Consider the following 56,540-nt stretch of genomic DNA (forward strand, 5'->3'; position numbering starts at 1 on the left):
ACAAGGCCCCCCCCCCCCCCCCCCCCTCCCCCCCCCCCCCCCCCCCCTCTCCCCCCCCCCCCCCCCCCCCCCCCTCCCCCCCCCCCCGGTGCCGTCTACGGCGCGTACGGGGCCCGGGGCCGATATCGTCCCCGACCGACGCCAGAAACCGTCCACGCCGAACGCCCGCCGACGTCTGTGAGGAGCGCGCCATGAACAGGCCATCGACCGGGTCCGGTGCCCCGGAGGAACTGCAGCGGCGGCTGGGTCTCTTCGACGCGGTGGTGATCGGCCTGGGGGCGATGATCGGTGCCGGGATCTTCGCCGCCCTGGCACCGGCGGCGCACGCGGCCGGGTCGGGGGTGCTGCTCGCGCTCGCCGTGGCGGCGGTGGTCGCGTACTGCAACGCCACCTCCTCGGCGCGGCTGGCGGCGCGGTACCCGGCGTCCGGCGGCACCTACGTCTACGGCCGCGAACGGCTGGGGGACTTCTGGGGGTACCTGGCCGGGTGGGCGTTCGTGGTCGGCAAGACCGCCTCCTGCGCGGCGATGGCACTGACCGTCGGCTCCTACGTATGGCCGTCCCAGGCGCACCCGGTCGCGGTGGCCGCCGTGGTGGCGCTGACCGCCGTCAACTACGCCGGGGTGCACAAGTCCGCCTGGCTCACCCGCGCGATCGTCGCCGTCGTGCTGGCCGTGCTCGCCGCGGTGGTGGGCACCGCCCTCACCTCCGGCGCCGCGGACCCCGGCCGGCTGGACATCGGCGGCGACGCCACGTTCGGTGGGCTGTTGCAGGCGGCGGGCCTGCTGTTCTTCGCGTTCGCCGGGTACGCGCGGATCGCCACCCTCGGCGAGGAGGTGCGCGACCCGGCCCGCACCATTCCCCGCGCCGTGCCCCTCGCCCTGTGCCTCACACTGATCGTCTACGCCGCCGTCGCGGTGGCGGCGCTGACCGTACTGGGGAGTCAGGGGCTGGCGGCGGCCCCCGCCCCGCTCGCCGACACGGTCCGCGCCGCGGGCCTGCCCGGCCTGGCTCCGGTGGTCCGCGCCGGTGCCGCGGTCGCCGCGCTCGGCTCGCTGCTGGCGCTGATCCTGGGCGTCTCGCGCACCACGCTGGCGATGGCCCGGGACCGCCACCTCCCCTCCGCCCTGGCCGCCGTCCACCCGCGCTACAAGGTGCCGCACCGCGCCGAACTGGCCGTCGGCGTGGTCGTGGCGGCCCTTGCGGCGACGGCGGACGTGCGCGGGGCGATCGGGTTCTCCTCCTTCGGAGTGCTGGCCTACTACGCCGTGGCCAACGCCAGCGCCTGGACCCTGGACCCGGACCGGGGACCTCTCCGGCGCGCGGTGCCGGTGCTCGGCCTGGCGGGCTGTCTGCTGCTGGCCTTCGCCCTGCCGCTGTCCTCGGTGCTCTCCGGGGCCGCGGTCCTGGCCGTCGGCGCGCTCGCCTACGGCCTGCGCCGTAAGGCCACCGTCTAGGGGGAGTGGGCAACACCACTGCCGGAGAGGCGCAGTTCGGATGCGGGGGGTGTGATAACCGTCTCAGCCCGTACCGCGAGTAGTGGGGCCATCGTGACTGGTGATCAATTCTGGTTACACTGTTACCAGTTGCGTACAACGGAGAGCGGCGATTCTCCTTGTATTCAACTAATGGTTTTGTTACCGCCTTGAGTGGGTCAGGTAGGCCCGACACCGTCGTCACCGCCGCGCCGCCCCCACGCGCCTTGCAGTTCCCCACGATTGAGGATGTTGATGGTTCGCACTGCGTCGTCACCCGGAGGATCTCATTCCGGCTCGGTTGCGGCGTGGTCGGCACCCGCTGTCGTGGCGGCCGCGGCGACGGTGGCCACCGCGGTGCTGGTACCGCCCGCGGCCACCTGGGCGGTGATCTGGTGCGGTGTGGTCGCCACGGCGGCCGTCGCCGTCCTCTCGGCGGCGGTGCTACGCCGCGGCCGGGCCCTGACCGAGCTGCACGCCACGGCACTTGAGCGGGAATCGCTCCTCGCCCAGCACCTGCGGCAGCAGGAGGCGGCGACGATCCGGCTGGCCGAGCAGCAGCTCCCGGTGGCCGTCAGCAGGCTCCAGGAAGGCGAGTTCGCCGAGGACGTGCTGCTGTCCCTCACCGTCGAGGACAACGGCCTCAGCCCGCAGTTCCGGGCGGCACACGAGGCGCTGCTGCGCTCGGTGGTCGAGGCGGTGCAGGCCGAGGAGTCCATGCGCGACTCCGCACAGCGCGGTGTGGTCAACGTCGCCCGCCGCGTCCAGGCCATCGTCCACCAGCAGGCGACGGACCTGCGCGCGATGGAGGACCGGCACGGCCAGGAGCCGGCGTTCTTCGCCGACCTGCTCAGGCTCGACCACGGCACGGCCCTGATCGGCCGCCTGGCCGACAGCATCGCCGTCCTCAGTGGCGCCCGGCCCGGACGCCAGTGGAGCAAGCCGGTGCCGCTCTACAGCGTGCTGCGCGGTGCGATGTCCCGGATCCTGGACTACCAGCGCGTCGAACTGCACTCCGTCGCCGAGGTCGCCGTCGTCGGCCCGGCCGTCGAGCCGCTCATCCACGCGCTGGCCGAGCTGCTGGACAACGCCACCCGGTACTCGCCGCCCAAGACCCGCGTCCATCTGACGGCGGTGGAAGTGCACATGGGCATCGCCATCGAGATCGAGGACGGCGGCATCGGCCTCAGCGAGGAGGCCCGCGCCCGGGCCGAGCGGATGCTGACCGAGGCCCGGGCCGGGATCGACCTCAAGGACCTCGGCGAGTCGCCGCGGCTGGGCCTCGCGGTCGTCGGCCGCCTGGCGCGGGCCTACGACTTCCAGGTGTCGCTGCCGCCCTCCGCCTACGGGGGAGTGCGCGCCGTACTGACCGTCCCGAAGGCGTCCATCACCACCGCGCCCGCACCGGGCAGGGCGCACGGCATCGGCGCCGCCTCCGGTCCGCGTACGGCACCGTCCCGCGGCTCGGCCCGGCCCGCCGCGCCGGCACCCGAGCAGACACCGAGCACACTTCCCGCGCCCCGGTCCATCACGGAGGCCCCCGGCGCAGTCGCTGCGGCCGCCCCCCTGGACCGTGCCGAGGAGCAACCCACCGGGACCGAGGTGACGGCCAGCGGCCTGCCGCAGCGGCGTCGGCGCTCTCCGAACCCTGCCCGCAGGACAGCCTCCGCCCGGCCGGGCCCGGCGGCGACGGCGCACGAGGAGCCGGCGCCCGGCGTCTGGATGGCCGAGCTGCGCAGTGGCCTCGCCGGCGAAAGGCCGACGTCGGCACCCGCCCGGACCAGCAACGACACGTCAGACAAGGGTGAGTAACCGATGTATCAGCGCGCGGACATGGACTGGATGCTCAAGGACCTCGCGGAGAGCGTCCCCCAGACCCGCCATATCGTGGTGCTGTCGTCGGACGGCCTGTGCATGGCCCGGTACGACACCTCCCCGGACACCGCCGACCGCCTCGCCGCCATCGGTTCGGGACTGCAGAGCCTCTCCGTGGCGGTGGCCTCCGAATTCCCGCACAGCGACGGCCGGATGAGAATGGTCGTCATCGAGGTCAGCGGCGGCTTCATGTACCTGATGGCCGCCGGTGCCGGTGCGCACCTGGCGGTGCTCGCCGACGAGGGCGTGGACGCGGGGCTCGTCGGACAGTGCATGCGCGACCTGGTGGCCCGTATAGGCGCCCATCTCACCAGCCCGCCGCGCACCGACGGGCGGACGGCGTGAGCGAATCCGATCGGGACTGGGCCCAGGGCGGTCCTGAGCGGTTGTACGTGATCACCGGGGGCCGGACCGGAAATGAGGAACAGGCCGAGCTCGACCTCGTCACGCTGATCGTCGCCCTGGAGGAATCGCAGCCGGGTATGCAGCCCGAGCACGCCGCGATCCTCCGGGTCTGCCGGTCGCCGCTGTCCGTGGCCGAGATCTCCGCGCATTTAGCGCTGCCCGCCAGTGTGGTCGGCGTGCTCCTCACCGACCTCCTGACCGACGGGCGGGTGGAGGCCCGTGCACCGGTCTCCACACTCCCCGACATAGCACTGATTGAGGCGGTTATCGATGGTCTCCAGAAGCTCTGACACCGTCACGGAGCCTCGGCGCGAGGACCAGCTGCCGTCGTCGGCCTCCGCGGCGGTCAAGATCGTGGTCGTGGGCGGCTTCGGCGTCGGCAAGACCACCCTCGTCCGCTCGGTGAGCGAGATCAGGCCGCTGACGACCGAGGAGACGATGACGGAGGCCAGCACCGACGTCGACGACGTCTCGGGTGTGGAGCGCAAGACCGCGACCACCGTGGCCATGGACTTCGGCAGGATCAGCCTCAACGAGGAGCTGGTGCTCTACCTGTTCGGCACGCCCGGCCAGCAGCGGTTCTGGTTCCTGTGGAACGGCCTGTTCGAAGGAGCGCTGGGCGCCGTCGTCCTGGTCGACACCCGGCGCCTCGAAGTCAGCTTCGATGTGATCGGCCGCCTGGAAGAGGCCGAAGTGCCCTTCGTGATCGCCGTCAACGCCTTCCCCGACGCGAACTCGTACGACACCGAGGAGCTGCGCGGTGCGCTGGACCTGCCGGAACAGGTGCCGATCGTGGTGTGTGACGCCCGCCAGCGGTCGTCGAGCCGGGACGTCCTGATCACACTGATGCGCTACCTGCGCTCCTTCGCCCAGACTTCGGAGCCCAATTGACCGCCGCCGACTTCCCCGCGCACGCCTCCGTCGCTCACCTCGCGCCGCCGCCGGGCTGCCCGGCGCACGGCCGTGCGCCCGAGACCCTGTACCGGCTGCACGACGCCGACGTCCAGGCCGACCTCGTGGGCGTGCAGGAGACCTTGCGCGCCGAGTACGGCCCGGTCGCACCGGTACTCGTCCACGGCGACCTCCCGGCCTGGCTGGTCCTCGGGCACCGCGAGAACCTGGAGATCCTGCGCACCCCGAGCGTCTTCTCCCGCGACTCCCGCCACTGGCGGGACATGGCCGAGGGAAGGGTGCCGCCCCACCACCCGCTGGCACCGATCACGACCTGGCAGCCGCTGTGCGTCTTCGTCGACGGCGAGGAGCACAAGCGGCTCCGCGGCGCCGTCACCGACAGCCTCGGGCGCTTCGAGTCCCGCGGCATCCGGCGCCACGTCACCCGCTTCACCGACCAGCTGGTCGACCGCTTCGCCGCGACGGGACAGGCCGACCTGGTGGGCCAGTTCGCCGCCGAACTCCCGCTGCTCGTCATGACGCAGCTGTTCGGCATGCCCGACGAGCACGGACCGAGTCTGGCGGCCGCCGTCCAGGACGTGCTCAACGGTACGCAGACCGCCGTGGCCAGCAACGACTTCATCACCCGCACCCTTCAGCAGCTGGTCGAACGCAAGCGTGCCGACCCCGGCCACGACTTCCCGTCCAAGCTGATCGAGCACTCCGCGGGCCTCGGCGACGACGAGATCCGCGAACATCTGCGGCTCATCCTCACCGCGGCGAACGAGACCACCGTCAACCTCATCGCGAACGCGCTGCGCATGGTGCTCACCGACCCGCGCTTCCGCGCGCATCTCACCGGCGGCCACATGACGCTGCCCGATGCGCTGGAGCAGGTCATGTGGGACGAGCCGCCGATGATGACGCTGCTGGGGCGCTGGGCGACCAGTGACACCCGGCTCGGCGAACAGACCATCAGGGCCGGCGACATGCTGCTGCTCGGCCTGCGGGCGGCGAACGCGGACCCCGCGATCCGCCCCGACCTGTCGGCACCGGTGCACGGCAACCGCTCGCACCTCGCCTTCAGCAGCGGTCCGCACGAGTGCCCGGGCCAGCACATCGGCAGGGCCATCGCCGACACCGCCGTCGACACCCTGCTCACCCGCCTGCCCGACCTCCGACTGGCCGTACCCGAGACCGAACTGGAGTGGTCCACCTCGCTGATGTACCGCCACCTCGTCGCGCTGCCGGTGCAGTTCACACCGAGCCGCCGGTAGCCGCGACCGGTCGCCTTCCCCGAGCCCCGTGAGCGGGCCCTCGTCAGCCATGCACCCCGGATGCGGAACGAGGCCCGCCCCCGGGGCATTTGGCGTGTTCCGGCAAGAGAAGACCTGGTCAAGGGTGAGCTTTATTACGCCACGGCTTGACGGCGATCCTGTCTTAAAGTGATGCCGATGTGGGAAGTGATGCCGCGGAGCACAGATGGGGCTTAAGAGCAAGACGGCTCGCCGAGGCTCCCGTAGAGGAAGGCGTCATGTGCCCTGGCAGGACGAAGAGCACCTGGACCGAGTCTGCGGACATCCCCCGATGGTGCCCCTGAGCTCCTTTCACGCGTTACGGACGGCGGATGCGGAACTGCGCGCCGCCGGCCCCCTGCGCCGGTCCCGAAAGCGTCGCGCGAGAGCGAACTGACCCCCGCCCACGGCCCGGCCACAAGGGCGCGCCGTTCGTCCCCGGGCGGAACACCGCCCCACGGCCGGCGGCACCCGTCCGCCCTCGCAGCCCTCCGGCGCACCGCACACCCCGCCCCGGCGCTCCGCTGCCGCCCGCATCACCCCATTCCCCCGTGTGGAGCTTTGATGAACACCAGCACGCCCGTCGCCGCCACCCGGCACCGCTCCCAGGCCCCCTCGGGCGCCTCCCTGCCCGTCCTCCTGGCCCGCCGGACCGCTCTGGCCCCCAAGAGTCCCGCCGTACGGGACGGCGACCGAACCTATGCGTACCGGGAGTTGGACGACTGGTCGCAGTCCATATCAAGGGCCCTGTACGACCTCGGCATACGCAGAGGCGACGCCGTCGCCGTCCTGGGCGTCCGCTCATGGGAGGCGACGGTCACCATGGCCGGCATCCTGAAGGCGGGCGCCGTATGCGTCCCCGTGGACGCCCAGTACCCCTCGGCCCGTTCGGCACAGATGCTCAACGACGCCCGCGCACGACTGGCCGTCGTCCTTCCCGGGCACGCCGCCGCGATGCCGGCGGACGGCGGCCCGGTCGAGTGGGTCGACTTCAACACCCTGATGGACACCCGCCCCGGCCCGTTGGGCGACAGCCCGACCGCCGTCGAGCGCGCTCCCGACGACAGCGCGTACATCCTGTTCACCTCCGGCACCACCGGACGCCCCAAGCCGGTGGTGTTCCCGCACCGCGCCGTGGCCCGGCTCGCAGCCGGGGCGCACCCCTGGTGCGCCGGCCCGGGCAAGCGCGTGCTGCAGACCTTCGGCCTCTCCTTCGACGGCGCCCTCTTCGAGACCTGGGCCACCCTGGTCAACGGGGGCTGCCTCGTCGTGGCCGAACGGGACGTACTGCTGGACACCGACCGGCTGCAGTCACTGATCCGTACGGAAGACATCACCCACGCCTTCCTGACCACCAGCCTGTTCCACCACACGGTGCGCACCCGCCCCGCGATCTTCGCCTCCCTGGACATGGTGCTGATCGGCGGTGAGGCGATGAACCCCGACCTGACGGCCGCGGTGTGCGCGGCCGGGCGCCCCCGCCACCTCATCAACGGCTACGGGCCGACCGAGGGCGGCATCATGGCCACGGCGTACGACGTCGACCACGTGCCGCCCGGTACGTCCGCCATCCCGATCGGGCGCCCGGTGGCCGGCAGCAGCTGCCATCTGCTGCGCGCCGACGGGACGTGGGCCGGCCCCGGCGAACAAGGGGAGATCTGCATCGGCGGCCAGGGCCTGGCCCTGGAGTACCTCGACCGGCCGGCCGAGACCGCCCGCGCCTTCCTCACCCGACGAACCCCCTCGGGTGAGACGCTCCGCCTCTACCGCAGCGGCGATCTGGGACGCCGGCGCCCGGACGGCACCCTCGAATTCCTGGGCCGGGCCGACCGGCAGGTCAAGATCCGCGGCTTCCGCGTCGAACTGGAGCCGGTGGAGGCCCTGCTGCGCGGGCACCCCGAGGTCGCCGAGGCCGCGGTGCTGGTCAGCGACCACGACGGGATAGGCAAGGGGCTCACCGCCTTCGTCACCCCGGCGCGCCCCGACTGCCCCCCGGACCCGGCGGCCCTGCGCACCCATCTCTCGGCGCAGCTGCCCCCGCACGCGCTCCCCACCCCCATCACCCCGTTGGAACGCCTCCCCCTCACGGCCAATGGGAAGATCGACTACCCGGCACTGCGCACCGCCGCGGCGTCGGGCACCACCCCGGGCGGCACCGGCGAGGGCGCCGACCACCACAGTGGCGACGTCGTCGCGGACATCTGGGCCGAGGTGCTCGGCACACCCGTGTCCGACTCCACCGACTTCTTCGCCGCCGGCGGCAACTCGCTGCTGGCCGCCCACACGGTCACCCGCACCCTCGCCCGGCTCGGTCTCCCCGCGGAGCGCTTCACGCCGCTGCTGCAGGGCCTGCTCGCCGACCCCGCGCTCGCGGCGTTCCGCTCGGCGACCTGCTGCCCGCCCGCCCCCCAGGGCGACTGCGCGGAGCCGGACTACGAGGCCGAAGCCCTTCTGCAGCCCCTTCCGCCCGCCACCGCCGGCCCCGCGCCCACGCCGACCCGGGCCCGACACATCCTGCTCACCGGGGCCACCGGATTCGTCGGCGCGTTCCTGCTCGAACGGCTGCTGAGGGACACCGACGCCACCGTCCACTGCCCGGTGCGGGCGGCGGACGAACCGCAGGCGAGGCGGCGGATACACGAGGCGCTGGCGCGCTACGGCGTCCGGCCCACCGACCCCGGACGCATCCGCCCGATACCCGCCGACCTGGCCCGCCCCGCACTGGGCCTGGCCACCGCCACCTTCGACCGGCTCGCGGACACCGTCGACCTGGTGGTGCACAACGCGGCGCATGTCAACTTCCTCTACCCCTACCGCCGGTTGCGGGGGGCCAACGTGGCGGCCGTCCGCACCCTCGTCCAGCTGGCGGGGCCGCGACGCGTCCCCCTCCACTACGTCTCCACCACGGCCGTGCTCGCCGGAAGCGGCGTCGGCGGCGTACGGCACGTCGACGAGGCCACCCCGCTCAGCCACCCCGAACTGCTCAGCATGGGCTACCCCGAGACCAAGTGGGTGGCCGAGCGCATGCTCGGCCACGCCGCCGGCGCCGGGCTGCCGGTCACCATCCACCGCCCCTACGAGATCACCGGTCACAGCCGCACCGGTGCCTGGAACACCACCAGCGCCATCTGCGCCGTCTTCGACGCCATCGTGGAGATGGGGGTGGCGCCCGCGGTGCCGCTCCCGCTCGACCTCGTGCCGGTGGACGCGGTCACCGACGCCATCGTCGGCATCGCCACCCGGCTCCCGCACCTCGGCGGCGTCGTCCATCTGACCAACCCCCGACCGGGGTTCCTCAGCGACATGGTCGACCGGATGCGCGCCGCCGGGCACCGCATCGACGACGTGAGTTACAAGGAGTGGACCGACGCGCTCGTCGCCCACGTCCACGCCCGTCCCACCGCGCCCGTGGCCCCGTTCACCCCGCTCTTCCTCACCCCGGCCAAGCAGGCCGGCTTCAGCGTCAAGGAGATGTACCTCGACACCGTCTTCCCCGAAGTGCGGCGCACCCGCACCGACGAGGTGTGGCCCTCGTGGACCGCGTCCTGCCCACCGGTGGACGACGCGCTGCTGGACCACTACCTCGCCTCCCTCAAGCGCGACGGCCTCCTTGGGGGCCGCGGCTGAGGTTCCCGTTCCCGGGACCGGGCGCCCTCCGCTGCAGGTTCCCGGTCCCGGGCCGGCTCACGACGTGACGACGTCCCGCAGCGGCTTGCCCGCCAGATGGCCCGTCACGTTCTCCACGGCGGCCAGCGCGATGCGGACCAGCGTCTCGCGGGTGACCCCCGCGACATGCGGGGAGAGGACCACGTTCGGGGCCTTGAGCAGGCGCAGGGCCGCCGTGGGCGGCTCGGGGTCGAAGACGTCGATCCCGGCGCCGGCCAGCGCGCCGGCCGTGAGCGCGTCGGCGAGGGCGTCCTGGTCGATCAGAGCGCCGCGCGCGGTGTTGACGACGAACGCGGTGGGCTTGAGCAGGGCGAGGCGCTCGGCGTCCAGGAGGTGGCGGGTCGCCTCGGTGAGCGGGGCGTGCAGGGTGACGTAGTCCGACGAGCGCAGCAGCTCGTCCAGGCCCAGATGGCGGGCGCCGCCGAGCCGGGCCTCGGTCTCCGGGGCGGCGCGCCTCGGTCCGGTGTAGACGACGGTCATGTCGAACGCGACGGCCCGGCGCGCCACTTCCGCACCGATATGGCCGAGGCCCACGATGCCCAGGGTCTTGCCGGACAGCTCGGTCAGGGACCGCTGCAGCCGCGGCAGTGCCCAGTCGGCCTCGACCAGGGCCGTGTGGGCCGGCACGAGTTGCTTGGCGAGGGCGAGCATGAGGGCGAAGGTCTGCTCGGCCACGTTCTGCTTCTCCGCGCCGCTGGAGCCGATGGTGCAGACCGGGACGCCCCGCTCGCGGGCGGCGGCCAGATCGACGTAGTCGAAGCCGTGGCTGGCGCACTGGACGAGCTCCAGGTCCGGTGCGGCGGCGAGGTGTTCGGCGGTGACCGGGCCCAGCCCGGTGATGATGACGTGGGCCGCGCGCAGCGCCGCGGGGTCCTCGTCCGTCGTCTCGACGACGGTGACGCGGGCCCGGCCGGGGAAGACCTCGGCGAGCGCGGCACCGGCGGCGCGGCCGCCCACATGCGGCGAGATGACGGCGAGGACGTTCTTCAGGGCCGTGGCGGTCGTGGGCTCGGCGGTCATCGGGCTTCCTCGGTGAGGTCGTCGGCGGACGGTGTGGTGGGGCGGGAGTGGCCGGACAGGGCCAGGGTCAGGTCGAACTCGGCGAGCAGGCAGCGGATGACGTGCTCGACGCCCGCCTGGCCGTCCAGCCCGAGTCCGTACGCGTATGGGCGCCCCACCAGCACCGCACGCGCGCCCAGCGCGAGGGCCTTGAAGATGTCGTCGCCGGTGCGGATGCCGCTGTCGAAGAGGACGGTGAGCCGGTCGCCGGCCGCGTCGACGACCCGGGGCAGCGCGTCCGCGGCGGCGACGGCGCCCGCCACCTGGCGCCCGCCGTGGTTGGAGACGACCACACCGTCCACGCCGGCCTCGGCGGCACGCCGCGCGTCATCCGGGTGCAGGACGCCCTTGAGCACGATCGGCCCGTCCCAGTTCTCCCGCAGGAACGCCAGGTCCGGCCAGGTCTTGGCGGGGTCGGCGAACATCCCCACGAAGTGCCGCACGGCCGCCTGCGGATCCTCGTGCACCGGCTTGGCCAGGCCCGCCCGGAACGCGGGGTCGCTGAAGTAGTTGGCGGTGCCCACGCCGTGCAGGAACGGCAGATACGCCCGGTCCAGGTCACGCGGACGCCAGCCCAGGAGCGGAGTGTCGAGCGTGACGAACAGCGTGCTGTAGCCGGCCGCTTTGGCCCTGGTCAGAAAGCTCGCGGTGACCTCGCGGTCCTTCGCCCAGTACAGCTGGAACCACCGTTCGCCGTCGCCCATCGCCTCGGCGACCGCCTCCATGGGAGTGCTGGAGGCGGAGGAGAGGATGTAGGGCACGCCCTGTGCCGCGGCGGCCCGTGCGGCCGCGGACTCGGCCTCCGGGTGCATGATCGACAGCACGCCCAGCGGCGCGAGGGCGAGCGGCGCCGGCAGCGACCGGCCCAGCACCTCCACGGACAGGTCGCGTTGCTGCACATCGCGCAGGACGCGCGGCACGATCCGCCGGCGGTCCAGTGCGGCACGGTTGGCGGCCGCGGTGCTGCCGGTGCCCGCGCTGCCCGCCACATAGCCGACCGGGCCGTGGCCCAGGCGCTGCTCGGTGAGCTCCTCCAGCCGGGTCAGATCCGTCGGCAGCCGGGGAACGGAGCCGGTCATGCCCTGGAGATAGATCTCGTACTGGAAGTCCGCCCAGTGCTTCGCCATCCGTACGTCCCGCCTCTCTTCTCTGAGAACGCGTGTTCCACCGAGATCCTGGCGAGGGCGATGCGATCCGTCCACTGCGCGGAGCACCACGCGGGGAGCCGGCGGAGAATTCGCCACTCCGCCACGAGGGGACGCGCGGCCCCTACGCCCGGTCGCGGGAGAGCGCCGGGAGCCGCAGCCGCCGCGCGATGTCGTCGTCGAAGTCCGCGCAGAACGCGCCGAGGAGGTCTTCGAGGTGCTCCATGGAGCGGGCGGCGTACAGGACGGGCTGGTAGCCGGAGATCCGGTACGCGGTGCCGGCCGCGGCAAGGAGGTCCAGCTCGCGTACCTCCCGGCTGTCGTGGGCGGCGATCTCGCCGTACGACGACAACAGGGCCGCGCCGAAGGCCTTGGGCGTGCCGGATTCCGTGATCAGCCCGTATTCGAGGGTGAACCAGTACACCCGGCTGAGAACGTCGAGGGCCTCCTCGGTACGGACGTGGTTGGCCGCCTCGCCGATGAGGCGGTAGAGGTGGGCGACGCGCGGGTCGGACAGATGGATGCCGTGGCCGAACACGTCGTGCAGCACGTCGGGTTCGGGGGTGTAGAGCGGGACGGCGGGGTGCCGGACGAACTGCACGGCGTGGAAGTAGCCGTACTCCATCGCTCCCAGGAACCGCTCGTTGGGCACCACCCCGCCGGCCAGCGTTAAGGCGAAGCCCGTACGGGGCGTGAGACGGGCACTGACCTCCGCGTGCTGCGGAATCCGCTCGGCGGGGATGGCCGCGTCCTCGCCGGCGTCGAGCACCGCGCGGCACGCGTGGGCGCGGTGCGCGGAGCCGAGCGCCTCGTGCACCACCCGCCAGGTGCGGTGCTCCGCCTCGGTGTAGTCGACGGATGCGTAGGGCGCCCCGACGCGGTGCCCGTCGGCCGGGGCGGCGAGTGCGGCGCGGCGCCGCAGATAGGCCGGGTCGCGGCGGCCGGGGTGCTGGGACGGGCCGCCCAGCCGGCCGTCGGCGGAAATGGGGGTGTGACTCCGCGCCGTACTCATGACGATGACATTCCGGCGGCCTGTACAGAGCGCTCGGCGGTCGGCGGACCGCCGCTTCCGGCGCGGGCCCGGCCGGCCGGCGCCAGGCCTCGATCAAGTTTCCCATGAGCGGTCGAAGGGTGCATCCGCGGAGAGAACAGGCAAGGCGGTGAGAACGTGAAATACGGCCGGAAAGGAACGTTCCGGAAGGCTCTGTGAGTGAACGTCGTTCAGAGATCCAACTCATGCCTCACTTTTGTATCGTTATTGCCTCGATTCTTGACGATGGGGTGGAGGGTGACGTTCACTTCAGCCGTTCTGGGCCGGGTCAGGCGGCCCCATGGGAGGTACCGAAAAAATGAATGCAATAATGCGGCGTGCCGTCACCGGCGCAGTGGCCCTTTCGCTGGCGGCGCCCTTGGCGGCCTGCGGGAAGGAACAGCAGGACGCCGGGGCCGGCAAGGATGCCATTGGTCTGCTCCTCCCGGAGAACAAAGCGGACCGCTACGAGAAGTTCGACCGCCGCATCATTACGTCCCGGATAGCCTCGCTCTGCCTTGAATGCAAGGTGGAATACGGGAATGCCGAGCAGCAGGTCGACACGCAGAAGAGACAGTTCGACGCCCTGGTGAAGAAGGGTGTCAAGGTCATCATTCTGGACCCGGTCGACTCCCAGGCGGTCAAGGGCTGGGTGAGCTCCGCGGCCAAGAAGGGCGTCCAGGTCATCGCGTACGACCGGCTCGCCGAGGGTGATGTCGCCGCTTACGTGTCCTACGACAACGAGAAGATCGGCCAGCTCCAGGGCAAGGGCATGCTGACCGCTCTCGGCTCGGGGGCGGCCTCCGCCGATGTCGTCATGATGAACGGCTCGCCGACCGACCCGAACGCGCCGGCCTACAAGAAGGGCGCCCATTCCGTCCTCGACGGCAAGGTGCACAAGATCATCTTCGAGAAGGACATCCCCGACTGGTCCGCCGCGACGGCCAAGCAGAAGATGACCGACGTCATCAACGCGCATGGCGCACAAGGATTTGACGCCGTTTACTCGGCCAATGACGGTATGGCGGGCGGTATCGCCGCGGCGCTCAAGTCGGCCGGCATCAAGGATGTTCCGGTCGGCGGCCAGGACGCCGAACTCCCCGCGCTCCAGCGGCTGGTCACCGGCACCCAGTCCTTCACCATTTACAAGGACGTCCGGCCGGAGGCCGAAACCGCCGCAGAAATCGCGTTCCGTCTGCTGCGCGGGAAGAGCATCAGCTCCCTGACGACCACCACGGCCGGCAACAGCACCAAGTCCGGTATCCCGGCCCGGCTGTTCGACGCGAGGATCGTCACCAGGAAGAACCTCAAGGACACCGTCGTCCGCGACGGCGTCGTCCGGACCGACCTGCTCTGCGCCGATCTCGCCGACGCGTGCAAGTCGCTGGGCATGGAGTGAGCACCCGGTTAGCCGGTACGGCACGGTCATCACCCGTTGCCGGACAACGGCGGACACCCGACGGCCACCTCCGCGCAGGACAGCGGAGGTGGCCGTCCGGCGTTCGGTCCCTGCCCCGGGACGGGCCGCCGTCCGGCCCCGCCCTGGGACGGGTCGGCGTCCGGCCCGGCCCCGACGGCCGGTGACCGCCACCGGTGAGACCAGTCAGGCAGACCGCACCGGCTGCTCCAGCCAGTCGTACGCGGCCCGTGCCGTGAACTCCCCCTGACCGCCCCTGAACAGCAGCCCGGCCCGCGCGAAGGCCGGGTCGTCGGCGGTGGCGGCCACATACGGGACGGCGATGCACCGCATACCCGCCCGGTGAGCCGCGTGCGCACCGGGCGCCGCGTCCTCCAGCACCACACACTCCGCCGGCTCGACACCGAGCCGGCGCGCGGCCTCCAGGAACACATCCGGCGCGGGCTTGCCGTGCGCCACCTCCTCGGCCGATACCAGCGTGGTCAGCAGCGCGTCGAGCCCCGTACCGGTCAGCACCGCCTCGATCGCGGCCCGCGACGAACCGGACGCCACCGCCATCGGGTGCCCGGCCGCGGCCAGGTGCTCGACGAACGCGCGCATCTCCGGGAAGACCTCGGTGTGCGCCCGCGCCAGCTCCAGATACGTGCGGTTCGCGCCGGCCAGCAGCTCCTCGACCGGCGCGTCGATACCCAGCTCCCGGCTGAGGATCTCCAGGGTCTCGCGGGTGCCGATGCCGATGAAGCGGGTGTGCTGCTCCCAGCTGAAGTCCGCCCGGCCGTAGCCGGCCAGCAGCCGGCGCCCCGCCTCGTAGTAGTTCGGCTCGCTGTCCACCAGCGTGCCGTCGAGATCGAAGATCACCGGAGTGCGCCGGGCGACGGTGCCGGGTGGGACCTGGGAGGCGGGGGAGGCGCTCATGCCCTCCAGCATGCCAAGGCGCGCCGCGGCCCGGCGCCCCGCCTCAGCGCTGCTTGGCCGCTCCCCCCACCGCTTCGACCAGCGGCAGCATCCGATGCGGCACCCGCTCGCGCAGCGCCATCTCCGTACGGGTGCGGACCACGCCCGGCAGGCTGATCAGCCGCTGGATCACATCCTCCAGGTGCGCCGCGTCCCGGGCCACCACCCGGGTGAGCAGGTCCCCGCCACCGGTCGTCGAGAACGCCTCGATGATCTGTGGCACCTCGGCCAGCGCGGCGGCGACCTCCTCCAGACGCCCCTGGGTGACCTCGATGTGGACGAAGGCCAGCACCGGGTGGCCCAGCGCGGCGGGAGAGAGCCGGGGGCCGTAGGCGGTGATCACACCCTCCCGTTCGAGCCGGTCCAGCCGGGCCTGGACGGTGCCCCTGGCCACCCCGAGCAGCCGGGCGTACTCCCGCACGCTGGTACGCGGCTGCTCCAGCAGCAGCCGGAGGATCTTGGCATCCAGGGCGTCCACGGGCATGGTCCAACGGCCCCCTCTCGGTCGACGAAGTCTCCTGCCGAATGTACCAATGGCCCAGTCAACACAGCGACGGTTGAGCCAGCTGCCCTGTCGGTGCTTACCTCTTCCACAGATGGCGTTGCAGGGCTGCGCCCGACCGGCAAGGGAGCCGGTCCGGACCCCCGCAGCGCCTTTGTCCTGTCCGCCGGCAGGTGTGTGTGCGGCGGCGCGTCGAATCGGGCCGGATCGGGCCGGAGCAGAAGGGGGCGGTTTCCGCACGTGAAGAGGATCTTTGTGGCACCGGACCCGGGCCGGCTGCGCCTGCGTACGTCCCTGCGGGCCGTCCTGGGGGTCGCGCTCGCCGTCACCGCCGCCGAACTGGCCGGGCTCCCGCTGCCGGCCTCGATCCTCGGCGGTCTCACGGCGCTCCTGGCCCTCTTCACCGTCGGCGACCCGACCGTCCGCGGCCAGGCCGGCACCACCGCCCTGCTGCCGGTCGTCGGGCTGCCCGTCCTCGCCCTCGCCACCGCCCTGCACGAGCTGCCGACGGCGCGTGACGCGGTCTTCCTGCTCGTGGTCTTCTGCGGGGTCTACGCCCGCCGCTGGGGGCCGCGCGGCCAGGCACTGGGCATCTTCGCGTTCATGATGATCTTCGCGGCGCAGTTTCTGCACGCCGTTCCCGCGCAGCTCCCGCAGCTCGCCGCGGCGGTGGCGCTGGCGCTCGTCGCGAGCAGCACGGTCCGCTTCGGCATCTGGTGCCTGGAGCGGCGCACCCCGCCGCCGGCCGCCCCCGCCCCGCTCGTGAGCCGCGGTCTCGCCCGCCCCACCACCCGGCTCGCCGTCCAGAACACCCTGGCCTGCGCGCTCGCCCTCGCGGTCGGCCAGGCGGTCTCCAGCGAACGCTGGTACTGGGCCGTGGGCACCGCCTGGTGGATCTTCGTCAACACCTCCTCCCGTGGGGAGACGCTGGTCCGCGGCTTCCGCCGGGTGGTGGGCACCGTCGTCGGCATCGCGGCCGGCTTGGTGGTCGCCGTCCCGCTGCACGGCGCCGCAGCCCCCACCGCCGCCCTGGTCGCCGTCTGCGTGTTCGGCATCTTCTACACCGCGGGCCCCTCGTACAGCTGGATGATGTTCTTCGTCACCGTCATGGCCGGGCTGCTGTACGGCCTGCTGGGCGTGCTGCACCCCGGACTCCTCGCGCTGCGCTTCGAGCAGACCCTCGTCGGCGCGCTGGGCGCGGTACTGGCCGTCGCGCTGGTGCTGCCGGTCACCACGCACGCCGCGACCGACGCCTGGATCCAGCGCGCCGTGACATGTGTCCGCGACTGCACCGCCGCCTCCGCCCGCCGGCTGGCCGGTGATCTGCACGCCGACCCGTCCCCGCACGTCGCCGAGCTCGAACTGCTGCTGGCACGGGTGCGGCTCTCGCTCGCCCCGCTGCTGCATCCGCTGAACCCGCTGCGGCACCGCAAGGCCCGGGCCCGCCAGGTCATGACCCACCTCGACGACTGCGCCGCGCAGGTCCGGGGCCTGGCCGAGGTGGCCGCCGACCCGGCCGCCTCGCACGACGCCCGGCTGACCGCCGCCTGCCAGCGCGTCGAGGCCGTCGTCGGCACCCTCTTCGCACCCGGCGCCGAGCCCGCCGCCACCCCCGAGACCCCCGCCGCCACCGCGCACCACCACCCCGGCGCCGAACGCGCCCTGGCGCATCTGCACAGCCTGGAGTCCGCCCTCACCGCCCTCGCCCATCCGGTGCGCAGCTCACCGAGGGCACCGTTCGCGGCGTCCTGAGGCCGCGCCGGGACTCCTCGCCGCCGCGTTCCGGCCACCGCCCAGGACACCCCGGCCGCGGCTGTTAGCGTCGCCGGAGCACCTCAGGCGGGCAGGCGGACGAAGGGTGGACCAGTGGGGACCAGCGACAGCGGCCGAGTGGAGACCAGCGACAGCGGCCCGCGGGCGTACATCGGATCCTTCACCACCGCCGGCGGCGCCGGGATCACCACCGCGGCCGTCGACCCGGAGTCCGGGGCACTCACCCCGCTGCACTCCACCGACGCCCTCGCCAACCCCTCCTACCTGGCCCCGAGCCCCGACGGCCGCCACCTCTACGCGGTCAGCGAGACCACCGACGGCGCCGTGGCGGCCTTCGCCCTCACGCCCCGAGGGCCCGAGCTGCTCGCGCCCGCCGTCCCCGTGGACGGCGCCGACCCCACCCACCTCACCCTGGTCGCCGGCCACCTCGTCACCGCCAACTACAGCTCCGGCAGCGTCAGCACGCTCCCCGTCCGGGCCGACGGCTCGCTCGGCGGCCCGGCCACCGTGCTCTCCCACCAGGGCAGCGGCCCGCGGGCCGACCGCCAGGAGGGCCCGCACGCGCACGCCGTGCAGCCCGCCCCCGGGGCACGCCGGCTGCTCAGCGTAGACCTGGGCACCGACTCGATCCGGATCTGCGCGCTCGGCACCGACGGGGCCCTGGCCCTGCACGACGAGGTACGGCTGCGGCCCGGCAGCGGCCCGCGTCACCTCGCCTTCCACCCGCGCGGCGACCGCGCCTACGTCATCAACGAACTCGACCCGACGGTGACGGTCTGCCGGTGGGACGCCGAGGGCGCCGCGCTGACGCCGCTGGGGGAGACCGGTCTCCTCCCGGACGGGGCCGAGGCGGCGGGCACCTTCCCCTCCGCGCTCGTGCTCTCCGCGGACGGCCGGTTCGCCTGGGCCGCCAACCGGGGCCACGACAGCATCTCGGTCCTCTCCCTCGACGCCTCCGGCGACACCGCGACTCTCGTCACCACCGTTGCCTGCGGCGGCCATTGGCCCCGCGATCTGGCGCTCGCGCCCGACGGCCGGCACCTCTACGCGGCCAACGAGCGCTCCGGCGACGTCACCTGGTTCACCGTCGACCCGCGGACCGGTATCCCGGTCCGCGGCGGCGCCGTCCGGGCACCGGCCGCCTCCTGCGTCGTCTTCGTCTGACCGGACACGAGGCGGCTCACCCCTCGGGGAAACGGCCGCCGAAGTACACCTGGACCTCGGTGATCCGGCCGTCGCGCACCGTCTGCACCTCGACGTTGCGATGGCGCTCACCGGTCGTCAGCTCGTACGCGTAGCGGACGTAGACCTGGTGGTCGTCGATGGCCACCGCGTCGAGGATCTCCTGTCGGCGCAGCCGGTCCGCGGTCGGGAAGCAGACCCGGAGGAAGGCGGCCTTGTCGAGGTGGTCGTCCTGCGGGCTGGTGAAGACGAAGTCGTCGGCGAGCAGCCGGTCGATGGCTTCGCGGTCCTGGGCGAGGTAGGCGGCGAAAGCCGCGCGGACGATGTCGATGTTCGTCATGAACGTCCTTCCCAAGGCTCTGTGGGGCTCTCTGGCGAGCGTAGAGCCGCTCGCCCGCCCGAAGCGCGACCGATGCGCTCGCGGGCCGTCTGGCGCCCGCCTGCGCCGCTCGGAGGGGAGTCGGGGCGCCCACCGCCGGCCGGGAAACGCGCAGGGCCGCCCCGCGCACTGCGCGAAGACGGCCCTGACGAGACGATCGTTGCCCCTGGCGGCGTCCGCCCTAGCGGACCGGCGCCCCCTGCGCCTGCGTCGGCAGGGTGATGCCCACCGCCGCCGCGTAGTTCGACAGCACCAGCCGGCCCACCGCGCCGTAGGCGCCCAGCGCCTCGGCCGACGCGCAGCCCGCCTCCGCCGCGGCCGCCCCCACAAGGCCGTCGGCGATCTCCGGGCCGATCAGGTACGGGGCCAGCGCCAGCTGCTGCGAACCGGAGCCGCGCAGCTGCTCGGCCGTACGGGAGATGGCGCCCTCCTCGTCCAGCGCGGCGGCCAGCACGGGCACCGCGAGCCGGGCGGAGAGCAGCATGCCGGTGATCCCCGCGGCCTGCACGGCCTCCTCGCCGCCCACGGTGGCCAGGATGATGCCGTCCGCGGCCGTGGCGACCGTGAACAGCCGGGCGCGGTCGGCGCGCGCCAGACCGGCCTCGGACAGCCGGACGTGCAGCGCCTCGGCGAGCAGCGGGTGCGGGCCCAGGACGTCGGTCAGCTCGGCGCCGGAACCGCTGTTCATCATCGCCTGGCGTATCCGGCGCAGCAGGGCGCTGTCCGGCCCGGCCAGCAGCGGCACGACCACCGCGGCGGGACCCGGGTCGGGCTGCCCGGCGGCGTCGGCACGGGCCTTCTGCTCGGCGGCGGCGTGCGCCAGCACGGCCTCCAGGGACGGGAACTCGTCGTCGCCGCCGTCCACGTAGCCGATCCGGGCGTCGAGACCCGGCAGTTCGGACCGGGCGATGCTGGAGACCTCTTCCGCCAGGCCGCGGGAGGCGGAGGTGGGGGTGCCGGGCACGGCCAGCACCAGGGCGGGTGCGCCCTCGGGTGCGGCGAGCGGCTCCGGCTTGCGGTGGCGGCCGGACTGCCGCGCGCGCGGCATTCGTACAGGCAGGCCGGGTGCGGCTCCAGGGCTCGGGGGTGCGGCGTCAAAATCGTGCGAGCCAGGTGCGGGCCCAGTGGGGGAACTCATGGCGCCGCATGCTAACGCCTCGGACCGCCCCCGCGCGGAGGGAGGGTTCGGTGCCGAGGTATCCGTCCCGTTTTATCCCGCGCGTCCTGGTGGTGCTACCCCGGCGCAGGCCGTGTGATCTGCAACAACTTCACATCCGCGGGCAGCAGCAGGCGGTCGCCGGCCAGCGCGGCGGCGACCACCAGCGCCCCGTCGAGCGGGCTCCCGGCGGCGTCCGCGAGGCGGGCGCCCGGGAGCCGGTCGGCGAGCGCCGTGCGCAACGGAGCCAGCAGTGGCGCGCCGATCCCGAACAGCCCACCGGTGCAGGCCACCACGCGGCCGGCGCCCGGCGGGCAGACCGCGGCCGCGGCGTCGGCGAGGTGGCCGGCGGCGGCCCGCAGGATGCCGGACGCCACCGCGTCGTCCTCCCCGGAGCAGCGGGCCACCTCGGGGGCGAACGAGGCCAGTACGGCCGGCCGGTCCGGGCGCGGGTAGAGCGCGCCGGGCAGCCCGTCGACCGGCCCGAACACCTCTTCGGCGCGCGCCAGTAGGGCGGCCGAGCCGCCGGGCCGTCCGTCGTGGGCGCGCAGCGCGGCCTCCAGACCGGCACGGCCGATCCAGGCGCCGCTACCGCAGTCGCCCAGCAGATGGCCCCAGCCGTCCGCGCGCCGCCACCCGCCCGCCGCGGTCAGGTCGGTGCCCAGGGCGATCACGCCGGTCCCCGCGGCGACCACGGCGCCCGGCCGCTGGCCCAGCGCCCCCGCGTACGCGGTCACCGCGTCCGCCGCGAGCGCGAGCGAGCGCACCCCGAACCCGGTGGCCAGCGCGGCCGGCAGCCGAGCGCGCAGCTCGTCGCCCAGCGACGCCATACCGGCCGCGCCCACACATGCCGCCGTGAACCCGTCCGCGCCCACTTCGTGCGCCAACTTCTCAGCGGCGGGCAGGAGTTGGGACAGCAGGTGCGCGGCGTCGATACCGGCGGGGCCGGTGTGCACCGGCTCGTTGGAGGTGTACGAGGCCAGCGGCCGCGCCGCGGCGTCGTCGGCGCGGGCCACGGCGATCCGCAGCCCCGAGCCGCCCGAGTCGACGCCGAGGACATGGCCCCGCCCGGTCCCGATCGCGTCCGGGCCGCGGCCCTGGGGCTCAGCCAAAGCCGCGGGCGTCCTGCTTGAGGGCGGTGTCGACGGTCAGGGCCGTGGCGACGACCAGGCTCAGCAGCGGGTCGGGCAGCTGATGGTGGATCTGCAGGACGTAGTTGTCCGCGGTCGTGAACATCGTCTTGGCCAGGCCCTCCCAGGTCTTGGTGATCCGGGCGACCTCGGTGTCGGCGTGGTCCACGATCGCGAAGTTCCAGGCGCGCCAGTTCTCGGCCTTGATGGCGCCGATCTGCTGGCCGTTGACCACCATCGCGAAGTTGATCTTCCCGATGGCGTTCTGCTGCACGATCTCGCCCACCGGCGAGCCGTCCGGACGCTCGACGATCACCTTGGACTTGATGAACTTCGCGGGCCGGGTCAGCACCAGCTGCGGCCGGCCGTAGCCGTCCCGGATCTCCAGCTTGTGGGTCATGTACTGATCGAGGCTGGAGACGACCCGCAGGACCTTCTTGGCCGTGCTCTGGCCGACCTGGACGACCGTGCCGATGGTGTTGCCGTGCTGGTCGAAGACGCTGTACTCGTTGGTGACCTCGATCAGCTTGGCCTTCTGGTTGACCACCAGCACCGGCTCGGTGAACAGCGTGCCGCCGCCCGGACCGGTGGGCGCCACCCCGGCCTGCTGCTGTACCTGCTGCTGCACGGCGCCCGGGTGCGCGCCCTGCGCTCCCGGCATCGGCTGCTGACCGTAGGGCTGCTGCGCCGGCACGCCGGGCGCCTGCTGGCCCGGCATCTGCTGGCCCGGCATCTGCTGGGGGTGGCCGTGGCCCTGCTGGCCGTACGGCGCGCCGCCCTGCTGCTGACCGGGATACGGGGCGGGCTGGGCCTGCGCCGCCGGCTGCTGCTGCGGCGCGAACTGCGCGGGCGCCTGCTGCCCGGCCGGCTGCTGTTGCGCGGGCTGCTGTGGGCCGGGCTGCTGGGGACCGGGCTGAGCGGCCTGGGCCTGGGCCGGGGCGGCGGCCTGCTGCCCCGGGTGTGTGTGCTCCGTCCACTGGGACCCGTCCCACCAGCGAAGTTGGTGGGGGGTGCCCTGCGGGTCGGCATACCAACCCGCAGGGATGTTCGCATTCGTCATGCGGGGAACACTATCGTCGCCCGCTGTCAGGGCAGCCTCCAGTCGACGGGCTGCGCGCCCTGCCGGGCCAGCAGGTCGTTCACCCGGCTGAAGGGCCGCGAGCCGAAGAAGCCCCGGTCGGCCGACATGGGGGAGGGGTGCGCGGACTCGACGGCCGGCAGATCGCCCAGCAGCGGCCGCAGATTGCGCGCATCGCGCCCCCACAGCACCGACACCAGCGGACGGTCGCGGGCCACCAGCGCCCGGATGGCCTGCTCGGTGACCTCCTCCCAGCCCTTGCCGCGGTGTGCGGCGGGCTTGCGGGGCGCGGTGGTCAGCGCCCTGTTCAGCAGCAGTACGCCCTGGCGTGTCCACGGGGTCAGATCGCCGTTCGACGGCCGGGGCAGGCCGAGGTCGGAGTGCAGCTCGCGGAAGATGTTCTCCAGGCTCCCGGGCAGCGGGCGGACGTCGGGCGCCACCGAGAAGCTGAGCCCGACCGCATGCCCCGGTGTGGGGTAGGGGTCCTGTCCGACGATCAGTACCCGCACCTCGTCGAAGGGCTGTTGGAAGGCGCGTAGCACGTTGTTGCCGGCCGGCAGATAGGTCCGTCCTGCGGCGATCTCCGCCCGCAGGAAGTCGCCCATCGCGGCGATTCGGTCGGCTACGGGCTCAAGTGCCTTGGCCCAGCCTGGTTCGACGATGTCTTGGAGAGGTCGTGCAGCCACGGGATCACCCTACTGGCCGTGGGCCGCTCCCCCTTAATCGATGGCCTGTGCTTGTGCGGGGCGGGCCGCGGAACTCCTCGTCCGCCCGGTCGCGTTGTCCGCTCATGCGAGGGCTGCCGCCCGCACACACAGCACATCCGGCAGATGGGCGGCGAGCTTCTGCCAGCTGTCGCCGTCGTCCGCGCTGGCGTAGACCTCGCCGTTGCGATTGCCGAAATACACTCCCGCGGGGTCGTTGTCGTCGACCGACAGTGCGTCCCTGAGCACCGTGCCGTAATGCTCCTCGGTCGGCAGGCCCGCGCTGAGGGGCTCCCAGCTCCGGCCGGCGTCGGTCGTGCGGAAGACCCGGCAGCGGTGCTCGGCGGGCACCCGGTCGATGTCCGCGGTGATCGGGAAGAGGTAGGCGACATCGCCTCGGTGCGGATGCGCGGCCACGGCGAAGCCGAAGTCCGAGGGCAGGCCGCCGCCGATGTCCGTCCACTGCGCGCCGGCGTCGTCGCTGCGGTAGACGCCCCAGTGGTTCTGCAGATACAGGCGGTCGCGGTTCACCGGGTCCTGCGCGATCTTGTGGACGCACTGGCCGAACTCGGGGTGGTGGTCCGGCAGGAAGACCGCCTGGACGCCCTTGTTCGACGGCGCCCAGCTGGCGCCGCCGTCGAGGGTGCGGAAGGCGCCGGCCGCGGAGACCGCGACCGTGACCGCGTCGGCGTCCCGGGGGTCGGTGATCACCGTGTGGACCGCCAGGCCACCGCCGCCGGGCACCCATTTCTCGCGGCTGGGGTGGTCCCACAGCGCCCGGACGAGCGCGAAGGTCTCGCCGCCGTCCTCGGAGCGGAACAGGCCGCCGGGCTCGGTGCCCGCGTACACCACGTCCGGGGCGGCCGGGCCCGCCGGATGCAGCTGCCACACCCGCTCCAGTGAAGTGCCGGTGTGCTTGGGGTACTTGATCGCGGGGCGGGAGGGCTCCTGCCAGGTAGCGCCCAGGTCGTCGGAGTGGAAGACGGACGGGCCCCAATGGGCGCTGTCGGCGCCGGCCAGCAGCCGGGGCGTCGCACGGCGGCTGTCGATCCCGAGGGAGTACACCGCCTGTGAGGGGAAATGGGGGCCGCTGAATTCCCAGTCGCCGTGCCGCCGCCGGCCGGTGAAGAGCCCTTTGCGGGTGCCCACCGCGAGTAGTACGTCGGTCATTGCCGGAACACCTCCGGGACGCCGTTGTCTCAGACAGTGGCAAGTCTGCACCCGGCCACTGACAACGCCGTCCCGGCGGCTGTTCGCGCAGGTCACACGGTGCGGTGCGGCATCGGCTCACGGTGCGGTGCGGCACCGCCCGCGCCGTGGCGCACCGGCGTCCGCACCGTCCCCGCGCCGCGTCAGACGGCGCGGTGGTACTGCTGCGGAACCCGGATCTCCGCGCCCAGCTCCCGCGCCGCGTGCTGCGCGAAGCTGGGGGTGCGCAGCAGTTCGCGGCCCAGCAGTACGGCGTCGGCCTGGCCGTCCGCGATGATCTTCTCGGCCTGCCGCGCCTCGGTGATCAGCCCCACGGCGCCCACGGCCAGACCGGCCTCCTTCTTGACCCGCTCGGCGAACGGCACCTGGTAGCCCGGCCCCGTGGTGATCTTCGCGTCCGGTGCGTTGCCGCCCGTGGAGGTGTCCAGCAGGTCGACGCCGTGCTCCTTGAGGTCGCGGGCGAAGCGCACGGTGTCGTCGGCGGTCCAGCCCTCGCGGTCGTCGCTCTCGTCCTCGGTGAGCCAGTCGGTCGCCGAGATCCGGAAGAAGACCGGCAGCTCGTCGGGCCAGACCTCGCGCACCGCATCCACGACCTCCAGCGCGAACCGCGTCCGGTTCTCGTAGGAGCCGCCGTACTCGTCGGTGCGCCGGTTGGTGAACGGCGAGAGGAACTGATTGATCAAGTAGCCGTGGGCGCCGTGGATCTCGGCCACCTCGAAGCCGGCGTCCAGCGCCCGCCGGGCCGTCGCCCCGAACCGCGCGACGAGCTCGCGGATCTGCTCCACGGACAGCGCGGAAGGAGTGGCGAACCCCTCGCCGAACGGCAGCGGGCTCGGCCCGACCGGCTCCCAGCCGTGTCGTTGGCCGGGGAGGAGCGGGGCGCCGCGGTCGACCCAGGTGCGCTCGGTGGACGCCTTGCGGCCGGCGTGGGCGATCTGGATTCCCGCGACGGTCCCCTGCGCCTTGAGGAAGTCGGTGATGCGTCGGAAGGCCTCGGTCTGGGCGTCGTTCCACAGTCCGAGGTCGTACGGGCTGATCCGCCCTTCGGGGCTCACCGCGGTCGCCTCGGTGAGGATCAGGCCGGTCCCGCCCGCGGCCCGTGCCGCCAGGTGCTGGAAGTGCCAGTCGCCGGGCACGCCCTGCGCCGGGCCCTCGGGATCCGCGGAGTACTGGCACATGGGCGCCATCCAGAGGCGGTTCGGGATGGTCAGCGAGCGAAGGGTGAGGGGCTCGAACAGTGCGCTCACGGGGGGCTCCTGTGCGTGGAGAGGAGCGGGCTCCGGTTGGACCCGCACTCATACGATAAGCGTCGTACTACGGTGGATGTCAAACTACGACGCTTCTCGTACAATGGGCGGGCGGACAATGAACGCACGGGAAGGGCACCGCGCCGATCCGAGTCCCGCAGACCAGTCAGGAGCCGTCATGCCGACCGATACGACGCCGCCGGGCGCCCCGCCGGGCTCTCGTTCGCTGGAGCACCCGGCCCGCGAGGACATCAGGCTCACCGACGTCCTGCACGCCCTCGCCGACCCGATGCGGCTGCGCATCGTGTGCACCCTGGCCGCCGCCGACGGCGAGCTGAACTGCGCGGACATCGAGCTCCCGGTGAGCAAGTCGACCTGCACCCACCACTACCGGGTGCTGCGCGAGCACGGCGTCATCCAGCAGCTCTACCGCGGCACCGCCAAGATGAACCGGCTGCGCGAGGCCGACCTGGAGGCGCTCTTCCCCGGCCTGCTCGACGGCGTCCTGCGGGCGGCGGAACTGCAGTCCCGCCGCCTCGGCTAGCCTCCCGCCGGCCGGAACGGTCAGCCGGTCACGTCCGCCGCGTGGGCCGCCTCCAGCAGCCCTTGCCAGTCCGGGAGTTTGACGGTGCCGCGCCCCAGGCCGCGTCCCCACTCCGCCTCCGCCGCCTCGATGGCCAGCCAGCCCGGCCACGGGACCGGCCGCTGTCCCGCCCGGGTGAGCGCGGCCACGGGGTCCTCGGCCGTCGCGCGCTCCGCCAGCGTCGCGGCGTCCGCCAGGAGCGACAGCGCGGTCTCCTTCGCGCACGGCCGGTTGGTGCCGATCACCCCCGTGGGGCCCCGCTTGATCCAGCCCGCCACATACACGCCGGGCAGCGGCGTCCCGTTGCGCAGCACCCGTCCTTCCTTGTGCGGCACCGTCCCGGTCGCCTCGTCGAACGGCAGGCCCGGCTGCGGCGTTCCCCGATAGCCGACCGAGCGCAGCACCAACTGGCCCTCGATCTCCTCGAATTCACCGGTGCCCGTGACGCCGCCGTGGCCGTCCGGCACGGTCCGCTCGAACCGCACCGCGCGCACCCCGGTGGTGTCCCCGAGCACCTCCACGGGGCGGAGGAAGAACCGCAGATGGATCCGCCGCCCGTGCTCCTGCGCGGGGGCCTGCGCGGCCGGGCGCTCCGCCCAGCCGCGCAGCACCTCGACGTTGCGCCGGCCCACCGCGGGCAGCTCTGCGGGGTCGTGGTACGCCGGATCCAGCGCCAGTTCGTCGGGCCAGACGAGCACCTGCGTGCCCGGAAGCGAGCCCAGCTCCCGCAGCTCCTTGGTGGTGAACTTGGCCTGCGAGGGCCCGCGTCTGCCGATCATCCAGACGTCCTCGACGCGGCTGTCCGCGAGCGCGCCGAGCGGCCCCTGCGGCATGTCGGTGGTCGCGAGTTCGGTGGCCCGGCGCGAGAGCATCCGGGCCACGTCCACCGCCACGTTCCCCACGCCGATCACGATGGCGGACCGTGCCGCGAGGGCGAAGCGGGTCGAGGCCGCGTCCGGATGCGCGCTGTACCAGGCGACGAACTCGGTCGCCGGATGGCTGCCGGGCAGGTCCTCACCGGGGATGCCCAGGTGCCGGTCGGTGGCGGCGCCGACGCAGAACACCACCGCGTCGAAGATCTCCCGCAACTCCTGGACGCCCAGTCCCGGTGCCCCCACCTCCACATTGCCCAGGAAGTGCACCCCGGGGTGCTCCAACACCGTACGCAGATTGTTCTGCAGCGATTTGATCTTCTCGTGGTCCGGTGCGACGCCGTAGCGCACCAGACCGTACGGGCAGGGCAGCCGGTCCAGGACGTACACCTCGATGTCCGGTACGGTCTGCTGCTCGATCAGGGACTGGGCGGTGTAGACACCGCTGGGCCCGGAACCGATCACTGCGACACGAAGCACGAGTGGCCCCTTCCGCGGGTTACCCCCAGGATCGCACCGGCGGGCGCGCGACGGGAGATGCGCTATCGGGGTTGCTCCCGTTGGGATGAGCGTGCCGCGCCACTGGCCCGGGTGGGCTGGAGGCTAGGTTTTCAAATGTGTCGGAAAGTGACTTTTATACCGTTAATCACCGATATGAAGCCCAGGGCGCGCCACAGGAGTGGCCCACGTGGGAGCTGCGGGGGCATGGCACGGCCGCGCCCGTTCCCGGGCCCGCCGCCCCGGACGAGGCGACCGGAACCGACGGCCGCGGGTGTCCGCCGCCCCGGCTCGATCCCCTGGGCCCCTGGTGCAGTGCCCGGCTGACCTTCGCCGACGGTGCGCGGATCGATGTCCTTGTGACGGTCTCCGACGACCACATCACCGTCGAGGACGTACGGGCCGACCCGCCGCTGACCCCGGACGGCCTCGCCGACCTGGCCCGCTGGATCGAGGGCCCCCTGGACGACGCCTTCCGGACGGCTACCGGACGGCCGCAGAAGAACCGGCCCGCGCCCCGGCAGCCCGGCCCGGTGGCCACCTCGCCGGAGCGGGCGGGCGGGACGCCGTCCGGGTCCGCGGACGAGCCGGCGGCCGGTCCGGCGCGCGCGACGGTGACGGGCGTGGCACACGGGGCGGTGACCGGCGGCCCGGCGCCGGAGCCGCCGAACGGGGCGGCGCCGCAGGAGGAGCCGGCGGAGCCGATGCCGGAGGCGGCACGGGAGCCGGCGGGCGAGTCGGCGTACGATCCGGCCCCGGAGCCCGCGGGCGCCGGAGCCAAGGGGGCGCAGGGCGCCGCCGCGGACGGCGCGGTGCGGCCGGCGGCCGAGGCGCCGGGGCCGGGGGAGGGGCCCGAGGAGCATGCCCGCTCCGCCCTGCTCGCCCGGTCGCGGGCCGCCGAGCGCCGCAGGCTCGCCGCGGACGCCTACCGCCAGGCCCAGCGGGAGGGGCGCGATCCGGTGCTGGCGGTCATGCTGGCCACCGGCCGCAACCGCCGAAGATCGCTGCGGCTGATCGCCGGCGCCCGCGACGAAGGCCTGCTGACGCCGCGTCACAACAAGCGCTGACCCTCCCACCCACCCACCCGGACGTCCGGCACACCGCATCCCGCCCGCGCGGCCGCCCTGCGTCCGTCGCGACGCCGCCCGCCCCGGCCGCGCGCCCCGCCGCGCCTACCGCGGCGCCGCCCGCATCCGCTCCATCCGTCCGATCTCGGCGCTCTGCTGCGCGATGACATCGTCGGCCATCTCTTCGACGAGCGTGTTCCGGCCCGCGGAGAGCACCTCGGTGGCCATGGTGACCGCGCCCCGGTGGTGGGCGATCATCAACGTCAGGAAGAGCGCGTCGAACTTCGCTCCGCGCGCCGCCCGCAGCCGTTCGAGCTGAGCGGCACCGGCCATTCCGGGCATGTCCCCGTGGTGGTGGCCGCCCTCCGCGCGCGGCCCGCCATGGCCGCTCAGCCAGCCCTTCATCGCGCCGATCTCCGGCCCCTGGGCGGCGGCGATCCGCGCCGCCAGCCGCTCGACCCGCGCATCGGCGGCGTACCGCTCGGCCAGGGCCGTCATCACCAGCGCCTGCTGATGGTGCGGGATCATCATCTGGACGTAGCCGAAGTCGGCGGAGTTGGGGGCGTCGTCGCCGCGCGCCTTCCTGGCCTCGTCGGCGGTGAGCACCTTCGCCGGCTCCCCCGGTTTGCCCGGTGCCACCACCTGGGGGCCACGGTTCCGGCTCGCCTTGGTGGCGCCGCCGTCGGCCGAACAGCCGCTCAGTACAAGGTAGACGGCCAGCGCCGAGCCGGCCGCGGCGAGGCCGGGCACTCTCCTGGGGCGCTCTCTCCTGGGACGCGTCAACGCACACTCCTGTCCGTCGGACCATCCAAAGGGCCCTGGCCGCCCCGCCCTTGCCGGAAGAGCCACCAGCCCCACTAGGCCCTGACCCATCGGACAGGCCCTAGGGCATTACATGTCCATTTCCTTCTATTGATATGTACATGAGCAGCGCGATACTACCGGGGCCAAGAACCGTTCACATCGGAACGGACTCCAAGGGAGGACCCTGTGACGTCGTTGCACAGACCCCTCGTGCGGCGCAGATCCCTCGGCGCGGCGGCCGCGACCCTCGGGCTCGTGGCCGCCCTCTTCATGGCCCAACCCGCGGCCGCGACCCCCGACCCGGGGGACCACCCCGCCGCGGCCAAGGAGGTCGGCCCCGACCGGGCGGCGGACACCCGGGCCGCGATCAGGAACGGCGAGATCCCCGGCAAGGACGAGGTCGTGCACAGCGACAACGTCCGCCATCTGACCAACATCCCCAAGCAGGCGCTCCAGGGCACCAATTCCGACCTCGCCTTCCAGGGGAAGTACGCCTTCGCCGGCAACTACGACGGCTTCGTCGTCTACGACATCTCCCGACCCGAGGCGCCCAGGACCGTGAGCCAGGTGCTCTGCCCCGGATCGCAGAACGACATCTCGGTCTCCGGAGACCTGCTCTTCCTGTCCACGGACTCCTCGCGCACCGACGACTCCTGCAGCAGCACGCCGCAGCCCGCGACACAGAAGTCCTCCTGGGAGGGCATGAAGGTCTTCGACATCAGCGACAAGGCGCACCCCAGGTACGTCGCCGCCGTCGAGACCTCCTGCGGTTCGCACACCCACACGCTGGTCCCCGAGCGCCGGAACGTCTACCTCTACGTCTCGTCGTACGCGCCCAGCGCGACCTTCCCCGACTGCCAGCCGCCGCACGACGGGATCTCCGTCATCAAGGTGCCGCGCGCCGCCCCCGAAAAGGCCGCCGTCGTCGACTTCCCCGTCCTCTTCCCGGACGGCGGCAACCCCGGCGGACCGACCAACCCCGGCGTGTCGCAGACCACCGGCTGCCATGACATCACCACCTTCCCGAAGCTGAAGCTGGCCGCGGGCGCCTGCATGGGCGACGGCGTGCTCATCGACATCGCGGACCCGGCCGCGCCCAAGGTGATCGACCGGGTCCAGGACAACGTCAACTTCGCCTTTTGGCACTCGGCCACCTTCAACGAGCGGGGAAACAAGGTGGTGTTCACCGACGAGCTGGGCGGTGGCCGCGCGGCCACCTGCAACGCGCAGGTCGGTCCGGACCGCGGTGCCGACGGCATCTACGACATCACCGGCAAGGGCACCCACCGCAAGCTGGTCTTCAAGAGCTACTACAAGATCCCGCGCCACCAGGCCGACACCGAGAACTGCGTGGCCCACAACGGTTCGCTGATCCCCGCCAAGAACCGCGACATCATGGTCCAGGCGTGGTACCAAGGCGGCGTCTCCGTCTGGGACTTCACCGACTCCGCTCACCCCAAGGAGATCGGCTACTTCGAACGCGGCCCGATCTCCACCGACTCACTCGTCTCCGGCGGCGCGTGGTCCGCGTACTACTACAACGGCCACATCTACTCCAACGACATCGCCAAGGGCTTCGACGTCCTCGCGATCGACGACCGCCTGACGGACAGCGCCAAGTCGGTCCGCATGAGGGAGCTCAACGTCCAGACCCAGCCCGACTACCGCTGACGCGCCCGGGCACCGCGTCCGCGCCCCGCCGGGCGGCGGCTCAGTCGTCCGGCGGGAAGCCCGACTCCCAGTCCAGCCCGTAGCGCTGGAACAGCTCGGCCCGCAACCGGGCCCGCGGCATCGGCGCCCCCGGCAGCAGCATCGGCACCACCGAACCCATCAGCAGCGCCCGCAGCAGCGGATAGTCGGCGTCGGGGTCCGCCGATCCGTACGCCACGACCGTCTCGCGCAGCAACTGGGCCAGCCGCTGCTGCTCGGGGCACTGGATGAACCCCTCGGCCGTCAGTATCCCCGCCATGTGCGTACGCATCAGCAGCGGGCGATCGTGCGCGAGCCCCAGGATCGCGTCGATGGCCCGCGCCAGCAGCTCCCGCCCCGCGTCCGGCCCGCTCGGCCGGGGCTCGCGCTCCAGCGCGGCCTGCAGCGTCAGATGCATCAGCCGGTGCACGGCGGACTGCAGCAGCTGGCGCTTACCGGGGAAGTAGTACGAGGCCAGCCCGCGTGCAGCCCCGGCCCGCTGTGCGATGTCCCCGAGCGTGGTCGCCTCGTACCCGCGTTCCCCGACCAGCTCGACCGCCGCCTGCAGCAGACGCTCGCGGGAGCGCCGCCGCAATTCTTCATTGACCGATGCGCTGCGGGGGGACATCCTGTAACTCCTGCGTTGACTGGCTGAGAGCCAATATACTCAGCGCGGCTCCGGATGTCCGTTCTCGGGCGGATTCCGGTCAGACTGCCTGATTCGGGCGAAACGGGGGATCGTCCGAATCGGGCGCGGGCGTGGCTGGGGCCGTCCTCGTGGCCTGTGGGTTGACCAGGCGCGAGGCCGGTCCCGGCGCATGAGGTGACCCCGGCTGTCGGGACGGGTATCCGTCCGCGACGCGATCGATGCGAAGGTAAGGTGACCCTAAGTCGATCGCTCGTGGTTCGGAGTTCGCCCGTATGTCAGCACCCGTGCCGCCCCAGGGCACCCCACAGCACCCACCCCGGCTGGCACGCCCGCACGCGCTTGCGCGCCTGGCGCGGCCCGGCTTCCTGCCGACGTCGCCGGGGGACACCGAGGAGTTCTGGGCCGGCGTGTGTCGCCGTGGCACTCCGGTCGTCACGCCCGACCCCGCGGGGAGCGAGGAGCACGCGGCCGTGACGTACCTCTGGCGCGGTACGCCCGCCACCCGCCGGGTGCAGGTGATGCCGAACAAGCTGGCCGACCCCCGGGCGCCCGAGGGCAATCTCATGGAGCGCCTCCCGGGTACCGACGTCTGGCACTGGACGGTCCGGCTGCGCCGCGACTGGCGCGGCACCTACGACCTCCATGTCGACGAGGGCGGCGGTCCCGGCCCGGACGACCCCGCCTACTGGCAGTGGCTGCGCACCCAGCGCCGTGCCGATCCGTACAACTCCCGTACGCTGCCGCGTCGGTGGAGCGGGGATCCGGTCGCGTACGCCGAGCTTCCGGGTGCGCCGGACGCGGTGGACTGGGAGCCGAGGGAGGGTGTGGCGCGGGGCACGGTGCGGGACTTCCAGGTGCCGAGCCGGCATTTGGGCGGGCCGCGTCGGGTGTGGTTGTACCGGCCGGCGCTCGAACAGCCCGAGTCGGCGGAGCTGCCGGTTCTCGTGCTGCTCGACGGTGAGCACTGGCAGCCGCGGCTCGGTGTCGCGCACCTGCTGGACAACCTCATCGCCGACGGCCGGATCCCGCCGCTCGCCGCCGTCCTGCCGGAGTCCGTGGACGCGTCCACCCGCTGGGCGGAGCTGACCTGCCGTCCGGAGTTCGTGGCCTTCCTCGCGGACGAACTGCTGCCCTGGGCGGCCGGGCGGCTGCCGATCACCCAGGACCCCGCGCGGACGGTGGTCGCCGGACAGAGCCTCGGCGGGCTCACCGCCGCCTACGCGGCGTTCACCGCCCCGCACCGCTTCGGCAACGCCCTCGCCCAGTCCGGCTCGTTCTGGTGGCCCGACGGCCCGGAAGCGGAGTGGCTGACCGGGCGCCTCGCCGCCTCGCCGCGGCTGCCCGTGCGCTTCTGGCTCTCCTTCGGCGAGCAGGAATGGGTGGCCCTGCCCGCCGCCCGGCGGCTGCGGGACACCCTCGCCGCCGCCGGCTACGAGGACGCCGTCTACCGCGAGTTCAACGGCGGCCACGACTACCTGTGCTGGCGCACCGAGCTGGCCGACGGCCTGGTCGGGTTGCTGTCCGGCAAGAGGTGAGCGGGCCCGTGACGGGGCGGTACGGCCGCCCCGCCACGGGCCCGCGGTCACTCCGTGACGCGGCCGTCGGGCACCGGGCCGAACGGAGCGGAGCGACCGGACGGCGGCGTCATGCGTCCAGCTCCTTCAGGTGCGCCGCCAGCACGGCGGCGATCTCGTCGAGCTGCCGGTCCTGCATCAGCTGCGGATGGGTGCAGTCCAGATCCCGGTTGGTGATCGTGCCGCTCACATGCGGCCGCCACGCCTCGTAGGTCAGCCAGTCCTCGGCGCGCGGGGCGGCGGCCGTGAAGAACAGCAGGTCGCCCCGGTAGGCCCGGTGCCGGTGCGCGCGCATCATGCGCGCGTGGTTCGGCACGATGTCGACGATCTTCGACAGGGTGTGGTCGGTGAGGCCGGCGAGCGGGCTGCCCGCGCGGCGCAGGGTGGCCAGCACATCGTCGCGGGTGCGTTCGTCGGTACGGTCGAAGCCCGCCATCCGCAGCACCGCGGTGAGCGCGTCGCCCTCCTCGGGCGCGGGCCGCTCGCGCCACTGCTCGGCCGGGAACGCGTCCAGCAGCGCGAGCAGGGCGACCTCCTCCCCGGCCTCCTGGAGCAGCACGGCGACGGTGTGCGCGAGGACGCCGCCGACGGACCAGCCCAGGAGGCGATACGGGCCGTGCGGCTGGACGGTGCGCAGGTGCCGCACATAGTCGGCGGCCTGCTCCTCCAGGGCGTCTGGCAGCGGCTCGTCGTGGACCAGGCCGCGCGCCTGGACGCCGTAGACGGGCTGATCCGGGCCGAGACGGGCGGACAGGCCCGCGTAGCACCAGGCGATGCCGCCGGCGGGGTGGAAGGCGAACAGCGGGGGCCGCGCGCCCGCGCCGCGCAGCGGCAGCAGCACATCCAGGGCGTCCTCGGCCGCCGGACCCGAGCCGTCGAGCCGGGCGGCGAGCGCGGCCGGCGTCGGTGCCTCGAACAGCGAGCCGATCGTCAGCTCGGTGCCCAGCGCCTCGCGCACCCGCGCCACCAGCCGCACGGCGAGCAGGGACGTGCCGCCCAGGTCGAAGAACGCGTCGTCGGGACCGGCCCGTTCGACCCTGAGCACCTCGGCGAACAGACGCGTCAGGGCCTCCTCGCGCGGACCCGACGGGCGCCGCGCGCCCGCGCCGCCGGTGAAGACCGGGGCGGGCAGGGCGCGGCGGTCCAGCTTGCCGTTGGGGCTCAGCGGGAAGGCGTCGAGGGCGACGACGGCCGCCGGAACCATGTGCTCGGGCAGCACGCGGGCCAGCCCGGCCCGTACGGCCGTGGGGTCCGCGCCGCCGGTCACATAGCCCACGAGCCGCTGGCCGGCCGATCCGCTGCCGTCCCCGTCGTCCTCGCGCACCAGCGCGCAGGCGCCGTCCACACCGTCCTGGGCCGCCAGCGCGGCCTCGATCTCGCCGAGTTCGATGCGCTGGCCGCGCAGCTTGACCTGGTCGTCGGTGCGGCCGAGGTACTCGACCTCGCCCTGCTCCGTCCAGCGCGCCAGGTCGCCCGTGCGGTACATCCGTCCGCCGGGCGGCCCGAACGGGTCGGCGACGAACCGGGAGGCGGTCAGCTCGGGACGGTGCAGATAGCCGTCGGCGAGCTGCCGCCCGGCCAGGTACAGCTCGCCGGGGACACCCGGCGGACAGGGCCGCAGCGCCGCGTCGAGCACGTACAGGCGGGTGTTCCACACCGGCTTGCCGATCGGCACCGGACCGTCGCCGTTGGGCGCGCACGTGTGGTGGGTGACGTCGACGGCGGCCTCCGTCGGCCCGTAGAGGTTGTGCAGCGCGACCCCGGGCAGCGTGCGGGCGAAGGCGTTCGCGGTCTCGCGGGGCAGGGCCTCGCCGCTGGCGAAGACCCGACGCAGCCCCCGGCACCCGGCCGCGTCCGGCCCGGCCAGGAAGGCCTGGAGCATCGACGGCACGAAGTGGCAGGTGGTGACGGCCTGTTCGCGGATGAGGCGGGCCAGGTAGGCCGGGTCCCGGTGGCCGCCGGGCTCGGCGACGACCAGCGCCGCGCCCTCGCGCAGCGGCCAGAAGAACTCCCACACCGACACGTCGAACGACGACGGCGTCTTCTGCAGCACCCGGTCGGCGGCCGTCAGGCCGTACTCGGCCTGCATCCACCGCAGCCGGTTGTCGATCGCGCCGTGCGGGACGACCACGCCCTTGGGGCGGCCGGTCGAACCGGAGGTGTAGATGACGTACGCGGGGTGCGCGGGCGTCAGCGGGCGCCCCGGGTTGATGGCGAGGTACCCGCTCAGATCGAGGCCTTCCAGGGCGACCAGGGGTGTTCCGGGGCGGTCGGGAAGCCGTCCGGGGCGGTCGGTGACGGCGCACACGGGCGCGGCGTCGTCGAGCATGTACGCCAGCCGCTCCGCCGGATAGTCCGGGTCGAGCGGCAGGTACGCGGCACCGACCTTCAGCACCGCGAGCAGGGCGACGACGAGTTCCACCGAGCGCGGCAACGACACCGCCACCACCGCACCGGGCCGGGCACCGAGGGTCTGCAGATGCCGGGCCAGACGGTTGGCGCGGGCGTCGAGCTGCCCGTAGGTGAGCGAGGTCGCCCCGTACACCAGGGCGGTCGCGCCGGGTGTGCTGGCGGCCCGGGCCTCGATGGGCCCGATCAGCGTCGTCGGCGGCAGCTGCCGGTCCGTGCGGTTGAACTCCTCGACGACCAGGGCGTGTTCGGCGGGCGTGGCGATCCCGTGCGCGGCCAGCGGCAGGTGCGGGTCGGCGGCGGCGAGCCGGTCCAGCAGGTGCAGGAACCGCTCCTGGTGGGCGGCGAGTCCGGCGTCCTCGTACAGCGCCGGATTGCCGTCGTGATCGATGCGCAGGCCGCGCCCGTCGGCGCGGTCGTAGATGTTGACGGTCAGGTCGTCGACGGGCCCGGCCGAGAGGTTCCCCGCCCGCGCCGGCGCGCCGGCGAACTCCACGCCGTAGTCGAAGGGCATGACGTTGACGAGCGGGCCGACCAGGGCGCGGCCCTCACCGAGCAGTCCCAGGTCGCGGCGGATGTCCTCGTAGCGGTAGCGCTGGTGGCGGCGGACCTGCCGGATGCCGAGCACGACCTGCCGGACGAGTTCGGCGAAGGTCGCGTCGGGGGAGACGGTCAGCCGCAGCGGCAGGATGTTCATGACCATGCCGGGCACGCGCAGGGCGGCCGAGCCCAGCCGACCCATCATCGGCAGCCCCAGCACGACGTCGGACCGGTCGCTCGCCCGGGAGGTGTAGAGGGCCTGGGCGGCGATCAGGACGTCCGGCCAGGTCGCACGGAGCCGGTCGGCCAGCTTCCGGACACCCTCGGTGGTCGCCGCGGGCAGGTGGGCGGTGCGGCGGCGGAACGTCCGCGCGGGCGGCGCGCCGCGGCCGGCCAGCCGCGGCACCTCGGGCCGGTCGGCGAAGGCGGTGGACCAGTGGGCGCGGTCGGCCGCGAAGTCCGCCGAGGAGCGGTACTCCCGGTCCTGGGCGACGAGGTCCGCCAGGGCGCCGAAGGGGCTCGGGCCCGGCTCCTGACCGCGCGCCAGTGCGCCGTACACCTCGGCGGTGCGGCGGACCAGGAGGGAGTAGCCGAAGCCGTCCATGACGAGATGGTGGATGCACTGGTACCACAGCCACCGTTCCTCGCCGACGCGGAACAGGGCGTGCCGGAACAGCGGGCCGTCCGTCAGGTCGAACGGCTCGGCGAGGTCGGCGCGCAGCCACGCCCCGGCCGCCTCCTCGGCATCGTCCGCGGCACGCAGATCGCGTACGGTCAGCGGCGGTTCGACCTCGTCCAGGACCCACTGGCGCGGCCCCTCCGGCGTGTCCTCGATACGCACCACCCGCAAGGCGTCGGCCTCGGCGGTGACGCGGCGCAGGGCCCGGGCGAAGAGGTCCGCATCGAGCGGTCCGTCGATCTCCAGGCACTCCGCGGTGTTCTGCGCGGGGCTGAGCGGATCGAGGGCCTGGGCGTACCACATGCCCGACTGGGCCGCCGTCAGCGGCAGCACGGTGCCCGGGGCGCCGGCCGGCTTCGGCCGGGCGCCACCGGTGAGCAGGGCCGTCACGCCGTGACCCCCAGCAGCGGTGCCCAGGCGTCGATGGCGGGCCGCTCGGCGAGGTCCACGAACCCGGCCTCGACGCCGTGTTCCCGGCGCCAGCGCTCGACCAGCGACATGATCCTTATGGAGTCCAGCCCGTAGTCCACGAGGTTCTCGTCCAGGGGGATGTCGGCGGGCTCCTCGCCGAGGCAGTCGGCGACGTCCCTGCGGATCCGGTCCAAAGTCAGGGCCATGGCGGCTCAGACCTCCTTGAAGAGCGCGTCGGTGGTGGTGACGACCGCGCAGCGGCCGGCGGCCCAGCGCAGCGCCATGTCGTGGTCGTCGCGGGAGAAGTCGGCGACGGCGTCGGCGACGACGAACGCCTGGATGTCGCGCATCCACGCGTCGCAGGCGCTCATCAGCACCCCGATGTGCGCGTACACGCCGACGATCACGAGCTGGTCGCGGCCCGCGTCGCGCAGCAGCCCTTCCAGTTCGGTGCGGACGAACGCGCTGTACTTCCACTTGGTCAGGACCGTGTCACCGGGCTCGGGCGCGACGGCCTCGGGCAGGGCGAGGGCGCGGGGGTCGTCCGCGACGCCGGGGCCCCAGAAGTCGAGCTGCAGACCGCGTTCCTCGGGCGTCTGGCCGCCCCGCTGCGCCGAGTAGACGACGGGTACGCCGCGGCGGCGGCACTCCCGCACCAGGCGCGCCGTGTTGTCCAGCATCCCGGTCACCGGCTGCTCGCCGGCCGGGAAGGCGTCGAGGAAGTGCTGCTGCAGGTCGTGGACGAGCAGCACGGCGCGGGCCGGGTCCACGGTCCAGGCGACGCGGTTCGCGGGCAGCTCCTGCGCGGTCGGCAGCGGGTAGGGAGCGATCGTGGGAAGTGCCATGGAGGCGGGGGCCTTTCGGTGCTGCTGGGCGGTGGCCGCGGTGGACCGCAGGCCCTTCTTGCTGACCTTGCCGATCCCGGTCTGCGGGAAGGCGTCGACGAACTCGACGAGGTCGGGGACCTTGTAGTCGGCGATCCCGCGCCCGCGCACGAAGCGCTTGACGGCGGCCGGCCGCAGCGGCTCGGCGCCCTCGCGCAGGATGACGTAGGCGAGGGTGCGCTCGCCGAGGTAGTCGTCGGCCACGGCGACGACGGACACGTCGTGCACGGACGGGTGGCCGAGGATGAGGTTCTCGACCTCCTCCGGTGCGACCTTCTCCCCGCCCCGGTTGATCTGGTCCTTGGCCCGGCCCTCGACGACGAGGTGCCCCGTCGGGGTGCGGCGCACGATGTCCCCCGTGCGGTAGAAGCCGTCGTCGGTGAAGGCCGTCGCGTTGTGCTCCGGCGCGCGCCAGTAGCCGCGGATGGTGTACGGGCCGCGGGTGAGCAGATGCCCGAACGCGCCCTCGGGGACCTCGTGGCCGGCGTCGTCGACGATGCGGATCTCGTCGTCCGGGGAGATCGGCCGCCCCTGGGTCGTCACGGTCGTCTCGTGGTCGTCGTCGAGACGGGTGTAGTTGACCAGCCCCTCGGCCATGCCGAAGACCTGCATCAGCCGGCAGCCCAGCGCGGGCTGAAGCCGGCGGGCCGCCTCCTGGCTGTACTTGGCACCGCCCACCAGCACCAGCTCCAGGCTCGACAGATCGTGTTCCGCCTTCGGGCCGGCCTCCGTCCACACCAGGGCGAGCGGCGGCACCAGACCCGTCATGGTGATCCGCTCCTGTTCGACGAGCGGGAAGGCGGTCGCCGGGTCGGGCCGGGGGCACAGGACCGCGGTGCCTCCGGCGTGCAGCACGCCGAGCCAACCGGGCGAACTCATCGGGAAGTTGTGTGCCGCGGGCAGTACGACCAGGAAGCGGGTGTCCCCGTCCACGCCGCAGATCTCGTTGGAGCCCCACAGCGAGTACAGATAGTCGTCGTGGGTGCGCGGGATGAGCTTGGGCACCCCCGTCGTCCCGCCCGACAACTGCAGGAACGCCAGCTCGTGCGGCTCCGGCCCGTCGGGCGGCCGGACCGGGTCGCACGGAACGTCGGACAGCGCGGTGTGCTCACCGGGGTCGCCGACGACGAAGACATGACGCAGGCTCGGCGTGCGCGCCTTGATCTTCGACGCCAGCGCGCGGTGGTCGAAGCCCGCGTGCCGGTCGGGGACGACGTACGCGGTGGCCTCGGTGAAGGAGCAGAAGTAGCCGATCTCCGTCTCGCGGTGCGCGGGCAGCGCGTAGACGGGCAGCGCGCCGAGCCGGAACAGCGCGAAGACCACCTCGATGAACTCACCGACGTTGGGCAGCTGCACCACGACCCGGTCGCCCTTGGCGATCCCGCGCGCCGCGAAGCCGGCGGCCAGCCGGTCGGCGCGCTCGTCGAGCTCCCGGTACGTCCAGGCGCGGCGCTCGGGCGCGGGGTCGACGAGGGCGGTCCGGTCGGGGTGGGCGGCGGCCCGCTCGCGCAGCATCCGCCCGAAGGTCTCCCCGCGCCAGTACCCGGCGGCGCGGTAGCGCTCGGCGAACTCGGCGGGCCAGGTGGGGGCGTCCAGGCCCGCGGTGGTGGCCAGGGCGCGTGCTTCGGTGCTCACAGGGAGGCTCCCACGGCGCTGAGGAAGGTACGGAACTTGGCGGCGGTCTCGGCGGTCTCGGCCTGCGGTGTGGAGGCGGCCACCACACCGGCACCCGCGAACAGCCGCAGTGTGCGGCCCTCGGCCTCGGCGCAGCGGATCGTCACGACCCACTCGCCGTCGCCGTCCGCGTCCTGCCAGCCGACCATCCCGGTGTACGGGCCCCGGTCGAAGGGCTCCGACACGGCGATGACGCTGCGCGCCAGGTCGGTCGGCGTACCGCAGACGGCCGGGGTCGGATGCAGGGCGGCCGCCAACTCCAGTGCCGTGGCGGCGGGTTGTGCCAGCTCGCCGGTCACGGTCGTCGACAGGTGCCACATGGTGGCGGTACGCACCAGCGTCGGCCGCGCCGGCACCTCCAGGCGTGTGCAGTACGGCGCGAGCGCCTCGCGTACGGCGTCGACGACGACCGCGTGCTCATGGAGGTCCTTGGACGACTGAAGCAGCGCGGCCGCGGCGCGCACGTCCTCGGCAAGGTCGGTGCTGCGCGGCGCCGAGCCGGCCAGCGGGTTGGCGGTGAGCCGGCCGCCCTGGCGGGCGACCAGCAGTTCGGGGCTGGCGCCGATCAGCGTGCGGCCCGGACCGCTGGGGACGGCGAAGGTGTAGCCGCCCGGATCGCGGCCGGCCAGGTGCCGCAGCATCGCCGACAGGTCGGGTTCGCGCTCCGCGGTCAGCTCCAGGGTGCGGGCGAGGACGACCTTGTCCAGCTCCCCGGCCCGCATCCGCGCGACCGCGGCGGCGACCGCCTCCCCGTACCGCGCGGACGACGGCACCTCGCGCACCTGCCAGTGCGCGGCGGCGGGCACCGCGGTCAGCGGGCCCCGGCCCGCGGCGGCGGGGAGCGCGAGGAGCGGGTCCTCGTGCAGCGGCGGTGCCCACCGCGCGGACTCGGGGACGGCGAGCGCGGGCGGCGCGTCCGGGGCGAAGGGCAGTGAGCCGACGACGATCGGCGCCGGCTCGCCCACGTGCCGCCGGGCGTCGAGGGCTTCTTGCACCCGTCTGGTCAACGGCCGTTCGTCGTGGGGGATCTCGGCGGCGGTTCCCCGGGCGAGCAGGGTGTGCCGGGGAGTGGCGAGGAAGCGGTCCTCTCCGGGGCGGCAGGCGCTGAGCAGGGCGGTCGCCGCGCCAGGGGAGAGCATCGAGGTCAGGGCGGGGTCCGGGACGGGGGAGGTGGGTTCGCACAGTGAGGCGGACATGGGTGTCTCCAGTGGGAAGGGCACGGGCCCGAGTCGGAAAGGGTGCGGGCGGTCCGCGGCCGGTTCAGGCCCGCAGCGTCGCGCCGCCGTCGACGTACAGGTCGTGCAGGGTGATGTGCCGGGCGCGGTCGGAGACGAGGAAGGCGACGGCCTCGGCGATGTCGGCCGGGTCGGCGATCCGGCCGAGCGGGATACCGGTGCGGTACGCCGCCGGGTCTCCTTCGATGACGCGCCGTACGGCGGCCGCCTCGTCGTCCTCGCCGGAGGCCGCCCACATCGCGCGCTGCATCTCGGTGCGGGTCGAGCCGGGGGAGACGGTGTTGCAGCGGACGCCCCGCGCGGCCACCTCCAGGCCCAGGCACTTGGTGAACATGACGGCCGCGGCCTTCGAGGCGGCGTAGGCGGACATGCCCGCGCGGGGGATGCCGGCCGCGTTGGAGGCGACGGTGACGATGCTGCCGGAGCCGCGCTCGGCCATGCGGCGGGCGGCGGCCCGCGAGACGTGGAAGACGCCGTCGGTGTTGACGGCGAAGGTGGCCGCCCAGTCCTCGTCGGCCAGGTCCACGGCGGGTGAACTCCGCAGGATTCCCGCGACGTTGACGGCGATGTCCAGCGGGCCGAGCGTGTCCTCGGCCTCGGCGACGAGGGCCTCCACGGCCGTGGCGTCGGTGACGTCGAGCGGCCGGGCGGTGACGTGGTCGGCGTACCGCTCCGCGAGGCGCTCGGCGCCCTCGGGCACCAGGTCGGTGGCCAGGACGCGGGCGCCGCGTTCGACGAGCGCGTGGACCACCGCCTCGCCGATGCCCCGGCCCGCGCCCGTCACGAGGGCGAGCCGCCCGGTGAGTTCCCCCTCGGCGCTCACTTGACCATGGCCTTCCGGATGTCGTCGAGCACCGACAGCGCCGCCTCGGCGCCGCCCAGACTCGTCCACTTGGAGCCGTCGACGGTGGTCACATGCCGGTTGTGCACGGCCTTCAGCTGCCGGTAGGCGGGCTTCTTGGTGAGCTGGTCCAACAGGTCCGCGTCCGGGCCGGCGGCGGCGAGGGTGCCGATGAACAGCCAGTCGCCGTCCACCTCCTTGAGGTTCTCGTCGCTGATCGGCGTCGAGTGCCCCTCGCCCCTGTCGTTCTGCACGCCCGGCCGGCGGAAGCCCAGGTCCTTGAGCACGTCGCTGATGAACACGCCCTGCTGCATGACGGCCGTGCCCTTCGCCGAGTAGCGGGCCACCGACACCTGCGCGCCGGCCTGTGCGCCGAGGTCCTTCTTGAGGGCGGCGGCCTTGGTGTCGTAGCCGGCGAGGAACTTCTCGGCCGCGTTGGCCTTGCCGAGTACCTTGCCGGTGAGTTGGAGGGACTTCTTCCAGTCCTTGCCGCCGTCGATCGTCACGACGGTCGGGGCGATGTCCCGCAGCTGCTTGAGGACCTGGGCGTCGGCGGTCTGCCCGGCCAGGATGACATCGGGTCTGGCCCGTATGACCTTCTCGATGTCCGGGCCGGTCACCGCGCCCACGACCGGTATGCCCTTGGCCCGTTCGGCGAGGTATCCGGGGGCGCCCTGCTGGCCGCGGCCGGCGGCCAGGCCCACCGGCTTGACGCCGAGCGCGAGCGCCGAGTCCAGGTCCATCTCGCTGAGCGCCACGACGCGCCGGGGTGCGGCCGGCACCTCGACCTTCGTGCCGGTCGCGTCGGTGATCCGGACCGCGCGGCTCCCGCTGCCGGAGCCGGCGTGCTGTCCGCCGGATCCGCAGGCGCTCAGGGCCGGCGCACAGGCGGCGAGGAGGGCGGCCGCGACGACGGGGCGGGCCACGCCACGGGAAGAGAGGGACATCATGACCTGAAATCTCCGTTGTTCGATGGGGGGTTGGTCCCGGAAGAGCGCATTCCGGCGCTGTTACCGGGGAGCTGGACGTCACGAAAAATGAGGTCATTCCGGGCATTCGGGTGTACTGCGCAGTGCCCGTACCGGCCAACTGGACTTAGGTTAGGCTAACCATATGTCAATAACGCAACGAGAGCGGCCGAATACGACCGGATACGGTCGTCGCGAGCGCCCGCCGACTCCGGCGCGCCCTCCCCTCGGGGCGGCCGCCGCACTCGCCGTCCTCCTGCTGGGCCTGGCGCTGCTCTCGCTGCTCATCGGCACCGGATCCAGCTCGCCCGCCCGCGCCTGGGACTACCTCGTGGGCGACCCCGCCGCCCGCGCCGACGCCCAACTCCGGCTCGCGGTCCTGGACGTACGCCTGCCGCGCACGCTCGCCGCCGTGCTCGTCGGCGTCTGCCTCGGCACCGCCGGCTGCCTGCTGCAGACCGCGACCCGCAACCCGCTCGCCGAGACCGGACTGCTCGGCGTCAACTCCGGCGCCGCCTTCGCCGTCGTCGTCGGTCTGACCTTCTTCGGTGCCGCGTCCTCCTTCGCACTGCTGCTGTGGGCCCTGCTCGGCGGGATGGCCGCGAGCGCGGTCGTGCTGCTGCTCGCCGGGTCCGGACGCGCCGCCGGCTCCCCGCTGCGGCTCGTCCTCGCCGGCTCCGCGCTCGGCGCGACCTTCCACGGCATGACCTCGTATGTGCTGCTGGGCACCCAGGCGACCTTCGACACCTACCGCTACTGGACGATCGGCTCCCTCGCCGGGGTGGAGATCTCCGACCTCGTGCCGCTGCTGCCGCTGGTCGCTGTCGGCCTGCTCACCGCGCTCGGCTGCGCCCGCCCGCTGTCGGCACTCGGTCTCGGCGACGACGGCGCCCGCTCGCTCGGCCACCATCCCGGCCGGATCCGGCTCGTGGTCGCCGCGGCCGTCTCGCTGCTGGCCGGCTGCGCGGTCGCGGTGGCCGGGCCCATCGCCTTCCTCGGCCTGCTCGCCCCCTATGCCGCCCGGACGCTGGCCGGGGCGCGGACGACCGCCCAACTCGCCCTGTCCGCGCTGATCGCGGCCGATGTCATGATCCTCGCCGACATCCTCGCCCGGATCGTCATCCGGCCCTGGGAGACACCGGTCAGCGTGCTGCTCGCGTTCGTGGGCGGACCGCTGCTCGTGTGGATCGCCCGTTCGTCCCGCCTGTCGACCGCAGGAGCCTCGGCATGACCCCTTCCGGCAGGGAACCGGACGTCACCCCGCCCGACAGCACGGTCCTGCGCACCACGACCCTCTCCTGGCTCTTCCCCCGCCGCAGCGCGCTTGCCGCGGCGCTCCTCGTGCCGCTGCTCCTCGTCCTCATCGCCCTCGCCGTCATGGCGAGTTCGACCGGGATGAGTCCGGCGCAGACCCTCTCCGGGCTGCTCGGCACCGGAGATCCCGGGAGCGTCATGATCGTGCGGGACTTCCGGCTGCCCCGCGTCCTCGTCGGCCTCATGGTCGGTGCCGCCCTCGGCGTCTCCGGCTGCCTCACCCAGACCCTCGCCGGCAACCGCCTGGCCACCCCCGACCTCCTCGGCGTCAACGAGGGGGCCACCGCCGCGGTCGTCGCCTCCGCGGCCGGCTCCGCGACCGGCATGGTCGGCGGCTGGTGGCTCGGCCCGCTCGGCGCCGTCGCCGCGGCGGCGCTCGTCGTGCTGTGCGCGGGCGGTGCGGGCCGCCGCGGCTACCGCGTCCTCGTCGTCGGCATCGGCGTCTCCACCTTCATCGGCGCGGTCGGCGACCTCGTCATGTCCCGCCAGAACGACAACACCGCGGGCGGCGTGTTCCTCTGGGCCGTCGGCAGCCTCAACGGGCGGGACGGGAGCGTCGGTACGCCGCTGCTGATCGCCCTGCTGTTCCTGCTGCCGCTCTCCCTCGCCGCCGGGCACCGCCTGCAACTCCTGCGCTTCGACGACGACATGGCCGCGAGTATCGGCGTCGACCTGAGACGCCTGCGGGCCGCCGCACTCGCCCTCGCCGTGGCGCTCGCCGGGATCGCGGTCGGCGTCGGCGGCCCCATCGCCTTCGTCGCGCTCGCCGCCCCGGTCCTCGCCCAGCGGCTCAGCGGCCCCACCCGCGTCCCGGTGCTCGGCTCCGCGCTGACCGGTGCCGCGCTCATCGTCGCCGCCGACGCGCTGGGACGCGTCGCCGCGCCCGTCGAACTCCCGGTCGGCGTCGTCACCAGCGTCCTGGGCGGGCCCTTCCTCCTCTGGGTCCTCTTCGGCTCGGACCGGACCACCAGAAAGGCATGACCAGCATGAGCGCCACTCCCGGGCTCGAAGTACGCGCGCTGAGCGCCGGATACCCCGGCCGCACCGTCGTCAGGGACGCCGAGTTCCACGTACCCGCGGGGCAGGTCGCCGCGATCGTCGGCCCCAACGGCTGCGGCAAGTCCACCCTGTTGCGGACCCTCGCCCGGCTGCACCGCCCGCAGTCCGGCACGGTCCGTGCGGACGGCACCGACGTGTGGCGCATGAGCCAGCGTCAGGCCGCGCGCCGGATCGCCCTGCTGCCGCAGTCGCCGCGCGCCCCCGAGGCCGTGACCGTCGCCGGGCTCGTCCGCTACGGCCGCCACCCCCACCAGGGCCTGCTGCGCCAGTGGTCGCGCGAGGACGAGGCGGCCGTACGCGAGGCGCTGGCGGCCACCGGCACCACCGAGCTGGCGGCCGAACGCCTCGACCGGCTCTCCGGCGGCCAGCGCCAGCGCTGCTGGCTCGCGATGGTCCTCGCCCAGCACACCCCCGTCGTCCTGCTCGACGAGCCCACCAGCGCCCTCGACCTCGGCCATGTCGTCGAGGTCCTCGAACTCGTCCGCGAGGTGGCAGCCACCGGCCGCACCGTCGTCATGGTCCAGCACGACCTGGCCGCCGCGGCCCGCTACGCCGACACCGTCATCGCCATGAAGGACGGCCGCGTGATCGCCGAGGGTGCCCCCCGCGACACGGTCGACGAGGCCCTGGTCAAGGAGCTCTACGCGCTGGACGCCGACATCCTGCGGGCGCCCGGCGACGCCTCGCCGGTCGTCGTTCCCCGGGCCCGCGGCGCCAACTGACGGTGCGCCGGGCGGCCGGACGGGCGCCTGCCCGCGGTCACGGGCGCCCATGTGCCGCGCCGTATCCTTATTGCACATTAGTTGCAACTGCGATGAATGGGGAAAGAGGTGGCGGCGTGGGCTCTCCGGTAGTGCTCGGCATCGAGTCGTCGTGCGACGAGACCGGCGCGGGGCTGGTGCGGGAGGGGCGGCTGCTGGGGCACGCGGTGGCGTCGAGCATGGACCAGCACGCCCGCTTCGGCGGGGTGGTCCCCGAGATCGCCGCCCGCGCCCATGTCCACTCCTTCACGCCGGTGGTCCGCCGGGCACTGGACGAGGCGGGGCTGCGCATGGCGGACATCGGCGCGGTCGCCGTCACCACCGGCCCCGGCCTGTCGGGGGCGCTCCAGGTGGGCCTGGCCGGGGCCAAGTCCCTGGCGTATGCGCTGGATGTGCCGCTGTACGGTGTCCACCACCTCGCCGGGCACGTCGCCGCCGACACCTTGGAGCACGGGCCGCTGCCCGACCCCTGCATGGTGCTGATCGTCTCCGGCGGGCACACCTCGCTGCTGCTGGTGCGGGACCTGGCGCGCGATCCGATCGTGCACCTGGGCGACACCGTGGACGACGCGGCCGGGGAGTGCTTCGACAAGGTCGCCCGGGTGTTCGGCCTGCCCTACCCGGGCGGCCCCGCCATCGACCGGACGGCCCGGAACGGCGATCCGCGCGCCGTCGCGTTTCCCCGCCCGCTGACCGGGCCGCGGGACGCCCGCCATGCCTTCTCCTTCTCGGGGCTGAAGACGGCCGCGGCCCGCTGGGCGGAGCGGCACCGCATCCAGGGCGAGGAGCTGCCACTGGCCGACGGGGCCGCCTCGCTTCAGGAGGCGGTGGCCGATGTCCTGTCCCGCAAGGCCGTCGCGGCCTGCCGCGAGCACCGGGTGGGCACCCTGGTGGTGGTCGGCGGGGTGGCCGCGAACTCCCGGGTGCGGGCCCTGGCCGAGGAGCGCTGCCGGGCGGCCGGCATCGCGCTGCGCGTGCCGCCGCCGAAGCTGTGCACGGACAACGGCGCGATGATCGCGGCCGTCGGGGATCTGCTGGTCCGGGCCGGTGCCGAACCCGCCCCGCTGGAGGTGTCCATCGACCCGTCGGCACCGCTGGAGCGCGCCGCACTGCATCCCAAAGGCGATTGCCGGGTCGGCAAAGGAAGAGAGGCGGCTTCCTGCCCCGCGCCCTAGCGTGAAGAGAGGGCCGAATTTTCGCCGCAACGGAGCAGAGGGTGATGCGCGATGACCGAATCCTCCCAGCAAGGGCAGCGGAACGCGGGGAACCTCGGGCGGACGACCATCGCCGACGGCGTGGTCGCGAAGATCGCATATCTGGCGGCCGGGGATGTGGCGGGGGTGCACGCTCTGGGCAGCGGTCTCTCCCGGTCGGTGGGGGAGCTGCGCAAGCGCGTACCCGGGGGAGGCACGACCGCGACGCACGGCGTCAAGGTCGAGGTCGGCGAGCGGCAGGCGGCGGTCGACCTGGACATCGTCGCCGAGTACGGCGAAGTCATCCCGGACGTGGCCAGGGCGGTGCGCGAGGACGTGATAGCCGCGGTGGAGCGGATGACCGGGCTCGAAGTCGTCGAGGTCAACATCGCGGTGAGCGATGTGAAACTCCCCGAAGAGGAAGAGGAGACCGCGGAACGGGTGCGGTGACGACCGGTACCGGTCTCGGGAGCGGGTGAATCCCTTTTTCGATTTGTTCCGTATACGTGGTTGATGGTGGTTCTGAGGGCCCACGAGGAAGGGATGAGCATGGGAGTCCTGGAAAACCTGGCTCCCGCGCTGGGCCACAGCCGTCGGGACCGCTCGACGACGGGCAGGCGCAGGGACACCAGCGAACACGACCATGACCGCCGTCGGCGCCGGCGTCGGCGCCACGGCCGCAGCCATGGCCACGGCAGGGGCCATGGAGGGAGGTACTGAGCACTCGATGTGTCTGTCGGCGGCCGGGCTTACTGCCCGGCCGCATCAGTGGGTGAGACGCCATGAGCAGCGCGCGGCCGGACGCTCCCACCCGCGCCGGCGCCCCGGGCGAAGGCGCGGGCAGGGGCGACACGCGCCCCGCCGCGAGGCGCCGGCTGATCTGGAGCGTGCGGCGGCTGCTGTCCGTCGCCGAGGACCCCGACGGCGCGGACGGCATCGTCGAGGCCGCTCCGCCGGTGGCCCTACGCGAGGTCTTCCGGCGCTTCTGGCCCTACACGCACGGCGGCCGGCGCTGGCTGGTGGTGATCCTGGCCTTCGTCGTGCTGGGACCGGTCGTCGACGCGGCCGAGATCTGGCTGTTCAAGATCGTCATCGACGACATGCTGGTCCCGCGCGATCTGCACCTCCTGCTGCCGATCGCGCTCGCCTACCTGGCGCTGACGTTCCTCGCCGGAGTCCTCGACTTCGCCGACGAGGTGACCTCCACCTGGGTCAGCGAACGGTTCCTGCTGGCCCTGCGGTCCGATCTGTTCCGCCATGTCGAGGGGCTGTCGCTCGGCTTCTTCGAGCGGCGGCGGCTCGGCGATGTGCTCTCCCGGGTGACCGGTGACGTCGACGCGGTCGAGACGTTCCTGCTCTCCGGGATCGTGGACGCGATCGCCCAGGTCATGCGGCTGGGGGTCTTCCTCGGCGTGCTGTTCTACCTGCGGTGGGACCTGACGCTGCTCGCCCTCGTCATCGCGCCGATGTTCTGGTGCACCGCCCGCCGCTTCGCCCGGCGGGTGAAGGCCGCGTCGCGGGAGCGGCGGCGCCGCAGCGGCTCGATCAGCGCGCTCACCGAGGAGGCCCTGGGCAACATCGCCCTCGTGCAGGCGTACAACCGGCAGCGGTGGGAGCACCGGAGGTTCGAGCGCGAGAACCTCGGCCGGTTCCGGGCCGCCATGGCCTCCGCGCGCATCGCTGCGGTGTACGCCACGGTCGTCGACCTCATCGAGCTGGCCGGCGCGCTGCTCGTGATCGGCCTGGGCACCTGGCAACTGACCCAGGGCCACCTCACCCTGGGCGGCCTGATGGTCTTCCTCACCCTGCTGAGCAGGCTCTACAGCCCCATCCGCGGCATCTCCGGCCTCAGCAACACCTTCTACTCGGCGTCCGCCGCCGCGGAGCGGATCATCGAGCTGCTCGACCAGCGCCCGCAGGTCCTCCAGGCCCCGGCTCCCCGCACGCTCGGCCGTGCCCGCGGTGACATCGAGTTCGACGACGTCTCCTTCACCTATCCCGGGACCGCCCGGCCGGCCCTGTCGGGGGTCTCGTTCCGGGTGGCGCCCGGCGAGACGCTGGCACTGGTCGGGGCCAGCGGCGCCGGGAAGTCCACCGCCGCCAAGCTGCTGCTGCGCTTCTACGACCCGGACCACGGCAGCATCCGCCTCGACGACAACGACCTTCGTGAACTGCGCCTGGACGACCTGCGGGACAACGTCGCCATGCTGCTCCAGGAGACCCTGGTCCTGCACGGCACGGTGCGCGACAACATCGCCTACGGCCGCCCCGGCGCGAGCGAGGAGGACATCGTCGCGGCCGCCCGCGCCGCGGACGCACACCGCTTCATCAACCAACTCCCGCACGGCTACGACACCGTGGTGGGCCAGCGCGGCCGGCTGCTCTCCGGCGGACAACGACAGCGCCTGGCCATCGCCCGCGCCGTGATCCGCGATGCGCCCGTACTCCTCCTCGACGAGCCGACCACCGGCCTGGACGCGGAATCCGCCCGGCACGTCCTGCAGCCGCTTCGCCGGTTGATGAGCGGACGCACCACGATCCTCATCTCCCACAACCTGCTCACCGTCCGCGACGCCACCCAGATCCTGCTGCTCGAACACGGCCGCGTCACCGACCGCGGCACCCACCGGCAGTTGCTCCGCCGCAGTGCGACCTACGCCCGGCTGCACCGGCTGCACGGGCCCGGCGACCCGGCGAAGGCCGAGGTCGCGCCATGAGCCGGGCACCGGCCCCCGAGCCGCCGCCGCTGGCGGCCGGAACGACGGTGGCCCCGCGCTACGAGGTCCTCGCCCACCTGTGCCGCACCGGCTGGCTGGACCTGTACGACGCCTGGAGCCAGGAGCGGGAGTGCCGATGCGTCGTGAAGGTGCTGCGCCCGGACCGGCGAGGCGAGCGGCGGCTGCGCGAGCGGCTGCTGCAAGAGGGCCGCTGGCTCCAGACGTTCACCCACCCGCACCTGGTCCGGGGCTACGAGACGGGCGAGACCCCGCAACCCTTCGTGGTGCTGGAGACGCTCACCGGGGAGACCCTGGCACACCTCATCGACCGCCGCCGGCGCCGGCTGGCCGCCGCCGACCTCGCCCTGCTCGGCCTGCACCTGTGCTCGGCGCTGCACTACCTGCACGGCCACGGCCTGCTGCACCTCGACCTGAAGCCGTCCAACGTCGTGGTCGGCTGCCGGCGCGCGAAGCTGCTCGACCTGAGCGTCGCCCGCCCGCCCGGCCCCGCCCCGCCGGGCATCGGCACCCTGTGCTACCTCGCTCCCGAGCAGGCGCGCGGCGGGCTGCTCACCCCCGCCGCCGACGTCTGGGGCCTGGGCAGCACCCTGTACGAGGCCGCCACCGGCGAGGCGCCCTTCGGCGAGGGCGGGACCTGGGACAGCGGGACGTGGGACAGCGGGACCTGGGACGGCAGCGGAGCGGCGGCCCCGGACACCGGCAGCGCAGCGCAGCAGGAACCGGACGCCGGGCTGTCCCGGTACCCACAGCTCGACCGGCCCGCCCCGTCCGTCGGCACCCGCCGGCGCCTTCCGGACACCCTCGGCACGGCGATCGACCGCTGTCTCGCCCCCGACCCGGCCGCCCGGCCGACCCTCACCCGGCTCGCGGCGGAACTCGACGGGTTGCTGCCGCACGGCCGGCGTGCGGCAGCGGCCGGCTGAACACCGCGCTCGCGAACGGAGTCCCCTTCTCCGCCCACCACGGGGACGATCATGAACCATTCGCCGGGCCCACTACGTACCCCAGACAGATCCGACCCGGCGAACTCCAGGAGGTGCCCGATGTCCGCTCGTCCGGCCGAGGCCTGGCTGAGGGGGGTCGCCGGTGTCGGCGCGCTCCTCAGCGCCGTGGTCCATCTCCTGCTCGTTCCCGAACACCTCGCGGAAGTGCCGTACATGGGAGTGCTGTTCCTGGTCGGCGCTGTGGCGCTGCTCGTCGCCGCCGCGGGCCTGGCGCGGCCGCACCCCGTGCCGGCCTGGCTGCTGGGCACGGCGGTCAGCGGCGGCATGGTGCTCGGCTTCGCGTTGTCCCGCACCGTCGGGCTGCCGTCCTACCAGGAGGAGGGCTGGGACCCGCCGTACGGAGTCCTGTCCATGGTCGCCGAAGTGGCGCTCCTCGTCGCCTTCGCCCTGTGGTGCGGCGTGGAGCGGACGCGCACCGCGTCCACCGCGGTCACCCGGCCCGCCGCGTCCGTGCACGTTCGGTAGCCCTGCCGTGAGCACCGCGATGCCCCCGGTCCCGATGCCCGTGTGCCGGTGCCCGCCGACCCCCGTCGAGGCGCCGGCACCGAGGGAGAATGGGTGCGTGGTCTTCCGTAACCGCCAGGCAATCCCCTGGCCGGGGCGGACCGTAGACAAGGGTATGCAGAGGTTGCAGCTCCCGGTCGGACGCATCCCGGACGAGGCGCTGTTGGCTGGTCTGGCCACGGGCGACCCGGAGCTCGCCGTCACGTTCGTACGGCGCTTCCAGCACACGGTCTTCGGCGTGGCCATCGCGGTCACCCGCGATGCGCAGCTCGCCGAGGACATCGCCCAGCAGACGTTCGAACGCGCCTGGCGGCATGCGCAGATCTACGACTCCCGCCGCGGATCGGTGACGGCCTGGCTGACGACCATCGCGCACAACCTCGCCATCGACGCCGTCCGGTCGCGTCGGCCGGAGCCGGTGGCCCCCGAGGACCTCGACGCGCTCCTGGACGCGGTGACCGACACCCCTGAGGACCGGGCGCTCGCCGACGAGGCGTCGTCCGCCCTGCGGGCCGCGGTGGCGCGGCTGCCGGGCGAACAGGGCCGCGCACTGGTCATGGCGGGCATCTACGGGATGACGGCGCAGCAGGTCGCCGACTGGGAGCACATCCCCCTGGGCACCGCCAAGACGCGGATCAGAGCCGCGATGGCGAAGCTGCGGGCCACTCTCACCGCGCCGGATCCCACGCAACCCCGCCCCGCGTCGTCGCATCCCGCGCGCCCGCGACCCGGGGCCCCCGAGCGAGGCGGCCATGACTAGGGACCTGACCTGCGAACAGCTGCACGAGACCGGTGCCGAGCTGGCACTGGGCGTGCTCTCGGGCCGGGAGCGGGCCGAGGCGGCCGCCCATCTGGACCGCTGCGCGGACTGCCGGGAGTACATCGAGCAGCTCGCCCTCGTCGGTGACGGACTGCTCGGCCTGCTGCCCCGCAGCGAACCGCCGGCCGGCTTCGAGACCAGGGTGGCGCGGCGGCTGACCCAGGCCCAGGCCGAGCGCGACGGACGCGAGAGCGCCCGTGGCTTCGGGCGCCGGCGCGCGGGGTTCCGCGGCGGGGTACGGCTGCGGGTCGCGTCCGCCGCGGCCGTGCTGGCGCTCGGCTTCGGGTTCGGCGGCTGGGCCCTCGGCACGGCCATCGAGAACATGGCGGCCGGCCCCGCGCGGCCCGTCCAGGCCGGGACGAACGTGCTGTGGGCACAGCTGACCCGAGCCGACGTGGGGCATCGCGGGCCGGCCGGTGACCTCTACGCCCATCCCGGGGCACAGGGCTGGGTGTTCATGTCCGTCGACCTCGCCGACGCCGGAAATCCGTACAACGGAAAGGTCACCTGCCTGATGGAGCGCACCGACGGCAGCACCGTCCGACTCGGCACCTTCGACCTGCACGACGGCGACGGCTACTGGGGCGCCCCGGCGCCGGTGGACCCCGCCACGCTCTCCGGCGTCCGGCTGATCTCGGCCGACGGCCGCGTCCTGGCCACCGCGCACTTCACCGCGCGATGATGGCGGGCCGCCACCGAGATCGGCGGCGGCGCCACTGTCCTGTGGGCGGATGACCGAAGCGGCCACCGGGGAACGCGCCGTCTACCCGGGAAGATCCTCATCGCGGGCGATGTGCACCGCGGCCTCCTCCGCCGACGCCGCACCGCCGTCGATGCCGACGTCCCGGGCGGAGACGTCGTTGCTGCCGCCGCGCCAGAACCCCTCGTCGGCGCCCACGAGCCGCCCGGCCCGCTCGTCGCCGCACTCGACGTCCACCGGCTCGCCCACCCCGTCCGGCAGATCGCCGATCCCGTCGCCGTCGGGCGCGCACACCTCCGGCACCTCCAGGGCCAGCCGGTGTTCGAGGGTGTCGCCGTCGTGCAGCTCCCGTGCGGTGGTCCCGGCGTGATTGACCACATACGGCCGTTCGGGGGGCGAGTAGCCGGTGTCCAGCGTCTCGTCGAGCCCCGGCTCGTCGAGAGCGTCCTCCATGTCCAGGTCGTTGGGGTTGTCCTGGGGATCGGTTCGGGGCGGCTGGTAGACCTCGTCGCCCATTGTGTCGTCGGACATGACCGCCCTCCCTCTTTCCCTCTGCTCGCCCCGCCGCGGACTGCGGCAGGTGCCGGTACCACCAATTGTCCGCCTGCCGCCGCCGCCCGGCAGCACCGGGACGGACCGGGCCGGTGCCGTCAGGCCCGCCGGCGCTCCGTGTGGAGCCCGACGGCCTCGGCGATGCTCTGCACATTGCCGAAGCGCTCGTGCGCGGGCAGCCGCTCGGCCATGCTGACCAGCCGGTCCGGTGCGTTGTTGCGCCGCAGCGTCTCGATGATCGTGTTCTTGTCGGCCGGGTAGAGGCTCCGGCCGAGGTGCTGAGCCAGTTCGGAGCGCAGCCCGACGTCCTGCTCGGTCATACCGGTCGGTGTGCCGCCCCTGAAGTCGCTCTCGGGGGACCACGCCGCCATGGGCTGGTCCTCGCCCGCCGGCTGGAGCTCGTGCTCCTCGTCCGTGCGCAGCGAGCGCACCGTGGTGAACTGCCCGCGCAACTGCTTCTTCATCACGTCGTCCCGTGCGGGTCCGGTCTTGTCCGTTCCGTGTTCCATGACCATCGCTGCCTCCGCCTCTACCTGTCGTACCGAGCCGACGCGTCTCTCCCAGTTTCCCCGGTCCTTTCGCCCTAACAACCGGAAGGCGCCACCGGCGCGGATTTCCTCGTGTGCACGGAATGGGCGCAGTCGCATACGGAAGGTGACCGCGATCCGCGCAGACGCATATGCCCGCGATGCATAGGCCATTTCCGGAAGGGGAATCCGTAGGGGAGCCAACCGCGTCTCGCCGACGGCAATGCGTTACCGGTGGCAGCCAACCGCAAACCGGGAGAATCCGAGGAATCCGAGGAATCCAAGGAGGCAGCGCCATGCGACTCTCGCTCCTTCGACCGGTCATCGATCGGCCAGGCCCCTGGGCAACCGTTTACGCCGATATCTCGCACGGCACCGAGGACGTCGAAACGCAACAGGAGTTGCTGGCGAGCGCCACCACGGCCCAGCTCTTCGCGCTCGGCGCGGACGAGGCCACCTGCGGGGCCGTACACGAGGCCCTGATCGCGCCGCGCGACTGCGCACCGGGAGCGCACACCGGCCGGGTGCTCTTCGCCCACGACGGTGTGGTCGTGCTCGACACACCGCTTCCCGGCCCGCCGGCCACGCCCTTCGCCGCCTGGGGGCCGGTACCCCGGGTCACCCCCCTGCTGGCGGCGGTCGGCGACGACCCCGTCTGCCTCGTGGTCCGCCTCGACCACGACGGAGCGGACCTCGTCGTGCTGGGGGAGCGGGGCACCGACGACACCGGACGGTCCGGCGACACCGAACGGCCCCCGCCCCGCACCGCCCCGGCCGACTGGTCCGAACGGCATCTGCGGACCACGGCGGAGCACAGCTTGCAGCAGAACGCCGGGGAGATCGTCGACGCGGTGCGCGAGGCGTTCGACAGCAGCGGCGCCGAGGCCGTCGTCCTGATCGGCGAGGCGCGCGAGCGGCATCTGGTGCACGACAAGCTGCCCGGGCGGCTGCGTGCCGTCACCTACGAGAGCGAGCACGGCGGGCGCGCGCCCGGGGCCGAGAGCGACCTGGTCGAGCGGGACATCGCCCAGGTCCGGGCCGTGCGGGAACGCGAGCACATCGCGCAGGTGACGGACCGCTTCCGTACGGACGCCGGGTCCGGCGGCCCGAGCGCCCCGCGGGCCGCGGCCGGCATCCCCGCCCTGGTCGAGGCGGCGCGGGCGCACCGGATCGAAACGCTGCTGGTCAGCCCGCACGGTTCGGACATCGCACGGCAGGTCTGGGTGGGCGAGGGAGTGGATCAACTGGCCGTACGGGGCACGGAGTTGCAGGCCATGGGGGAGGAGCGTCCGGCGACCGCACGCGCGGACGACGCCCTGGTGCGGTCCGCGGTCGCCAGCGGAGCCGAGATCGTGGTCGTCCGCGACCTGGAGCAGGCGCCGGAGGGCGGACTCGGCGCCATCCTGCGCAGGTCGGAGGAGGACCCGCCGGGGTGACCACCGCACCGCCTCCGGCCATCGAGTACGTACCGCACAAAGAGCCGCCCGCCGACCGGAAGTCACCGGTGGGCGGGCGGCCCCTCGTGCCGTACGGCGTGCCTCAGTCCTGCGCTTCGGCCGCCACCGGCTTCGGGATCAGGAAGGAGGTGGCGATGGCCGCGGCCAGGATGAGCACTCCGGCGATCATGCCGGCGGTGTAGCCACCGGGCGACGCCGGGTCCGCCGGGGCGGCGGCGGTCTTGACCGCGTAGAGGGCAGCGAAGCTCAGCCCCGCACCGAGGTTGAACGCGCCCGCGTTCAGACCGGGCAGGAAGCCCGGGTTGTCGCTGGGGGAGAGCACGATGCCCAGGCCGTTGAGGACGATGTTCGCCACGCCCGCGTAGGCGATGCCCACCAGGATGGAGGTCACCAGCAGCAGGACCTGCGAGTGGCTGTGCATCGTGAGCAGCATCAGCACCACCGTCGCCACCGAGCCGACCAGGCCGAACCGCAGGACGCGGCGGTAGCCGTAGGTGGCCGCGAGGCGACCGGCCAGCGGGCCCATGGCCAGTCCGGCCAGCGCGTACGGCGACAGCGTCCACCACGCGGACTGCTCGGCGCTCATCCCCAGACCCGCCTGGGCGTCCTGCGCGAAGGCGGGTATCAGCCCGTTCATCACGGCGAAGACGCCGGTCATGGTGAGCACGGTGGTCAGCAGGGTGGCCCAGGTGGCGCGCTGCTTGAGATGCCGCGTGGCGACCAGCGGGTGGGCGCTGCGGTTCTCGGTGCGCCAGAACAGGGCGAAGGCGGCCGCGGCCACGACGACCAGTACGGCGATCAGCATCCAGTTGGCCGCGGCGAGCTTGCCGGCCTCGTTGAGCGCGGTCAGCAGCGAGCCGACCGAGACGACGAGCAGGGCGACCCCGGGCCAGTCCATCCGGCGGGCGCCCGACCCCTGGGCGCCGTGGTTCCCGGCCGCTTCCGGGACGGGTGCCTTGGAC

49 protein-coding genes and 1 pseudogene (1 of these 50 cut by a window edge) are annotated in these 56,540 nt (G+C 73.3%); 25 read left to right on the forward strand and 25 right to left on the reverse strand.

What is annotated here, in order from left to right:
• The first annotated feature begins 191 nt into the window (after window positions 1-191).
• The 7 genes from ACZ5XZ_RS30230 (at window position 192) to ACZ5XZ_RS30260 (ending at window position 9,568) form a co-directional block, all read left to right on the forward strand.
• Entirely contained in the window at window positions 192-1,457 is a 1,266-nt protein-coding gene (locus ACZ5XZ_RS30230; protein ID WP_468983620.1) for an APC family permease, read from the forward strand.
• A gap of 273 nt (window positions 1,458-1,730) precedes the next feature.
• On the forward strand, window positions 1,731-3,287 hold the full coding sequence (locus tag ACZ5XZ_RS30235) for a sensor histidine kinase (RefSeq protein WP_468983622.1): 1,557 nt from the start codon (window positions 1,731-1,733) through the stop codon (window positions 3,285-3,287).
• Between the two features lie 3 nt (window positions 3,288-3,290).
• Window positions 3,291-3,695 carry a roadblock/LC7 domain-containing protein gene (locus ACZ5XZ_RS30240; protein ID WP_384427578.1) on the forward strand — a complete coding sequence of 135 codons (405 nt, stop codon included), beginning with the start codon at window positions 3,291-3,293 and terminating at the stop codon, window positions 3,693-3,695.
• On the forward strand, window positions 3,692-4,045 hold the full coding sequence (locus ACZ5XZ_RS30245) for a DUF742 domain-containing protein (RefSeq protein WP_468983624.1): 354 nt from the start codon (window positions 3,692-3,694) through the stop codon (window positions 4,043-4,045). Before ACZ5XZ_RS30240 ends, ACZ5XZ_RS30245 begins: the two co-directional genes overlap by 4 nt.
• A complete protein-coding gene (locus ACZ5XZ_RS30250) occupies window positions 4,026-4,646 on the forward strand; it encodes a GTP-binding protein (RefSeq protein WP_468983626.1) in 621 nt (206 codons plus the stop codon). Before ACZ5XZ_RS30245 ends, ACZ5XZ_RS30250 begins: the two co-directional genes overlap by 20 nt.
• The gene (locus ACZ5XZ_RS30255) at window positions 4,643-5,923 is read left to right on the forward strand and encodes a cytochrome P450 (protein ID WP_468983629.1); all 1,281 of its coding nucleotides are present in this window, start codon (window positions 4,643-4,645) and stop codon (window positions 5,921-5,923) included. The genes ACZ5XZ_RS30250 and ACZ5XZ_RS30255 overlap by 4 nt, the downstream gene beginning before the upstream one ends.
• A gap of 582 nt (window positions 5,924-6,505) precedes the next feature.
• Window positions 6,506-9,568, forward strand: a complete 3,063-nt coding sequence (locus ACZ5XZ_RS30260) for a non-ribosomal peptide synthetase (protein WP_468983630.1) — start codon at window positions 6,506-6,508, stop codon at window positions 9,566-9,568.
• Between the two features lie 57 nt (window positions 9,569-9,625).
• On the opposite strand, the gene ACZ5XZ_RS30265 is transcribed toward ACZ5XZ_RS30260, so the two are convergent.
• The 3 genes from ACZ5XZ_RS30265 to ACZ5XZ_RS30275 form a co-directional block, all read right to left on the reverse strand.
• Complete coding sequence (locus tag ACZ5XZ_RS30265; RefSeq protein ID WP_468983633.1) at window positions 9,626-10,627, reverse strand: 2-hydroxyacid dehydrogenase; 1,002 nt, start codon at window positions 10,625-10,627, stop codon at window positions 9,626-9,628.
• Window positions 10,624-11,793, reverse strand: coding sequence for a lactate 2-monooxygenase (locus ACZ5XZ_RS30270; RefSeq protein WP_468983635.1), 1,170 nt, complete (start codon window positions 11,791-11,793; stop codon window positions 10,624-10,626). Before ACZ5XZ_RS30270 ends, ACZ5XZ_RS30265 begins: the two co-directional genes overlap by 4 nt.
• Window positions 11,794-11,935: 142 nt before the next feature.
• Window positions 11,936-12,823: a phenylalanine 4-monooxygenase gene (locus ACZ5XZ_RS30275; RefSeq protein ID WP_468983638.1), complete on the reverse strand. Its 888-nt coding sequence runs from the start codon at window positions 12,821-12,823 to the stop codon at window positions 11,936-11,938.
• 337 nt (window positions 12,824-13,160) lie between these two features.
• On the opposite strand from ACZ5XZ_RS30275, the gene ACZ5XZ_RS30280 reads away from it, so the two are divergent.
• Window positions 13,161-14,240 carry a sugar ABC transporter substrate-binding protein gene (locus tag ACZ5XZ_RS30280; RefSeq protein WP_468983813.1) on the forward strand — a complete coding sequence of 360 codons (1,080 nt, stop codon included), beginning with the start codon at window positions 13,161-13,163 and terminating at the stop codon, window positions 14,238-14,240.
• A gap of 204 nt (window positions 14,241-14,444) precedes the next feature.
• On the opposite strand, the gene ACZ5XZ_RS30285 is transcribed toward ACZ5XZ_RS30280, so the two are convergent.
• On the reverse strand, window positions 14,445-15,173 hold the full coding sequence (locus ACZ5XZ_RS30285; RefSeq protein ID WP_468983641.1) for an HAD family hydrolase: 729 nt from the start codon (window positions 15,171-15,173) through the stop codon (window positions 14,445-14,447).
• Window positions 15,174-15,216: 43 nt separating this feature from the next.
• Window positions 15,217-15,696, reverse strand: coding sequence for an Lrp/AsnC family transcriptional regulator (locus ACZ5XZ_RS30290; protein WP_468983642.1), 480 nt, complete (start codon window positions 15,694-15,696; stop codon window positions 15,217-15,219).
• Between the two features lie 267 nt (window positions 15,697-15,963).
• Here ACZ5XZ_RS30290 and ACZ5XZ_RS30295 point away from each other — a divergent pair, with 267 nt between their 5' ends.
• Window positions 15,964-17,466 (forward strand): FUSC family protein, encoded by a 1,503-nt coding sequence (locus ACZ5XZ_RS30295; protein ID WP_468983816.1) that lies wholly within the window; start codon window positions 15,964-15,966, stop codon window positions 17,464-17,466.
• A gap of 138 nt (window positions 17,467-17,604) precedes the next feature.
• Complete coding sequence (locus tag ACZ5XZ_RS30300; RefSeq protein ID WP_468983819.1) at window positions 17,605-18,651, forward strand: lactonase family protein; 1,047 nt, start codon at window positions 17,605-17,607, stop codon at window positions 18,649-18,651.
• Between the two features lie 16 nt (window positions 18,652-18,667).
• Here ACZ5XZ_RS30300 and ACZ5XZ_RS30305 read toward each other — a convergent pair whose 3' ends face one another.
• The 7 genes from ACZ5XZ_RS30305 to ACZ5XZ_RS30335 form a co-directional block, all read right to left on the reverse strand.
• The gene (locus ACZ5XZ_RS30305; RefSeq protein WP_468983645.1) at window positions 18,668-19,009 is read right to left on the reverse strand and encodes a nuclear transport factor 2 family protein; all 342 of its coding nucleotides are present in this window, start codon (window positions 19,007-19,009) and stop codon (window positions 18,668-18,670) included.
• Window positions 19,010-19,229: 220 nt separating this feature from the next.
• Window positions 19,230-20,186, reverse strand: coding sequence for a sirohydrochlorin chelatase (locus tag ACZ5XZ_RS30310; protein ID WP_468983646.1), 957 nt, complete (start codon window positions 20,184-20,186; stop codon window positions 19,230-19,232).
• 95 nt (window positions 20,187-20,281) lie between these two features.
• Window positions 20,282-21,316: an N-acetylglucosamine kinase gene (locus ACZ5XZ_RS30315; RefSeq protein ID WP_468983649.1), complete on the reverse strand. Its 1,035-nt coding sequence runs from the start codon at window positions 21,314-21,316 to the stop codon at window positions 20,282-20,284.
• Window positions 21,309-22,394, reverse strand: coding sequence for an LURP-one-related family protein (locus ACZ5XZ_RS30320; RefSeq protein WP_468983650.1), 1,086 nt, complete (start codon window positions 22,392-22,394; stop codon window positions 21,309-21,311). Before ACZ5XZ_RS30320 ends, ACZ5XZ_RS30315 begins: the two co-directional genes overlap by 8 nt.
• A 26-nt stretch (window positions 22,395-22,420) precedes the next feature.
• Complete coding sequence (locus tag ACZ5XZ_RS30325) at window positions 22,421-23,098, reverse strand: uracil-DNA glycosylase (protein ID WP_468983652.1); 678 nt, start codon at window positions 23,096-23,098, stop codon at window positions 22,421-22,423.
• Between the two features lie 102 nt (window positions 23,099-23,200).
• Window positions 23,201-24,286 (reverse strand): WD40/YVTN/BNR-like repeat-containing protein, encoded by a 1,086-nt coding sequence (locus ACZ5XZ_RS30330; protein WP_468983655.1) that lies wholly within the window; start codon window positions 24,284-24,286, stop codon window positions 23,201-23,203.
• 182 nt (window positions 24,287-24,468) lie between these two features.
• The gene (locus ACZ5XZ_RS30335) at window positions 24,469-25,572 is read right to left on the reverse strand and encodes an NADH:flavin oxidoreductase/NADH oxidase (protein WP_468983657.1); all 1,104 of its coding nucleotides are present in this window, start codon (window positions 25,570-25,572) and stop codon (window positions 24,469-24,471) included.
• 178 nt (window positions 25,573-25,750) lie between these two features.
• Here ACZ5XZ_RS30335 and ACZ5XZ_RS30340 point away from each other — a divergent pair, with 178 nt between their 5' ends.
• Window positions 25,751-26,116, forward strand: a complete 366-nt coding sequence (locus tag ACZ5XZ_RS30340; RefSeq protein WP_468983659.1) for an ArsR/SmtB family transcription factor — start codon at window positions 25,751-25,753, stop codon at window positions 26,114-26,116.
• A 20-nt stretch (window positions 26,117-26,136) separates the two neighbouring features.
• Here ACZ5XZ_RS30340 and ACZ5XZ_RS30345 read toward each other — a convergent pair whose 3' ends face one another.
• Window positions 26,137-27,507: an FAD-dependent oxidoreductase gene (locus ACZ5XZ_RS30345; protein WP_468983662.1), complete on the reverse strand. Its 1,371-nt coding sequence runs from the start codon at window positions 27,505-27,507 to the stop codon at window positions 26,137-26,139.
• 137 nt (window positions 27,508-27,644) lie between these two features.
• On the opposite strand from ACZ5XZ_RS30345, the gene ACZ5XZ_RS30350 reads away from it, so the two are divergent.
• Window positions 27,645-28,592 (forward strand): DUF6214 family protein, encoded by a 948-nt coding sequence (locus tag ACZ5XZ_RS30350; protein WP_468983664.1) that lies wholly within the window; start codon window positions 27,645-27,647, stop codon window positions 28,590-28,592.
• A 105-nt stretch (window positions 28,593-28,697) separates the two neighbouring features.
• Here ACZ5XZ_RS30350 and ACZ5XZ_RS30355 read toward each other — a convergent pair whose 3' ends face one another.
• Window positions 28,698-29,375: a DUF305 domain-containing protein gene (locus ACZ5XZ_RS30355; RefSeq protein ID WP_468983667.1), complete on the reverse strand. Its 678-nt coding sequence runs from the start codon at window positions 29,373-29,375 to the stop codon at window positions 28,698-28,700.
• A 291-nt stretch (window positions 29,376-29,666) separates the two neighbouring features.
• Between ACZ5XZ_RS30355 and ACZ5XZ_RS30360 the strand changes: the two genes are divergently transcribed.
• Window positions 29,667-31,067, forward strand: coding sequence for an LVIVD repeat-containing protein (locus ACZ5XZ_RS30360; protein ID WP_468983822.1), 1,401 nt, complete (start codon window positions 29,667-29,669; stop codon window positions 31,065-31,067).
• 40 nt (window positions 31,068-31,107) lie between these two features.
• Here the strand turns inward: ACZ5XZ_RS30360 and ACZ5XZ_RS30365 are convergent, their stop codons facing one another.
• Window positions 31,108-31,713 carry a TetR/AcrR family transcriptional regulator gene (locus ACZ5XZ_RS30365; RefSeq protein ID WP_468983669.1) on the reverse strand — a complete coding sequence of 202 codons (606 nt, stop codon included), beginning with the start codon at window positions 31,711-31,713 and terminating at the stop codon, window positions 31,108-31,110.
• Between the two features lie 293 nt (window positions 31,714-32,006).
• Here ACZ5XZ_RS30365 and fes point away from each other — a divergent pair, with 293 nt between their 5' ends.
• Window positions 32,007-33,269 (forward strand): enterochelin esterase, encoded by a 1,263-nt coding sequence (gene fes / locus ACZ5XZ_RS30370; protein ID WP_468983672.1) that lies wholly within the window; start codon window positions 32,007-32,009, stop codon window positions 33,267-33,269.
• Window positions 33,270-33,378: 109 nt separating this feature from the next.
• Here the strand turns inward: fes and ACZ5XZ_RS30375 are convergent, their stop codons facing one another.
• From ACZ5XZ_RS30375 to ACZ5XZ_RS30405, 7 genes and pseudogenes are all read right to left on the reverse strand, one after another.
• Entirely contained in the window at window positions 33,379-37,326 is a 3,948-nt protein-coding gene (locus ACZ5XZ_RS30375; RefSeq protein WP_468983674.1) for an amino acid adenylation domain-containing protein, read from the reverse strand.
• Window positions 37,323-37,553 (reverse strand): phosphopantetheine-binding protein, encoded by a 231-nt coding sequence (locus ACZ5XZ_RS30380; protein ID WP_468983677.1) that lies wholly within the window; start codon window positions 37,551-37,553, stop codon window positions 37,323-37,325. Before ACZ5XZ_RS30380 ends, ACZ5XZ_RS30375 begins: the two co-directional genes overlap by 4 nt.
• Before the next feature lie 6 nt (window positions 37,554-37,559).
• Complete coding sequence (locus ACZ5XZ_RS30385) at window positions 37,560-38,192, reverse strand: isochorismatase family protein (protein ID WP_468983825.1); 633 nt, start codon at window positions 38,190-38,192, stop codon at window positions 37,560-37,562.
• Window positions 38,193-38,219: 27 nt separating this feature from the next.
• Window positions 38,220-39,866, reverse strand: a pseudogene (locus ACZ5XZ_RS30390) ((2,3-dihydroxybenzoyl)adenylate synthase); the annotation flags it as partial.
• The gene (locus ACZ5XZ_RS30395; RefSeq protein WP_468983680.1) at window positions 39,863-41,101 is read right to left on the reverse strand and encodes an isochorismate synthase; all 1,239 of its coding nucleotides are present in this window, start codon (window positions 41,099-41,101) and stop codon (window positions 39,863-39,865) included. The gene ACZ5XZ_RS30395 and the pseudogene ACZ5XZ_RS30390, both read right to left, overlap by 4 nt.
• Before the next feature lie 64 nt (window positions 41,102-41,165).
• Window positions 41,166-41,963 (reverse strand): 2,3-dihydro-2,3-dihydroxybenzoate dehydrogenase, encoded by a 798-nt coding sequence (locus ACZ5XZ_RS30400; protein ID WP_468983682.1) that lies wholly within the window; start codon window positions 41,961-41,963, stop codon window positions 41,166-41,168.
• Window positions 41,960-42,931: an ABC transporter substrate-binding protein gene (locus ACZ5XZ_RS30405; protein WP_468983685.1), complete on the reverse strand. Its 972-nt coding sequence runs from the start codon at window positions 42,929-42,931 to the stop codon at window positions 41,960-41,962. The genes ACZ5XZ_RS30400 and ACZ5XZ_RS30405 overlap by 4 nt, the downstream gene beginning before the upstream one ends.
• 163 nt (window positions 42,932-43,094) lie before the next feature.
• Here ACZ5XZ_RS30405 and ACZ5XZ_RS30410 point away from each other — a divergent pair, with 163 nt between their 5' ends.
• The 10 genes from ACZ5XZ_RS30410 (at window position 43,095) to ACZ5XZ_RS30455 (ending at window position 53,024) form a co-directional block, all read left to right on the forward strand.
• A complete protein-coding gene (locus tag ACZ5XZ_RS30410) occupies window positions 43,095-44,180 on the forward strand; it encodes a FecCD family ABC transporter permease (protein ID WP_468983687.1) in 1,086 nt (361 codons plus the stop codon).
• The gene (locus ACZ5XZ_RS30415) at window positions 44,177-45,244 is read left to right on the forward strand and encodes a FecCD family ABC transporter permease (RefSeq protein WP_468983689.1); all 1,068 of its coding nucleotides are present in this window, start codon (window positions 44,177-44,179) and stop codon (window positions 45,242-45,244) included. The genes ACZ5XZ_RS30410 and ACZ5XZ_RS30415 overlap by 4 nt, the downstream gene beginning before the upstream one ends.
• Entirely contained in the window at window positions 45,241-46,044 is an 804-nt protein-coding gene (locus ACZ5XZ_RS30420; protein WP_468983692.1) for an ABC transporter ATP-binding protein, read from the forward strand. Before ACZ5XZ_RS30415 ends, ACZ5XZ_RS30420 begins: the two co-directional genes overlap by 4 nt.
• A gap of 116 nt (window positions 46,045-46,160) precedes the next feature.
• Window positions 46,161-47,258, forward strand: coding sequence for a tRNA (adenosine(37)-N6)-threonylcarbamoyltransferase complex transferase subunit TsaD (gene tsaD / locus ACZ5XZ_RS30425; protein WP_468983695.1), 1,098 nt, complete (start codon window positions 46,161-46,163; stop codon window positions 47,256-47,258).
• A 51-nt stretch (window positions 47,259-47,309) separates the two neighbouring features.
• On the forward strand, window positions 47,310-47,726 hold the full coding sequence (locus ACZ5XZ_RS30430) for an Asp23/Gls24 family envelope stress response protein (protein WP_468983697.1): 417 nt from the start codon (window positions 47,310-47,312) through the stop codon (window positions 47,724-47,726).
• 332 nt (window positions 47,727-48,058) lie between these two features.
• Window positions 48,059-49,993, forward strand: a complete 1,935-nt coding sequence (locus tag ACZ5XZ_RS30435) for an ABC transporter ATP-binding protein (protein ID WP_468983700.1) — start codon at window positions 48,059-48,061, stop codon at window positions 49,991-49,993.
• On the forward strand, window positions 49,990-50,937 hold the full coding sequence (locus ACZ5XZ_RS30440; protein ID WP_468983701.1) for a serine/threonine-protein kinase: 948 nt from the start codon (window positions 49,990-49,992) through the stop codon (window positions 50,935-50,937). Before ACZ5XZ_RS30435 ends, ACZ5XZ_RS30440 begins: the two co-directional genes overlap by 4 nt.
• Window positions 50,938-51,057: 120 nt before the next feature.
• Window positions 51,058-51,483: a hypothetical protein gene (locus ACZ5XZ_RS30445; protein ID WP_468983704.1), complete on the forward strand. Its 426-nt coding sequence runs from the start codon at window positions 51,058-51,060 to the stop codon at window positions 51,481-51,483.
• A gap of 154 nt (window positions 51,484-51,637) precedes the next feature.
• Entirely contained in the window at window positions 51,638-52,282 is a 645-nt protein-coding gene (locus ACZ5XZ_RS30450) for an RNA polymerase sigma factor (RefSeq protein WP_468983706.1), read from the forward strand.
• Window positions 52,275-53,024: a hypothetical protein gene (locus ACZ5XZ_RS30455; protein ID WP_468983708.1), complete on the forward strand. Its 750-nt coding sequence runs from the start codon at window positions 52,275-52,277 to the stop codon at window positions 53,022-53,024. The genes ACZ5XZ_RS30450 and ACZ5XZ_RS30455 overlap by 8 nt, the downstream gene beginning before the upstream one ends.
• An 81-nt stretch (window positions 53,025-53,105) precedes the next feature.
• Here ACZ5XZ_RS30455 and ACZ5XZ_RS30460 read toward each other — a convergent pair whose 3' ends face one another.
• Entirely contained in the window at window positions 53,106-53,573 is a 468-nt protein-coding gene (locus ACZ5XZ_RS30460; RefSeq protein ID WP_468983711.1) for a DUF5709 domain-containing protein, read from the reverse strand.
• A 119-nt stretch (window positions 53,574-53,692) separates the two neighbouring features.
• Window positions 53,693-54,109 (reverse strand): DUF2795 domain-containing protein, encoded by a 417-nt coding sequence (locus ACZ5XZ_RS30465; protein ID WP_468983714.1) that lies wholly within the window; start codon window positions 54,107-54,109, stop codon window positions 53,693-53,695.
• A 308-nt stretch (window positions 54,110-54,417) separates the two neighbouring features.
• Between ACZ5XZ_RS30465 and ACZ5XZ_RS30470 the strand changes: the two genes are divergently transcribed.
• On the forward strand, window positions 54,418-55,557 hold the full coding sequence (locus tag ACZ5XZ_RS30470; protein WP_468983717.1) for a baeRF2 domain-containing protein: 1,140 nt from the start codon (window positions 54,418-54,420) through the stop codon (window positions 55,555-55,557).
• 103 nt (window positions 55,558-55,660) lie between these two features.
• Here ACZ5XZ_RS30470 and uriT read toward each other — a convergent pair whose 3' ends face one another.
• Window positions 55,661-56,540, reverse strand: partial view of a uridine transporter UriT gene (gene uriT, locus ACZ5XZ_RS30475; protein WP_468983720.1) — the 3' portion only. The gene runs 602 nt beyond the window's last position; 880 of the gene's 1,482 nt are visible here — the last part of the coding sequence; its start codon lies off the right edge, out of view — the gene reads right to left on this strand; it ends in the stop codon at window positions 55,661-55,663.

Source organism: Streptomyces sp. NPDC033270 (genome assembly GCF_055576575.1).

Coding starts and splice junctions, on each gene's coding strand:
- ACZ5XZ_RS30230 (WP_468983620.1), top strand. CDS start 192: ATGAACAGGCCATCGACCGGGTCCGGTGCCCCGGAGGAACTGCAGCGG.
- ACZ5XZ_RS30235 (WP_468983622.1), top strand. CDS start 1,731: ATGGTTCGCACTGCGTCGTCACCCGGAGGATCTCATTCCGGCTCGGTT.
- ACZ5XZ_RS30240 (WP_384427578.1), top strand. CDS start 3,291: ATGTATCAGCGCGCGGACATGGACTGGATGCTCAAGGACCTCGCGGAG.
- ACZ5XZ_RS30250 (WP_468983626.1), top strand. CDS start 4,026: ATGGTCTCCAGAAGCTCTGACACCGTCACGGAGCCTCGGCGCGAGGAC.
- ACZ5XZ_RS30260 (WP_468983630.1), top strand. CDS start 6,506: ATGAACACCAGCACGCCCGTCGCCGCCACCCGGCACCGCTCCCAGGCC.
- ACZ5XZ_RS30265 (WP_468983633.1), bottom strand. CDS start 10,627: ATGACCGCCGAGCCCACGACCGCCACGGCCCTGAAGAACGTCCTCGCC.
- ACZ5XZ_RS30270 (WP_468983635.1), bottom strand. CDS start 11,793: ATGGCGAAGCACTGGGCGGACTTCCAGTACGAGATCTATCTCCAGGGC.
- ACZ5XZ_RS30275 (WP_468983638.1), bottom strand. CDS start 12,823: ATGAGTACGGCGCGGAGTCACACCCCCATTTCCGCCGACGGCCGGCTG.
- ACZ5XZ_RS30280 (WP_468983813.1), top strand. CDS start 13,161: ATGAATGCAATAATGCGGCGTGCCGTCACCGGCGCAGTGGCCCTTTCG.
- ACZ5XZ_RS30285 (WP_468983641.1), bottom strand. CDS start 15,173: ATGAGCGCCTCCCCCGCCTCCCAGGTCCCACCCGGCACCGTCGCCCGG.
- ACZ5XZ_RS30290 (WP_468983642.1), bottom strand. CDS start 15,696: ATGCCCGTGGACGCCCTGGATGCCAAGATCCTCCGGCTGCTGCTGGAG.
- ACZ5XZ_RS30305 (WP_468983645.1), bottom strand. CDS start 19,009: ATGACGAACATCGACATCGTCCGCGCGGCTTTCGCCGCCTACCTCGCC.
- ACZ5XZ_RS30310 (WP_468983646.1), bottom strand. CDS start 20,186: ATGAGTTCCCCCACTGGGCCCGCACCTGGCTCGCACGATTTTGACGCC.
- ACZ5XZ_RS30320 (WP_468983650.1), bottom strand. CDS start 22,394: ATGACGAATGCGAACATCCCTGCGGGTTGGTATGCCGACCCGCAGGGC.
- ACZ5XZ_RS30330 (WP_468983655.1), bottom strand. CDS start 24,286: ATGACCGACGTACTACTCGCGGTGGGCACCCGCAAAGGGCTCTTCACC.
- ACZ5XZ_RS30340 (WP_468983659.1), top strand. CDS start 25,751: ATGCCGACCGATACGACGCCGCCGGGCGCCCCGCCGGGCTCTCGTTCG.
- ACZ5XZ_RS30360 (WP_468983822.1), top strand. CDS start 29,667: ATGGCCCAACCCGCGGCCGCGACCCCCGACCCGGGGGACCACCCCGCC.
- ACZ5XZ_RS30365 (WP_468983669.1), bottom strand. CDS start 31,713: ATGTCCCCCCGCAGCGCATCGGTCAATGAAGAATTGCGGCGGCGCTCC.
- fes (WP_468983672.1), top strand. CDS start 32,007: ATGTCAGCACCCGTGCCGCCCCAGGGCACCCCACAGCACCCACCCCGG.
- ACZ5XZ_RS30380 (WP_468983677.1), bottom strand. CDS start 37,553: ATGGCCCTGACTTTGGACCGGATCCGCAGGGACGTCGCCGACTGCCTC.
- ACZ5XZ_RS30385 (WP_468983825.1), bottom strand. CDS start 38,192: ATGGCACTTCCCACGATCGCTCCCTACCCGCTGCCGACCGCGCAGGAG.
- ACZ5XZ_RS30395 (WP_468983680.1), bottom strand. CDS start 41,101: ATGTCCGCCTCACTGTGCGAACCCACCTCCCCCGTCCCGGACCCCGCC.
- ACZ5XZ_RS30405 (WP_468983685.1), bottom strand. CDS start 42,931: ATGATGTCCCTCTCTTCCCGTGGCGTGGCCCGCCCCGTCGTCGCGGCC.
- ACZ5XZ_RS30410 (WP_468983687.1), top strand. CDS start 43,095: ATGTCAATAACGCAACGAGAGCGGCCGAATACGACCGGATACGGTCGT.
- ACZ5XZ_RS30415 (WP_468983689.1), top strand. CDS start 44,177: ATGACCCCTTCCGGCAGGGAACCGGACGTCACCCCGCCCGACAGCACG.
- ACZ5XZ_RS30420 (WP_468983692.1), top strand. CDS start 45,241: ATGACCAGCATGAGCGCCACTCCCGGGCTCGAAGTACGCGCGCTGAGC.
- ACZ5XZ_RS30430 (WP_468983697.1), top strand. CDS start 47,310: ATGACCGAATCCTCCCAGCAAGGGCAGCGGAACGCGGGGAACCTCGGG.
- ACZ5XZ_RS30435 (WP_468983700.1), top strand. CDS start 48,059: ATGAGCAGCGCGCGGCCGGACGCTCCCACCCGCGCCGGCGCCCCGGGC.
- ACZ5XZ_RS30440 (WP_468983701.1), top strand. CDS start 49,990: ATGAGCCGGGCACCGGCCCCCGAGCCGCCGCCGCTGGCGGCCGGAACG.
- ACZ5XZ_RS30445 (WP_468983704.1), top strand. CDS start 51,058: ATGTCCGCTCGTCCGGCCGAGGCCTGGCTGAGGGGGGTCGCCGGTGTC.
- ACZ5XZ_RS30450 (WP_468983706.1), top strand. CDS start 51,638: ATGCAGAGGTTGCAGCTCCCGGTCGGACGCATCCCGGACGAGGCGCTG.
- ACZ5XZ_RS30455 (WP_468983708.1), top strand. CDS start 52,275: ATGACTAGGGACCTGACCTGCGAACAGCTGCACGAGACCGGTGCCGAG.
- ACZ5XZ_RS30460 (WP_468983711.1), bottom strand. CDS start 53,573: ATGTCCGACGACACAATGGGCGACGAGGTCTACCAGCCGCCCCGAACC.
- ACZ5XZ_RS30465 (WP_468983714.1), bottom strand. CDS start 54,109: ATGGTCATGGAACACGGAACGGACAAGACCGGACCCGCACGGGACGAC.
- ACZ5XZ_RS30470 (WP_468983717.1), top strand. CDS start 54,418: ATGCGACTCTCGCTCCTTCGACCGGTCATCGATCGGCCAGGCCCCTGG.